Origin of the sequence: Actinopolymorpha sp. B9G3 (genome assembly GCF_040120725.1) — a bacterium.
Lineage (GTDB): Bacteria > Actinomycetota > Actinomycetes > Propionibacteriales > Actinopolymorphaceae > Thermasporomyces.
The window spans coordinates 57,672-115,342 of the sequence record NZ_JBEEAB010000004.1; the positions used below are offsets into that span (position 1 = coordinate 57,672).

A 57,671-nucleotide genomic window follows, 5' to 3' on the forward strand; every position below is an offset into this window, starting at 1 on the left:
CGACGGTCGACCCGCAACTGGCCGACCGGGTACGAAAGGTGGCGGCAGAACTCGGCTACGAGCCCAACAGGGTGGCCCGCAGCCTGCGTCGCCAGGCCGGCAGCGTGTGGGCGCTCATCATCTCCGACATCGAGAATCCCTTCTTCACCTCGGTGGCCCGCGGTGTCGAAGAGGTCGCGCTGCACGAGGGGTACTCGGTCGTCCTGTGCAACACCGACGAGAACATCGCGCGCGAGCGCCGCTACCTCGATGTCGTGCTCGCCGAGCAGGCGGCCGGCGTCATCATCGCCCCCGCGTCGGACCGCACCGACATCAGCATGCTCCGCGACCACGACGTCCCGGTGGTGACGATCGACCGGCGGATCCGCGACGAGGACGTCGACACCGTCGTCGTCGACAACTACACCGGCGCCCGACTGGCGACGCGGCACCTGCTCGACGCGGGATACCGACGGGTCGCATGCATTTCCGGTCCGTCCAAGCTGACGACGGCGGCCGAACGGCGGAAGGGCTACGCAGCCGCGGTTCGCGCGGCCGGGCAGGAGGTCGACCGTCGTCTCGTCCGCCAGACCGACTTCCGGGTGGAGGGTGGCTATGTCGCGGCGGGCGAGCTGCTCGACCTCGCGGAGGCGCCGGATGCGTTCTTCGTCGCCAACAACCTGATGGCCGCTGGTGCGATGCGGGCGTTGCGCGAACGCGGTGTCGACGTCCCGGATGCGGTGGGAGTGGTCGGCTTCGACGACTCACCCTGGGCCCCGCTGATGGCGCCTGCGCTGACGATCGTGGAGCAGCCGACGTACCTGCTCGGCACCGAGGCGGCTCGACTCCTGCAGCGCCGGCTTGCAGACCGCACCGCACCGGTGGAGGCGGTCACCCTGCCCACCGAACTCCGGGTCCGCGACAGTTCCCGAGGACCACAACCGTGAGGAGCCTGCACCATGGCTGAATCATTCGACTGGCCCGTACTCACCCGCTACGACGCGAAACGGTCGCTCCAGCTGGCAATGCCACTCGGCGGCATCGGCACCGGCACGGTGAGCCTGGGCGGTCGCGGTGACCTGCGGGACTGGGAAGTCGTCAATCGTCCGGCGAAGGGTTTCGCGCCGAAGTGGAGCTTCTTTGCTCTGCGCACAGCGCCGACGGCTGGTGGTGGTGGCGACGGCGGGCAGGTCGTCGCCCGCGCGCTGGAGGGGCCGATCGACCTCGTGCTCTACGGCGGTGGCCACGGCTCAGCGGTGGCAAACCACGGCCTGCCACGCTTCGCCAGCTCGGAGTTCCTGGCGGCCTATCCGTTCGGGCAAGTGGTCCTTGACGACCCCGACGTTCCCGTTTCCGTACGCCTGCAGGCGTTCAACCCGCTCGTGCCTGCCGACACCGAGGCGAGCGGCATCCCGGTCGCGGTGCTGCGCTATGTCGTCGGCAACAACGCCGACCACGACCTCGACGTCTCCCTCGCCGGGACCCTGCAGAACTTCGTCGGCACCGATGGATCCGATGGCAAGCCGGACCGCAACCGCAACGTCGTACGCCAGGAGCCCTTCGGCCAAGGCGTGTTTCTCTCCTCGGAGGGAGTCGGCCACACAGCCGAGCAGTGGGGTTCGCTCGCTCTGGTCGCGTTGGGCGAGGACTCGGTGAGCACCCGGACGGGCTGGGCGGACCACACCTGGGGTGGCGAGCTGCTGGACTTCTGGGATGACTTCACCACCGACGGTCAGCTCGACGAACGGCCCAGCGACAACGATGCGCCGATGGCCTCCGTCGCCGTCAAGCGTACGTTGACACCGGGGGAGACGCACGAGTTCACGTTCCTCCTCGCGTGGCACTTCCCCAACCGACCGGACTGGGACCGCAAGCTGACGGTGGGCAACTACTACGCGACGAAGTACGCCGACGCGTGGCAGGTCGCGGCCGAGACGGCGGCTGTGCTCCCGGACCTGGAGCGGCGCACACATGCGTTCGTCGACGCGTTGGTGGGGTCGGACCTGCCAGAGTCGGTCAAGGACGCCGCGCTGTCCAACCTCTCGACGTTGCGTACGCAGACGTGCTTTCGTACCGCCGACGGTAGGTTCTTCGGCTGGGAAGGGTGCAGCGACGACGTAGGTTGCTGCATGGGCAGCTGCACACACGTGTGGAACTACGAGCAGGCGACACCATTCCTGTTCGGCGGTATGGCGAGATCCTTACGCGAGGTCGAGTTTCTCTACGGCACGGCCGACGACGGGCGAATGAGTTTCCGCATCCAGCTGCCACTGGAACGCGCCCTCGCCGAACCAGGCGCCGCCGCCGCCGACGGCCAGATGGGTTGCCTCGTCAAGCTCTACCGCGAGTGGAGGTTGTCCGGCGACGACGAACTGCTCCGCACTCTGTGGCCGAAGGCACGCAAGGCGCTGGAGTTCGCGTGGATCCGGGGCGGTTGGGACGCCGATCGGGACGGCGTGATGGAAGGCTCGCAGCACAACACCATGGACGTGGAGTACTTCGGACCCAACCCGGAGATCGGTGCGTGGTACCTCGCGGCTCTGCGTGCATGCGAGGAGATGGCCCGCTATCTGGGTGAGGAGGAATTCGCGGCGACCTGTCGCGATCTCTTCCAGCGGGGGAGTGAGTGGATCGACCAGCATCTGTGGAACGGCGACTACTACCGGCACGAGATCCGCCCGCCGGGGTCGGAGGACGCTATCGCCCCAGGCCTGCGACTGGCCGGTATCGGGGCGAAGGATCTCGTCGAACCGGAACTGCAGATCGGCGACGGGTGTCTCGCCGACCAGCTTGTGGGGCAGAAACTCGCGCACCTGTGTGGACTCGGGCATCTACTGGACCCGGCCCACATTCGTACCACCTTCGCCAGCATCCTGCGCCACAACAGGCGCGACACCATGGCAGGTCACTTCAACCCGATGCGCAGCTATGCGTTGGGGGACGAGTCCGGTCTCGTGGTGGCGTCGTACCCGCGAGGTAACCGACCGGCGCGGCCTTTCCCGTACTTCGACGAGGTGTGGACCGGCCTGGAGTACACGGCTGCCGTCGGCATGATCTTCGAGGGGATGCGGAGCGAGGCGCTCGGCGTTGTGGAGACCGTTCGCAGTCGTTTCGACGGGCGGCGGCGGAATCCGTTCGACGAGGCCGAGTGCGGGCACCACTACGTCCGCGCGATGGCGAGTTGGGGACTGGTTCCCGCGTGGACCGGATTCGCCTACGACGGTGTCGATCGCACCCTGCGGTTCGCGGCAGCGAACGCCGAAGGCGGGTCGTCGCCGGTGCGGTGGTTCTGGTCGAACGGTGACGCCTGGGGGACCGTGGACCAGCGGCCCGGCGAGGCAGGCGTCGACGTCAACGTGCACGTGATCGAGGGCACGCTCCGCGTCCGCGAACTTTCCCTGGCGGGAGTGGGTGCGGTGGATCTCGGCGACCGCGAGGTCGGGGCGGGCGAGCAGATCGAGGCGCTGGTTCGGGCTTGATGTTGCGTGATGTGGGTGGGTACGACGGCGGCGCGTTACCAGGGCGGAGCGATTTCGTCACGGTTACGTTTCGGGTGTGGTGTCGGCGACCGTTGATCAAGGTTGTTTGCCTACGATCCCGCAGGCGCCTCCTGCAGGATCCAGAGAGGAAGACAACCCGTGCCCATCCGCATCCTTGCCCAGCAGAACGGCCAACAGGCGAAGGTTCAGCTCGTTTTGCCCGACGATATTCACGACGGTCCGGTGTCGGCTGTCGGGACGTTCAACGACTGGACGCCGGGCCGGCATCGACTCGTCCGCCGTAGCAACGGCACGCGCAGCGTCACGGTGACCGTGCCGGCGGGCCAGGAGATCCGGTTCCGGTACCTCGGATCGGGCGGCCGGTGGTTCGACGATCCCGAGGGCGAACGGGACCACGACGGGTGCATCATCCGCCTGTGACGTACAGGCGCCCGTTGGATGACCGTCACGCGGTTTCGCGGAGGCCGAGAGCGTCCGGGGTGATGTCGATATGAAACTCGACGCCGAGGCCACGCGCGAGCCGTGACAGCGTCTCCAGCGAGGGCTCGTGCTCGCCAGCCTCGAGGCGAGCAACAGCCGGTTGCGCCATGCCGAGCTGGCGACCCAGCGCCGTCTGCGACAGGCCATGATCGATCCGGTACTTGATCACGCGCATGGCGACGGCATGTGCTAACGCGGTGCGGTCGTACTCCGCCCGCACCTCCGCATCTCGCAGATCCTCGGCGCGAATCTGCTGAGCACTCCTCATCTTTGAAAGCTTCGGCATCTTCAGTCCTCCTCCACTTCTGCAAGCCTGGCAAGTGCCCGCGCAGCAGCTCGCTCGAAGCCTCGACGATCGCCCTGAGCCTCTGGCCCGATAGCGGCGATGACGAACACGTGACCGATCTGGCTGTAAAGGGCCCGCCACGAACTTCGACCAGCCCTTGGGCGCAATTCACGCAACCCGGCAAAGGCCTGCACCGCACTCGTGTGGGGGTATCCCAACCGCGGTCCGAACGCTTCGAGCTTCTCTACGGCATGGATCAATGCATTTCGCTCCACCCTCGGCATTGCCAGTCGTTCCTGCTCAGCCTCTTCTCGGTAAACGACCTGCCACATCGAACCTCCAGACTATAACACGCGTGATATAGGACGTGGATGCCCGTCCTGTTACGTTGGCCAGCATTCCGTCGACCTTGATCCGTAGGCTAGGAGCGACCACCGACAATCCGAGTCTTGAAAGCCCAGCAAAACAAGGCCATCTAGCACGTCGTCCCCAAGAGATTCGCCGATCCGCGGGGTGCCTGAGACCCTGCCGGAATGGTTGCGGACCACGAGCCCTGCGTCAGCCCGGGGCTAGTCTGGTGCCGACATGGGGCACAAATGTCGGACGAAAGGACGGGTTGACATGCGGGTCGTCGTCATCGGAGCGAGCGGGCACATCGGCTCCTACCTCGTACCCCTCCTGGTCGACGCCGGCCACGAGGTCGTCACGGTCAGTCGCGGGCAGAGCGAGCCCTACCGCCGCCGGTCGGTGTGGGAGCGGACGGAGCAGATCGTCGCCGACCGGGTTGCCGAGGACGAGGCCGGGACCTTCGGCAAGCGCATCGCCGACCTCGGCGCCGACGCCGTCATCGACCTGATCTGCTTCGAGCCGGACTCCGCCCGTCAGCTGAGCGAGGCACTCCGCGGGCGCGTCCAACATGTGTTGCACTGCGGCACGATCTGGGTGCACGGCCCGGCGATCGAGACGCCGATGACCGAGGACGTACCCCGGCGTCCGTTCGGCGACTACGGCGTGAAGAAGGCGGCGATCGAGGCGTACCTCCTCACCGAGGCGCGCACCGGCCGACTGCCGGCCACGATCCTGCATCCGGGCCACATTGTCGGGCCAGGCTGGCGGCCGATCAACCCCGCGGGTCACCTGCAACTCAGCGTGTTCGCGCAACTTGCGAACGGTGAGCCACTGGCCCTTCCCAACTTCGGCCTGGAGACGCTCCATCATGTGCACGCCGATGACGTCGCCCGGTCGTTCATGGCGGCGCTCGAACGCCGGAACGCGTCGGTGGGTGAGAGTTTCCATGTGGTCTCGCCGGCGGCGCTGACGCTGCGTGGCTATGCGGAGTCGGTCGCGTGGTGGTACGGGCAGGACGCCCGGCTGGAGTTCCTTCCGTACGAACGATGGAAGGACACCGTGGAGCCCGCCGACGCCGAGGCAACGTGGAACCACATCGCCCACAGCCCGAACTCGTCGGTGGCGAAGGCGGCCGCCCTGCTGGACTGGCGGCCGCGGTACACCTCGCTCGAGGCCGTCTACGAAGCCGTCTCGTGGTACGCGGCCAAGGGCGAGCTCCCCGCCCTCGACTGATCCACGTGGGCCGAGTGCGCCGTGTTGGTCGGGCGGAGTGTGTCGCCCCATTAGGTGCCTGGTCAGCCCGGTGGGCGGCCTGGTCAGCCTGGCGAATGGGCGCTGGCGAGGTGTCGTTGCCTGGCCCTGGTTTTCTGGCCTGGTCAGCCAGGTGAGTGGCCTGGCCCGGCGTCGGCGAGCATCCTGTGCGTGTGAGCGACCGGGCACGGCGGGGGAATGACCAGGCTCGGCGTCCCCTGACCAAAACCTGGCGCCGCTGACCGGCCCCGGCGAGCCACCGGCACCGCTAACCGGCCCGCATTTTCGACCGGCCAACCAACACACGCGAGAGCCGAAGTTGACCACGTATGCGTGATCAGTTTCGCCGTATGCCGGCAAGGGACCTAGCCTCGCATCTGTCAGTGGAGAAGGAGTTGCCATGCCTGATGCCCGCGAACACGCTGAGCTGCTTGCCGACCTCATCGGTGCCGACGCGACTCCGGACTTGCTGACCGCCCTGGTCGACACGATCGTGCCCGCCGACGAGTGGCCGTCGGCGGCCGCGTCGGGAGGCCTGGGATTCCTGCACACGATCCTCACCGCCGACCGCCGCGAGTGGCTGCCACGGATCCGCGATGCGGTCGCAGCTGTCGTCGCGGCCACCCGAGAGCTCGGGATCGGCGACTTCGTCTCCGCCGGCGAGCCTGAGCGGCTGCGGGTGCTGGACTCCCTGGCCGAGGACCGGGACTACCCCTGGTTCGCCACGCTCGTCCAGCACGGCTACTACGCCGATCCTGGCAACGGCGGCAACCTCGATGCGGTGTCGTGGCGGATGCTCGGCTGGTCACCTGACCCGCCGGGCGGGTGGCCGGCGAGCGTGCGCACGGACGAGGGCGTGAGTACGCCGGAGGTCCTCGACCGCTTGGCGGTGATCCGGCGCGACCAGCTCCGGGACCGGTACGACGCGATCGTCGTCGGGTCCGGAGCCGGGGGAGGGGTCGCGGCCTGTGCCCTGGCCGAGTCCGGGCGTACCGTCCTCGTCGTCGAGCGCGGGGAACTGCCGAGCGCCGACCACCTCGCCACAGATCACCTCCGCAACGCCAGGATCGGCGTCGGCTTCGACGATCGCACCGCACCGCCCGCGGCCGACAACCCGCGGACGCTCGAGGTCGCCGGCACCGTCATCCCACTCGTCCCGACCGACGGCCGCTGGGGTGCCAACGCGATGACCGTCGGCGGTGGAACCCGCGTCTTCGGTGCCCAGGCCTGGCGGTTCGCGCCCGAGGACTTCGCGATGGCCAGTACGTACGGCATCCCGGACGGCAGCGCCCTCGCCGACTGGCCGGTCACCTACGCCGACATGGAGCCCTGGTACGACCGCGCCGAGTGGGAGATCGGCGTCGGTGGAAGCGCGGAGGGTGACACGTCAGGTGCGTGGCGGGCCCGCGACTACCCGATGCCTCCGGTGCCGTCCACCAGGCCCGCGGAGGTACTCGCGCACGGGGCGAAACGGCTCGGGATCAGCACCCTCGCCGTCCCGCTGTTGATCAACTCCCAGCCCTACAACGGCCGGAACGCCTGCGCGGGATGCGGCCAATGCGTGGGTTTCGCCTGCCGGGTCGAGGCGAAGAACGGTGCGCACAACACCGTCCTCGCACGGGCGCTCGCGACAGGACGCGCCAGCCTGCTCACCGGGACCCGGGTCGAGCGCCTGGTCACCGACGCGAAGGGTCGCGTGACGGCCGTCGCCCTGGTGGGAGCCACGAACGGTGCCATCTGGCGCCACGAGGTCGCCGCCGGCGAGTTCGTCGTCTCGGCCGGCGCCATCGAGTCCGCGCGGCTGCTGCTGAACAGCACGAGCACCCAGGAACCTGACGGTCTCGGCAACAACACCGACCAGGTGGGCCGGCACCTGCAGGGCCACGTCTACGTGGGCGCGACCGGGTTCTTCCCCGACCCGGTGAACGACGGGCTCGGGCCGGGTCCCGCCATCGCCACCAACGACTACCGGCACCACAACCCCGGCATCGTCGGCGGTGGCATGCTCGCCAACGAGTTCGTGCCCACGCCGGTGAGCACCCACGGGAACCTGCGCGGAGCCGGAGTCCTACCGCTGCACGGCCGCGAGGCGAAGCGACTGATGCGTCACTACCTTCCGCGCGCACAGCGGTTGGCCGGCCCGATCCAGGAGGTCACGACGGCCGGTGCGCGGGTACGCCTCGACCCGGACGTCAAGGACCGCCTCGGTATTCCGGTGGCCCGCCTGTCCGGCTCCCTCCACCCGGAGGACCTGCGTGCACACGAGTTCCTGACCAGTCGCGCCGCCGAGTGGCTCGACGCCAGCGGCGCCACGGTGGCGCAGGGGATGGGTCGCCGGCGTACCGTCCACGGCGGGCCGAGCTCTGGACAGCATCAGGCCGGAACCGCGCGGATGGGGACCGACCCGGCCAGCTCGGTGACCGACCCGTGGGGACGCGTCTGGGGCCACGACAACGTGCGCGTTGCCGACGGCTCGCTGCACGTCACGAACGGTGGCGTGAACCCGGTTCTGACCATCTTCGCCAACGCGATGCGGGTCATGGACCACATGGTGAGGTGACCGGTCTGTCGGACCGGAGTCCGAAAGTTTTCGGTCGATTTCCCTCCTCGTCCCGTGGCCGGGACCGTAGCGATGAGTCGTGTCTGCCAGGCGTGAACTCGCTGGCCGGTCGCGGAAGGAGCATCTTGACGCGCGAGCGTCACGCGAACTACCGTCCCCAGCACTCAATCGCAACTTTCGGCCGGGATTCGAAAGACGCCGCACCACAGGTCCCGAGTCAACCGTGCGTCGGCAGCTGATCCAGGGAGAGCGATGAAGACCCGGGAGCTGGGATCGACCGGCCTGGCCGTGACGCCACTCTGCGTCGGTACGAGTCCGCTCGCCAGCATGCCCAACCTCTACGGGTACGAAGTGGAGACCGACCGCGCGGTCGCGACGATGCGGCATGTCTTCGAGGGACCGATGAACTTCGTCGACACCTCCAACGGCTACGGCAACGGTTCGAGCGAGAGCCGGATCGGCACGGCCCTCCGCGAGATCGGCGGCCTACCGGACGGGTTCGTCCTCGCCACCAAGGTCGATCCCGACCCAGCGACCGGAGACTTCTCCGGCAAGCGGGTTCGCATCTCGGTCGAGGAGAGTCTCCAACGCCTGGGCGTCGACCACCTGCAACTCCTCCACCTGCACGATCCGGAGCGGATCTCCTTCAGCGAGGCGACGGCCCCCGGCGGGGCCGTCGAGGCACTGGTCGCGTTGCGGGACGAGGGTGTCGTCGACCACCTCGGTGTCGCCGGCGGACCGATCGACGAGATGCGCCGCTACGTCGGTACGGGTGTCTTCGAGGTCGTTCTCACCCACAACCGTTACACCCTGCTGGACCGGTCGGCCGGCCCGCTGCTCGACGACGCGGCCGCGCGCGGGGTCGCGGTCCTGAACGGCGCCCCCTACGCGGGCGGCATGCTGGTCAAGGGCCCGAAGGCGCAACCGAAGTACGGCTACCGCCCGGGCGGCGCGGACCTCCTCTCTCGGGTCGCCGCAATGGAACGCGCCTGCTCCGCGCACGAGGTCCCGCTCGCCGCCGCCGCACTGCAGTTCTCGATGCGGGAGAGCCGGATCGCGTCGACCGTCGTCGGCATCTCGGCGCCCGAACGCGTCGAGCAGACCCTCGAGCTCGCCCGGTGGCCGGTCCCTGACGTGTTGTGGACCGAGTTGGAAGGGCTCGTCCCGGCGGCCGAGACCTGGTGGGGGTGACCTGGTGAGTCCCGCAACCGCGGCGCGCTACGGCATCGTCGGGAGTGGTTGGCGTTCGACGTTCTTCCTACGCCTGGCGCGGCTGATGCCCGAGCGGTTCCAGGTGACCGGTGTGGTGACGCGGACCGCCGAACGTGGCGCCGAGGTCGAGGCCGAGTGGGGCGTACGCACCATTCGTACGATCGCGGACCTGGTGGCGGCCGACCGGCCGGACTTCGTGATCGTGTCGGTCCCGTGGGCCGCGACGCCGCAGGCGACCAGGGACCTGGTGGCGCTCGACATGCCGGTGCTGGCCGAGACCCCGCCAGCACCGGACCTGGACGGTTTGCGGGACCTGTGGGCGGCGGTCGGCACGACCGGCCTGGTCCAGGTGGCCGAGCAGTACATCTCCTATCCCGGCCACGCCGCTCGACTCGCCCTGGTACGCGACGGTGTGATCGGCAGGGCCACGTCGGCGCACGTCTCCTCGACCCACCTCTACCACGCGGTGTCGATGATCCGACACCTGCTCGGCGTTGGCTTCGCGCCGGTCACCGTCTCGGCGCAGGCGTTCTCAGCTCCCCTGGTCAATCCGCTGACGCCCGCCGGGTGGACCGGTGACAGCACCCCGCAGGACCTCGCCACCACGCTCGCGACGCTCGACTTCGGCGGGTCCGTCGGGCTCTACGACTTCACCGAGAACCAGTGGTGGAATCCCCTGCGCAGCAGGCGAATCGTGGTCCGCGGATCACACGGCGAGATCGTCGACGACCGCGTCGTACGCATGGCCGACCCGACGACGCCCGTCGAGTCCTTCCTCGTCCGCCGGCAGTCCGGGATCGACCTCAACCTCGAGGGCTTCGACCTCGACCACGTGAGCTTTGAGGGAAGGGTCGTCTACCGCAACGCCTTCCAGGGTGCGCGGTTGGCTGACGACGAGATCGCCGTCGCCTCCCTGCTCGAACAGACGGCGCAGTGGTGCCGCGACGAGGCGCCGCCGCCCTATCCGCTCGCCGAGGCCTGCCAGGACCACCTGATCAGCCTGGCGATCGGCGAGTCCGTGCGGACGAAGGACTCCGTCACGACCAGCCAGGAGGCGTGGGCGCGATGAAGGCAGCGGTGTTCTACGAACCAGGCCGGCCGTTGGCCATCGAGGACGTCACGCTCGATGCCCCCCGGGAGCGCGAAGTGCTGGTCCGGGTCGAGGCGGCGGGTGTCTGTCACACGGACCTGCACTACATGACCGGGGACCTCGCCTGTCCCACACCCGCCGTACCCGGTCACGAGGGTGCCGGCATCGTCGAGGAGGTCGGACCCGGCGTCACCACCGTCAGCCCGGGCGACGCGGTCGTCCTGATGTGGCGCCCCCGCTGCGGCAGGTGCAGGTTCTGCGCTGAGGGGCGTCCCGCGCTGTGCGAGTCCGCGAAGATCCAGAAGGCGACCGGTGGACTGCTCGACGGCACGACCCGGCTCCGCCTCGACTCCGGCCAGGAGGTGAAACACCTGCTCGGAGTGTCCTGCTTCGCCGAACGCTGCGTCGTCGCCGAGCAGTCGGTCATCCGCGTCCCCACCGACATCCCGTTCCGGATCGCCGCGCTGGTCGGCTGCGCGGTCATCACCGGCATGGGCGCCGTGCTCAACGTGGTGGGCAACGCCGCGGGAGCGAGCGTGCTGGTGCTGGGCGCGGGCGGTGTCGGGCTCTCCAGCGTGATCGGCGCGAAGCTCGCCGGCGCGCACCCGCTCATCGTCGCCGACGTCGTGCCGGACAAGCTGGCGCTCGCGACCCGCTTCGGAGCGACCCACACGATCGACGTGAGTACGACCGACCTGGTCCCCGCCGTCCACGACATCTGCCCCGGCGGCGTCGACTGGGCGCTGGAGGCGATCGGCCGTACGCAGACGATCGAAGAGGCGCTGTCCTGCCTGCGTACCGGCGGATCGGTCGTCGCGATCGGACTCGGCAAGGTCGGCGCGACGTTCCAGGTGCCGCTCAACGAGCTTGTCCAGCAGGAGAAACGGGTCATCGGCAGTCTCTACGGCTCGGCCAACACGCTGACCGACATCCCCAAGCTGCTCGCGCTCTACCAGGCGGGGCGGCTTCCGTTGGAGGACCTGCTCGGCAAGGCGTACCCCCTGACCGGTGTCAACGACGCCTACCGCGCGCTCGTCGATGGAGCGGTCGGGCGCGCGGTGATCCTGCCGAAGAGCTGATCCTGCAGAAAGGGCGAGTCTGCTGAGAGGCCGGACCTGCAGAAAGGAAGTGGTGCCCGTGCCAGCTGAGTACGCCAGGTACCCCAGCCTGCGCGACCGGGCGGTCTTCGTCACCGGCGGTGCCACTGGCATCGGCGCCGAACTGGTCTCACAGTTCGCCGCACAGGGTGCGAAAGTGGCGTTTGTCGACATCGATGGCGACGCGGGCGCCGCGCTCGCGAAGCAGGTCGCGGTTCAGGGTTCGCCCGCTCCCCGCTTCGAGGTCTGCGACATCCGCGACATCGACGCGCTGCAGGGATGCATCGCCGACGCGGCGCAGGAGATCGGTCCGATCCGTGTGCTCGTCAACAACGCGGCCAACGACGATCGCCACGCGGTCGACGAGGTGACCCCTGAGTACTGGGACGACAAGATGGCCGTCAACCTTCGCCCGCACTTCTTCACCATGCAGGCGGTTGCGCCGATGATGCGTGCGGCCGGTGGGGGCTCGATCGTCAACTTCGGCTCCATCACCTGGCGCGGCGGGTTCGGCGGGCTTCCTGCGTACGCCACGGCGAAGGCCGCCATCGAGGGGCTCACGCGTGCGATGGCCCGCGACCTCGGCCCGGACGGCATCCGGGTCAACGCCGTGGTGCCGGGCTGGATCATGACCGAACGCCAGGTGAGGACCTGGATCACACCCGAGGCCGAGGAACGGATCGCGCTATCCCAGTGCCTGAAGGAGAAGTTGGTACCGGCCGACGTCGCCCGCCTCGTCCTGTGGCTCGCGGCCGACGACAGCCGGATGTGTACGAATCAGATGTGGGTGATTGACGGTGGCTGGATCTAACGGTACGGACGAGCGGTCGAACACCGTTCAGGCAATGGGGACCCCTGGGACGATGGGGCCGCCGGCCCCGAAGGCGATGGTCACGATCGCCAAGATCGCCCGCGAGGCGGGAGTTTCGGTGTCCACGGTGAGCAAGGTGCTCAACGGCCGCGAGGACGTCGCACCGTCCACGCGCGCCCGGATCCAGGGACTGCTCACCGAGTCCGGCTATCGCCGGCGTGGCGCGGGACCGCGCCAGCGGGTCGGCCTGGTCGACTTCGTCATCACCGAGCTCGCCTCGCCGTGGGCCTGTGAGGTCCTGCGTGGAGCGGAGCAGGAGGCGCACCGGGGCGGCGCCGGGCTGGTCATCACCGCGACGCACAACCGCAACGCTGACGCGCGTCCGTGGTTGCAGACCCTTGCCGCACGCCGCTCTGACGGCGTGGTGTTGGTGGTGTCCCGGCTGCCGGCCGCAGCAGCCGAACGACTGGCGGCGATGCACACACCGTTCGTCCTCGTGGATCCGGTAGGTGGTTTCGACCCGGCGATCCCGAGCGTCGGTGCGACCAACTGGGCCGGTGGGCTGGCCGCCACCGAGCACCTGGTCGAACTCGGCCACCGGCGGATCGGCATCGTCACCGGCCCTCCGGAGCTGCTGTGCAGTCAAGAACGCCTTGACGGCTACCGGGCCGCGTTGCGGCGTGCCGGTATCGGGATCGACGAGTCGCTGGTGCGGTTCGGGAACTTCTTCGCCGACGGTGGTCGTCGAGGCGTCGCTCAGCTGCTCGACCTGGACGACCCGCCCACCGCCATCTTCGCCGGCAACGACGTCCAGGCGAGCGGGGTCTACGCCGAGGCGTACCACCGCGGGCTGCGCATTCCCGACGATCTCAGCGTCGTGGGCTTCGACGACGTGGAACTCTGCGAGGTACTGTGGCCGCCGCTCACCACAGTCCGGCAGCCGCTGTCGGAGATGGCCCAGCTCGCCACCCGGACGGTCCTGGAGAAGGCCGAGCGTGACGCCGAACATCCGATCCGGATCGAGCTCGCCACCAGCCTCGTTGTCCGAGAAAGCACCGCGTCCCCGCGCTGACGTCGCCGGCCGTCACGGGTACCCAGGCAGGCTCCACGGAGGCGCGCCGCCGGGCGAGGCGGCACATGCGCCAGCCGCGGGGGCCCGCGCATGCGCCCTGCGGGAGCCGCACATGACCGCGCGCAACTGCAAATGCCTCCCGCGGGAGCGGCAAATGACCACGCTGAGCATGCCTGTGGTACCGCAACAGGTGTCGACACCAGTCCCGGGATCCGTATGCATGCTCAGCGTGGTCATTTGCCGCTCCGCCCAGCCGGCGGTCGCAACCCAGATCAGCTGCGAGCGAGGAAGACGCCCCACACGAGGTGGCCCTCACGTCCGCCGGTCACCCAGTGCTGGAGCCCGACCTTCATGTTGTCGAGATAGTCCTGGCTGATCTGGCTCGCCAGCTCCGGCTCCTGCCGCGTGGTCTCGTCGAGTACCCGCTGGTAGTGCGCGGCGAGCTGCGGGGTCAGGTCGTCGAACTCCACCGAGGCCAACCCGAGGCGAGCGAGCTCGCGGCGGTAGTAGGCCGGCGTGCCCATCGTGTCGAGCTTCAGCCGCTTCAGGATCGGGAGGAGCGCCTCCCGTGGGCACCCGTCCGACGCCATCGGGTCAGTGAAGATCAGTTGGCCGCCCGGGCGGAGGACCCGCGCCGCCTCCTCCAGGACACGGGAACGGTCACCGCTGTGCAGCATCGCGTCCTGTGACCACACGACGTCGAACCGGTTGTCCTCGAACGGAAGGTCCTCGAACGACCCGTCGACGACCTCGATCTGCTGGTCGAGATGCTGGTCGACGTTCAGCTCGCGGTTGCGGGAGTTCTCCACCTCGCTGAGGTTGAGGCAGGTGACGTGGCAGCCATGCTTCGCCGCCAGCTGCCGCGCGGCACCGCCGAAGCCCGATCCCAGGTCGAGCACCCGGGTACCCGGCGGGAGGTCGAGCTTGTCGGCAAGATAGTCGACCGTGCGCCTGCTGGCCGCCGCGATATCGGTGGTCGCGTCGTCATAGAGTCCGACGTGAATGTCCTCGCCGCCCCAGATCGCCGCGTAGAACGTGTCGGCGTCAGCGGAGTTGTAGTAGTCACGTGCGGTGTGGACCGCTGAGGAATAGGTCTCAGTCATCTCATCTCCCGCGCGATAGGACTTCTCCGCCACATGGATGAAGAAATCCGGCTCACTTTCCGGGTGAGTGTCCTGGAAATCCGCATAGGTATCGACCCGCTGGAATCCCACGTCACGCATCAACCGACGCATGTAGTCCTTGCGCAGCGGATACATGTTGAGGTGGTACTGCGAGTCGTCGGGGAATGTGTAGCGGAACCGGGCGAGACCGTCGTCGACGTGTTCGGGCTCGGCCGAAACTTCCTCGCCGCAGTAGTAGTACGTGTGCCGATTCGAGTAGGCGCCGTCTAACAGTGCGTCATAGTTCCGCTGGTCGATGATGAGCACGCCGTCATGCTTGAGCATCGCGTAGAACTCGGCGAGGGCCTTGCGTCGGTCGCGCTCGGAGAACAGGTGCGTGAACGAGTTGCCGAGGCAGACGATCGCGTCGTACTCCCCGTGCACGTCGCGGTTGAGCCACCGCCAGTCGGCGTGAACGACGCGCAGGATGTGGCCGCCACGCTCCCGTGCGTTCTCGAACGCCTTCGCCAGCATGTGCGGGCTGCCGTCGGCGCTCACGGTCTCGAAGCCTTCTTCCAGCAGGCGTACCGAGTGGAAGCCGGTGCCAGTGGCGACGTCGAGGACGGTGCGCACGTTGCGGGCCTTCAACTGATCGATGAAGAACCGACCTTCACTCAGCGCACGCTTCTTCCAGTCGATCAGCTCGTCCCACTTCTCGACGAAGCTGGTGACGTACTCCTGCGTGTAGTGGTCGGTGTCGCGCACCTCGATCGGGTTGTCGCCGAATTCCTGCTGGCCTTCTTCGTCATGACTCGCAGACCCGTTCGCCTGGTCAGGCAAAGGCGTGTGTGTGTCGGTGGCTGATCGGGCAGGGTCCTGGACCTTTCGCGCCACAGCATGCACTCCCAGGTGCTCGAGATCGTCAGCTTTCGGCCGGATTCGGACCCATGTTCAAAATGGGTCTCGCATGGCTGTCGCGCTTCGGGAAATATCCCGCCATCGGCCCGGCGTCGTTGCCGGGCCGCGGGCGCCACAGCGAATTGTGCCAACCGCGGCCTGCGGGACCAAAGCTAAGCGACGTGGGTCCAACTTATCAACACATGTCCGGAGTGGTCTATTGACTGTCTGTTGCATCGTACAGAACCGTACAGACAAGCGGCGGAATCCCCTTGTGGGGTAGGGGATTCCGCGTCTTCGCTGCCTTGAAGGAATCTGTCCGGATATGGCATTGCATGATTTTCGGGATGTTCACCTTCCACCCGTTGAGGGTGCCTCTGTGGTGTCCGCCGGAGTTCGGGTAAAGTGCTGGAGCCGTTTCGGCGGGCCGGATCCTGGTCGCCCCCGTGGCGGCACCAGTCCATGGGGGCGCACGTGAGCAGATCCGACGCACTGGAGCGAGGTCGTGCGGCCTACGACCGGCACGCGTGGTCCGAGGCGCACCTGGCTCTGACCGCGGCCGACGGCGAGGCGCCCCTCGGTCCGGACGACCTGGAACGCCTGGCGATCGCGGGCTACCTGATCGGTGGCGACGGTGACGGAGAGTCATGGGCGCGTGCGCACCGCGGATATGTCGACGACGCTCGCCCGGAGGACGCGGCGCGCTGCGGGTTCTGGCTCGGCTTCTTCCTCCTCCAGCGCGGTGACTTCGCCCGCGGCAGCGGGTGGCTCGCCCGGTCCCAGCGCCTCGTCGACGAGGCCAACCGCGAGTGCGCTGTGCAGGGCTACCTCCTCGTGCCCGCGGCGCTGCGGAGCCTTGACGAGGGCGACGCGGCACATGCGTACGACCTCTTCCGGCGGGCGGCCGAGATCGCCGAGCGATGCGGCGACGTAGATCTGCTGGCCATCGGTCGGCTCGGCCGCGGGCAGGCGCTCATCGGACTCGGCGACCCGGTTGCGGGTGTCGCGCTGCTCGACGAGGTGATGGTCGCGGTCACGTCCGGCGAGGTGGGGCCGATGGTCGTCGGGGTCGTCTACTGCGCGGTGATCGAGGCCTGCCAGGAGATCTTCGACCTGCCGCGGGCGCGGGAGTGGACGGCCGCGCTGACCCGCTGGTGCGAGTCGCAGCCTGACCTGGTGCCCTACCGCGGGCAGTGCCTGGTGCACCGAGCCGAGATCATGCAGGTCAACGGTGCCTGGCCGGACGCCATCGACGAGGTACGCCAGGCCTGCGACCGGTTCCTGGTTCCCCACGGCCACCCTGCCGCCGGGGCGGCGTACTACCAGCGGGCGGAGCTGCACCGGCTGCGCGGCGAGTACGGCCTCGCCGAGGAGGCGTACCGGCAGGCGAACCACTGGGGTCGCCCGCCGCAGCCGGGGCTGGCGCAGCTACGGCTCGCCCAGGGCCGTGCCGGCGCGGCCGCCGCCGCGATCAGCCGTGCCATCGAGGCGGAGCGTGAACGCGTGCGCCGCCCGCGCCTCCTCGCGGCGTACGTCGAGATCATGCTGGCGATCGACGACATCGACGCGGCCCGGGAAGGGGCGGCCGAGCTGACCACGCTGGCAGGCGACGTCGCCGCACCATTCCTGCGCGCCACGGCCGCGCAGGCCGAGGGTGCCGCCGCCCTCGCCGGAGGCGACGCCGAGGCAGCCCTGGCCGCGCTCCGGCCAGCGCTGCGGACCTGGCACCAGGTCGACGCGCCGTACGACGTCGCCCGCGCCCGGGTGCTCGTCGGCCTCGCCTGCCGCCAACTCGGCGACGAGGACACCGCGGAGCTGGAGCTCGACGCCGCCCGCGCGGTCTTCGAGGACCTCGGCGCCGCCCCGGACCTCGAGCGGGTCCGGGCGCTGAGCGAGCCTCCTCAGGGTCCCGAAGGGGAGACGCCGCCGGTCGGCCGCCCGGAGGCCGCGGGCGGGCTGACGGCTCGCGAGCTGGAGGTCCTGAGGCTGGTGGCGTCCGGCCGAACCAACCGTGCCATCGCGCAGGAGCTCGTCCTCAGCGAGAAGACGGTGGCCCGCCACCTCAGCAACATCTTCGGCAAGCTGCGCCTGTCGTCGCGCTCGGCGGCCACGGCTTACGCCTACGAGCACGACCTGGTGTAACGCCTCAGCGCTTCCGCCTTCCACCGAGGCGTACGCAGGAATACCCACGTCCGGCGCCATCCCCTCCCCGCCAAGCCGTTGACCTGCGAGGTTCTGCCGATGCGGGACGACCCTCCCGCCTCCTAGCGTGCCGATAGGCGCACCGTGGGCGTGCGTACGGATCAAGGAGCTACGTGATGACCAGCGGGAACGACACCACCGGCCGGACCGCCACCAGCGGCGGCGACCCGCCGGCCGAGGCTCGGAAGCGGCTTCTCGCGGGGATCGGCGTCGTCGAGCGACGACTGGACCTGGGCGACATCTCCACCGCCGTCCTGGAAGGCGGCGAAGGTCCACCGGTCGTCCTGCTGCACGGCCCTGGCGGGAATGCCACGCACTGGCACCGGGTGCTCCCCGACCTCGTGGCCAACCGTCGCGTCATCGCGCCGGACCTGCCCGGCCAGGGTGCCACCGAGGTAACCGGCGCGCCGTTGGACGCCGACCGGGTGCTCGACTGGCTCCTCGACCTGATCGACCGGACCTGCGCGTCGCCGCCCACGCTCGTGGGGTTCGCGCTGGGCGGTGCGATCGCCGCACGGTTCGCCGCCGACCACCGCAGTCGAAACCGCACAGACAGCAGCACAGGAAGCAAAGGAAACGCAGGAAGCGCAGACACCGGCGGCAGCGGCTCCGATTCCCGGCTCGACCGTCTCGTCCTCGTCGACGCGCTGGGCCTCGTACCGTTCGATCCGGCGCCCGACTTCGGCGTCGCTCTGAACGACTTCCTCAGCCAACCCACACCTGGCTCCCACGACCGGCTGTGGCAGCACTGTGCGCTCGACCTCGACACGCTCCAGAGCCGGCTGGGCGGGCACTGGGACGACTTCCGGGCGTACAACGTCGACCGCGCGCAGACGCCGAGCGTGCAGTCGAGCCTCCGCGCGCTCATGGCGGCGTTCGGTGGACCGGCGATCCCGGCCGAGGACCTGGCGCGGATCAGTGTCCCGACGACCCTCGTCTGGGGTCGCCAGGACCTCGCGACGCCGCTCCACGTCGCCCAGGCAGTGAGCGAACGGTACGGCTGGCCGCTGCACGTCATCGAGGACTGCGGCGACGACCCGGCGGTCGAGGCGCCCGAGAAGTTCCTCGGGGCGCTCCGTTCCGCACTTTCTGCCCAGAGCGTCGTCAGGAGCGCGTCATGAACCGGCCGTCCGTTCGTACGCAGGAAACCGTCGACACCTTGGTGATCGGGGCCGGACAGGCGGGACTCGCCACGAGCTACTGGCTCACCCAGGCCAGTGTCCCGCACCTGCTCGTCGAGAGTCGGGACACGCTGGGCGGTGCCTGGCACGATCGCTGGGACAGTTTCTGTCTCGTCGCGCCCAACTTCACGCTGGTCCTGCCCGGCATGCCGTACGACGGCCCCGATCCTGACGCCTTCATGCCGCGCGCGGGGGTGGTGGACTACCTCCGGAAGTACGCGGCGTCGTTCCACGCGCCCGTCCGCTTCCGCACCTCCGTACGCCGACTTGCCGCCGTCGACGGCGGGCTCGTGGCGGAGACCGACGACACGACGTTCCTCGCGCGCAACGTCGTTCTCGCCACCGGCGCCTACCCGGTGCCGAAGGTTCCACCGGTCGCCGGGCAGCTCGCACCGCACCTCCTGCAGATCCACTCCCAGGACTACCGCCGGCCGTCGCAGCTCGCCGACGGTGGAGTGCTCGTGGTCGGCACCGGACAGTCGGGTACGCAGATCGCGGAGGAGTTGCACGACGCCGGTCGCGAGGTGCTCCTTGCCGTCTCGACCTGTCCCAGCGCTCCGCGCCGCTACCGGGGACATGACGTCGTCTGGTGGCTGATGCAGACGTTCCTGCACGGCGCCGAGGTGGGTGTGCCGTTCCCGACCGTCGCCGACCTGCCCTCGCCGGCGGCGAGATTCGGCTGCGACCCGCACCTGTCCGGGAAGGACGGCGGGCACGACATCAGCCTGCGGCAGTTCGCCCGGCAGGGGATCCGGTTGTACGGACGGCTGGAGCGGGCGTCCGGTGCGGCGGTCGGGTTCTCGGCCGACCTTGCCGAGCGGCTCGTCCTCGCCGAGACCGGTTTCGACAAGGAGTTCCGGCCACTGTTCGACGCCTACATCGACGCCGCCGGCATCGACGCACCACCGGACGACCGTCCGCCGTACGACGACTTCACGCCGGAGACCGTGACCGAGCTCGACCTCGACGCCGCTGGCGTCACCACCGTGGTGTGGGCCACGGGTTACCAGCTCGACTTCAGCTGGGTCGACCTCCCGATCCTCGACGAATGGAGCTATCCGCGGCACGAGCGAGGCGTCACGATCCATCCGGGGCTCTACGCGGTCGGGCTGCCGTGGCTGCATTCCGAGCCGTCGTCGGTGTTGGCCGGCGTCGGTGACGACGCCGCCCACATCGTCGACCACCTCGTGGCGCGGAACGCCGGACGGTGAGCGGAACCTCCACACGGGCGGGGCTCGGTAACCGCAGTCATGGTGACCGTCGTCGCCGCCATCTCCCGAGCCGGCGCCGGGACATGCGTACTCTCATCGCTCCGGCCTCTGGATCGGTGTGGCCGCGACCGTGACCAGGCGGCGTCCCGCGGTGTCGATCACCTGGAGTTCGGCGAGCTCGGCGGCGCGGAACTCGCTCATGCCCTCGACGTCGAGCCCGTCGTCGTAGGTCACCCGCCACGACGCCACGGTCTCGGTCCGGCCGTCGTGTGCCTTGGCGACCAGGCGGCACGAGGTGAGCGGTGGGAGGCCATGCAGGGTCATGTCGATCCGGGTGCCCCAGGGCTCGTCGCGGACGCTGGTGGTGGCGGTGACGCCGTACGCCGAGCTGCCGGCCACCAGTGGGGTGTGGTCCGGTGTCAGCAGCTCGCCACGCGCCACCGCCACCCCGACGACGGAACCGCCGAGCGCAACCGCCGCGGCGATGCCCAGGGCAACGCGGCGGCGCCGCCAGCGGACGCCCCTCACCTTGGCGGCCTGGTCGGTGCGTTCGGTCGCGATCGCGGCGAGGATGCGGTCGAGCAGGTCGTCGACCGCTTCGCTCTCCTGGCTCATGTCGATGACGCCGGCGTCGCCGACCTCGGCGTCGCTGACCTCGGCGTCGACGATGCCGGCGGACCGCGCGGTCGCGAGCATCGCGGCGACCTCGGCGAGGTCGGACAGCTCGGCGCGGCAATGCGCGCAGGACGCGAGGTGGCGTTCGATCGCACGACGCTCCGGATCGTCGACGCCGAGGGCGTAGGCCCCCAGCCGGGGCGCGTGGGTGCAGCTCACGGTGCGGTCACCCCCCGTTCCTCCAGTGCCAGACGTAACGCCCGGAGGGCGTAGTAGGAGCGGGATCGGACTGTTCCGGCCGGTATGCGCAGGGCAGCCGCCGCGTCGGCCACTGACCTGTCCCGAAAGTAGAGCTCGACGATGACCTCACGGTGCGCTGGTGTGAGCGCTCTCAGCGCATCCGCGACCTGCCAGGCGAGCAGTGCCCGGTCGATGTCATCGGGACCCTCACGCTGGGCGAGGCCCTCGAACGGCGGCTCGCCCGGCAGCTCGGCCGGAACCTCACGGGGACGCCGCGTGGCGGCTCGGTGGCCGTCGACGACGAGGTTGCGAGCGACCCGGAACAGCCACGGCCGAGCGGTATCGGTCGTGAGCTTCCCCGAGTGCCGCCAGGCGCGGAGCAGGGTCTCCTGCACGATGTCCTCGGCCTTGCGAAGATCGCCGCCGACCAGGGCGCGGACGTAGCCGAGCAGGTGCTCGCCGTGTTCGGCGTAGAGGGCCCGGACCAGAGCCTCCTCCCGCGCCGCGAACTTCGTCATGCTGCTCACTACGTCGCCCGGTGATGCAGCGTTCAACTGATCGCCCTGTACGGACGGCTATGGCGATCCGGCCGCCCGGGGGTGTCAGAGACGGTGCTCAGAACCGCAGGTGGTCGGAGAAGATCGCCGCCGTCAGCCGTGGTCCGCGACGCCGGACGTGGGTTCGCCACTGCCCGCGGCCCCGGCTTCAGCCCCCCGCTGGTCCGCCATGGCGCGCACCTGAGGTGCGAGCGGTCGTGGGCGCAGCCGGTGATCGAGTTGGTGAACGACACTCGCCAGCTGGGTGGCCGCGTTCTCGACCGCCCAGTGCGCCCGGTCGCGTTCCGCGATGGTCACTGCGAGGGCGAGTGCGGTCAGCGCGGACGACGCGTCCAGGGCCTGGATGGTGAGGAGATTGGTGAACTCGTCGCCACCGGCGAACGGCCCGAAACCACCGACGGCGCCGTGGGACACGACGATCGTGGTGATCAAGGCGGCCGCGCTGGCGCCCGCGAGCTGGAAGCGGACGGCCGCCCAGATGAGGACGGGAAACACCAGGAACAACAGTTCGGTGGAACTATGCACCGCGGCCAGTGTCACCAGCGCGGCCACTGCCAGCATCGTGAAAGCCTCCGCGGCCCGGCGAAGTCGGAGCTGTCGTGGCCATCTCAGTCGACTCACGACGAGGATGAAGGGTGTGATGACGAGGACGCTTACCGCGGTGCTCGTCCAGTCCAGGAACCATTCGGTGAGAAAGGTCTCCGGTGGCAGCGCACCGGTGATATAGAGAGTCCCGGCCGAGATCGCCGAACTCACCAACGTTCCCAGGATCGCGCCCAGAAATACCAGGGCGAGCAGATCTCGTAGCCGGTCCAATCCGTTCTGGAAATGTGCCATGCGGAGCAGGAGGACCGCGAGGACGACCCCGAGGGTCGCCGCCAGACAGATCACGGCGGACACCAACGGTGGATGGTCGAGAACGATGAGGTTGACGAGGAATGAACCGAGCGCGACGCTCGGCCACATCCGAGGACCAAACAACAGCAGCGCGGCAAGGGCGACACCGGTCGGTGGCCACATGGTGCGCAGGGTTCCCGAGCCGAACTCCTGCAGAACGCCGAGCAGCGCGGTTCCGAGATAGACCCCGGCGAGCGCCACCATCACGAGAACCGTGACCAGATGTGTGCGGATCGCTCGTTGGCTTACCACGACGATTAACTGTACGCCAGCTTCTTGTGGGCTCTGCTTTCTCCAAAGCCGCCACAAAGGGACATGTGAACCATCTGCGCATTTACCCAGATGCCAGCTTTCGGTGTCTCGGAACATTCGTACCGAGACAATGGCAGCCGGTGCGGACGGAGAACTGGAAATGCGCCGCGTAGACATGCTGCGGGCGGCATGGTGGCGGTATGGACTGGTGGAACGCTCTCGACCCGGGCGTCCAGCGTGGCATCGGAATCGCCGCCCTCGCGCTCGCTGTCGTGATCATCATGCTGATCGTGCAACTGATCGCCTCGTGGCGGAGCAACAAGAGTGCCCTGAAACTTTTCGAACGACAGGCAGTCGAGCAACGCAACAACTGGCAGGCGTGGTCGGAGGAGCGGCAGCGGCGCAGATTGCTGGCTGAACGGCAGGAGGCATATGCCCGGTTCATGAGCCTCGCGAGCGAGTACGAACGGGTGGTCACCGATCTGCGTGCCCCGCGGCCGGATGCCAGGAACGTCGCCGCCCCGGGCGACTCACGCCATGCACGCAATGACCACGCACAGGCGGATCTGGATGCCACCGACCAGATGGCGGTCACGACCGCACTGGCGACCAGCGCGGCGAATGAGGTGACCGCCCGGCAGGCACAGCTCCGAGAAGACCTTTCCCAGGCGCGCGAGGTCGTACGCCTGCTCGCGCCGTCCGACGTCAGGTTCGCGGCGGACCGGTGGTTCATCGATCTCGTCCGTGACGACCCGGCGGGCGTGCAACGCGCCAAGAACGACTTTCTCACCCATGCTCGCGCCGACATCGGCTCGGACAGGCCCGCGCCGCCGCCGGGACGCGACAACGCCAAGCGGCGTTGAGATCAGTCCGAGGCTGCTCCTCGGCGCATCGGGGTCCTGTTCGTCATAGCGCGCGGCTCCCGCGAGCATCGCCTCGTCCGTCCCGGCGGCGCGCATCCGCGCGAGGCTTACGACTACTCTCCTGCCGGACGGGAGGTGGTTGTCATGACAAGCCGATCCACGTACCTCCAGCTGGCCGACCAGCTGGCGCGGGAGCTGCGCGACGTACCGTCCGGCACGAGGGTGGCCTCGGAGCACGAACTCGTCGCCAGCCAGGGCGTCAGTCGCCTCACCGCCCGCGCCGCCCTGCAGGAACTGGAGCATCGGTACCTGGTCCAGCGGATCCGCGGGTCGGGCACCTTCGTGCGGCGGCGCATCGACTACGTGATCAGCAAGGACCTGCCGCCGAGCTTCGCCGCGACCGTCGTCGCGGCCGGTGCGACGCCTGGCACCAAGCTGCTCGGCGTGCGCAGGCGGGCACCTCGGCCCGAGCATCCGTACGAGCCCGAGGTCGCCGCCGGTGGGGAACTCGTGGAGGTCCGCCGGCTCAACCTGGTCGACGGGGTCGTGGCCGGAGTGTGGACGACCGTGCTGCCCGGCAACCGGCTGGCCGGTATCGAGGAGCGGCTGGCCGACGACGTGTCGCTCTACACCTTGCTGTCCCAGGCGTACGGAATGACGCTGCGAAGGTATCGGCACCACGTGTCACTCGACGTGCCCGACCTCGAGGTCGCCGCGCTGTTGGGCGATGACGCGCCGCGCCCGTGCTGGTATGCGGAGAGCCTCAACCGGATCGGGGGTACTCGGCAGCTGGGGGAGTACGCCGCCACGTGGTCCAATCCGCGGGTGCTTCGGGTGGTCTTCGAGATCGAGGGGGACGCCGAGATCGCCGAGGACACCGGCCTTTGACGGCAGGGTCCGGCTACGTCCCGGCAATGTCCAGCCTCGGGCGGGACGGCCAGGTCGTACGGCTGGCGCGGTGGCCGGCCTGGTGGTGATCCCGGTCAGTCTTTGCGGCCGGTCATGGCCGTGGACAGTCCGAGCCCGATCATGGAGAGTCCGCCGACACCGCCGACCAGTTCGGCGCGCCGGGGCGACCGCGCGAACCACGAGCGGACCGCGCTCGCGGTGACCGCCCAGCCGCTGTCTGAGACCAGCGCGATGAGGAACGGGACGACGCTCAGCAGGAGCATCTGGCTCGGGATGTGGCCGGACGGCCGGTCGACGAACTGAGGGAGGATCGCGGCGAACATGATGTAGGCCTTGGGATTGGCGACGCCGACAGCGAATCCTTCCGACGCCGAGCGCACCAGGTTGCGTGGTGCATGGCCGATGCCACCGATCTCGGGGGTGAGCTTGCGGCGGTGCCTGAGCGCCTGGATGCCGAGCCAGACGAGGTACGCGGCGCCGGCGTACTTCACGATCGCGAAGACGAGCACTGACCGTTCGACGATGAGCCCGATCCCGAGGGCTACGCACACCGCGACGACATACATGCCGACGGCGTTGCCGGCGACCGAGGCGAGGGCGGTACGCCGACCATGGGCCAGCGCGCGACCGACAACGAACAGCACACTTGGCCCGGGGATCACGATGACGATGAACGATGCCACCGCGAAGGCGGCCAACTGCTCCGAAGACACCATGTCGGGAGAGTACAGCGGGCATGCCGAGGACGCCTTTGCACAAGCCCTGCCCGCGGGCGGACCTGTCCTCGCCGTCGATCGTCGAGGGCTCAGGTCACTCCGGGGGCAGGCCGTGGCCGCGGCGGCGGTAGAGCTCGAGGACCTGTTCGCGTGGGATGACACCACACCGGCCTGCCCAGGCTTCGTAGTCGCTCACCAGTGCGGCCACCAGGTCGGGATGCTGGTCGGCGAGGTCATGCAGCTCGGTGCGGTCGTCGAGGAGATCGTAGAGCTCCCACGGCGTTCCGTGCTTGCGGACAATCTTCCACCGGCCCTTGCGTACCGCACAGTTTCCCTCGTGCTCGAAGTACAACGGACGATCCGCGACGTCTTCTCCGCGCAGGGCGGGCATCATGCTCACGCCCTCTGCAGGCGGCACCGCGTGCCCTGAGCGCTCCTCCGGGTAGGTCGCGCCGGCCGCGTCGAGGAGAGTCGGAAGGACGTCGACGAGCTGGTACGGATGATGGTTGGTCGCGCCGCTCTCCTCGAGCCCGGCCGGCCAGTGCACGATGAGGGGCGTCGCGATGCCGCCTTCATGGACCCAGTGCTTGTATTCCCGGAACGGCGTGTTGGACAGGTTCGCCCACTCCCGGCCGTAGCTCTGATAGGTCGCCTCGGACCCGGGCATCAGGCCGGGAACGTTTCCCGGCACGACCGGATCGCCTTCGCGGGTGTGTTCCTTCATGGGTACGAAGCTCGTGACGAACTCCTTCACCTCCTCCGGCGGCATCTCCTCCGCGCAGCCGCCGTTGTCGGACAGGAAGACGATGAGCGTGTTGTCCAGCTGGCCGAGGCGTTCGAGGGTGGCGACCACCTTGCCGACGCCCTGGTCCATGCGGTCGACCTGGGCGGCGTAGACCTCCATCCGCCGGGCCTGCCACTCCTTGTCCGGCACGTCGTCCCACGCCGCTACCCGCGCATCGCGTGAGGACAACTTCCAGGACGGATCGAGGATCCCCTCGGCGACCAGCCTGTCAAGACGCTCTTGACGGAGTGTGTCCCATCCGGCGTCGAACCGGCCACGGTACTTCGCGATGTCCTCGTCATGGGCGTGCAGCGGCCAGTGCGGTGCGGTATAGGCGAGATAGAGAAAGAACGGACGGTCGGACGAGTCGGCCCCATGGTCCTCGACGAACCGTACGGCGTTGTCGCTGATCGCATCCGTGTAGAAGAACGAGGGATCAAGGCTTTCGTCCTCGACGTTCCGCTCGCCGCGCACCAGGGTGCGTGGTTGGTAGAAGCTGCCCGCACCTTCGAGGGTGCCGTAGAAGCGGTCGAACCCCCGTCGGGTGGGCCAGGCTTCGTTGGGCGTCTCCATGTCGCTCGCCAGGTGCCACTTGCCGGACATGTACGTCGCATATCCCTTACTGGACAACGCTTCCGCGACCGTGACGCTGTGCTCCGAGAGATTGCCCGGATAGCCGTCCGGACTGTCGTCGAAGTTGAGGATGCCGATCCCGACCTGGTGGGGGTGAAGCCCCGTCACGAGCGATGCCCGCGAGGGTGTGCAACGCGCGGTGTTGTAGAACTGCGTGAATCTCGTGCCCTGGCGCGCCAACCGGTCAAGATGCGGCGTCTCGATCTCGCCGCCGTAACAGCCGATGTCGGAAAAACCCATGTCGTCGGCCAGGATCAGAACGATGTTGGGGGAGGTTCGAGTCACGGGAAACCTTTCGACGACACCGGTTACCGGTCTTCAGCCACGACGGGTGAGGGGGCGGGATCGGGATCCTGCGGCCCGGCGTCGTCGACGGGTCGGCGGTAGGTCTCGGGAAGGAAGACGAGAGACACGACGGTGATGAGTGCGATGAGAAGGACGTAGAGCGCCACCGGCCAGGACGTTCCGTCGAACCTCGCGACCAACGCCGTGCCGATCAGCGGTGCGACCGCACCGGACGGCAGCACCCCGATCTGGTAGACGACCGACATCCCGCTGTAGCGGACGCGGGTCGGGTAGATCTCGGCGAACATCGCGCCCTCGGGCCCGTACATCGTGCACGCGGCGATTCCCCAGCCGACGACGACCGCGACCATGATCAGCCACCGTGACCCGGTGTCGACGAGCACGAAGATGGGGAACGCACTGACCGCGGCCAGCAGCGCCCCCGCCATGAAGACCTTCCGCCGCCCCACCCGGTCTGACACCCGCCCGGCGAGGGGGATGACGAAGAAGCCGACCACCGAGGCGACGATCAGGGCGTCGAACATGTAGCTCTTCGGCAGGCCGAGCACGGCGACCGTGTAGGTCACGAGAAACGCGTTGTAGACGTTGAAGGTCACGCTCTCGCTCATCCGGGCGCCCATGCCGAGCAGGGTGATCTTCGGGTGCTGGCGTACGACGTCGAGGAGCGGGACCCGGGCCCGCTGTCTCGTACGGACGATCCGCAGGAAGGCCGGGGGTTCACTGATGCGGAGCCGGATGAAGAGGCCGACGGCGACCAGCACGATGCTCGCCAGGAACGGCACCCGCCACGCCCAGTCGACGAGGGCCGCGTCACCGAGCCGCCCGACCCCGCTGATCGCCAGCGTCGACAACAGCAAGCCCACCGGCACGCCGAGCTGCGGCCAGCTGCTGAACCATCCCCGTCTGCCGTCCGGCGCGTGCTCGACGCAGAGCAGGATCGCGCCGCCCCATTCGCCGCCGAGCCCGATGCCCTGGAGCATCCGCAGGATGAGAAGCAGGACAGGAGCCGCGGCGCCGATCTGTGCGTACGTGGGCAGCAGACCCATCGCGAACGTCGCCAGCCCCATGATCATCATCGTGACTACGAGCATCGGCTTGCGGCCGAGCCGGTCGCCGAGGTGGCCGAACAGCACGCCCCCGATCGGTCGGGTGACGAATCCCGCGGCGAACGTGCCGAACGCGACCAGCGTCCCGATCAGCGGGTCGAAGGTGGGGAAGAACTCCTGGTTGAAGACGAGTCCCGCCATCGTGGCGTAGAGGAAGAAGTCGTACCACTCCACCACGGTGCCGGCGAGGCTCGCCGCCGCTACCTGGCGGATGGACGCCTCCCGCCCCTCGCCTACACCGTCGCTGCTCCCGTCGCCAACTCGGCCGTTGGTTCCGGCGCCAGGTTCATCGCCGGTTCCGTCGTTCGGGCCTTCGCTGGTGAATGGGTTCCGAGGCATGTCGACCTCCCGGGTGCGACCGGAGTGTGCCGCTGGCCTGCTGCGTTCCGCTGGCGTCCCGCCTTGTTGTTCCGCGAACACTGCTGTCCCGGCAACGCACTGGACCCACAGAACCCTTGTGTCCCGTGGAAAAGGACAACAAGCTTCAGATCGGGACAGACGTCACTACTGTGTCGTTCGTCGCCGCGGACGGTCAACCCTCGCTGGGACAGCGGACCGAGACCGCCCGGGAGACCATGCAGGGTGAGAGAAGGGCTGAGACCGTGAACGGACTGCTCGGGCGAGCGGTGCAGGTCCTCGACGCACTCGGCAAGGCCGAGGCCGACCTGACGATCCGGCAGATCGCCAGTCGCGTCGACCTGCCGAAGAGTTCGGTGCAGCGACTGCTGCGCGGGTTGGTCGAGACCGAGTTGGCGATCCAGGATCCGGCGAACCGCCGCTACCGGCTCGGGCCGAGAACGCTCGCGCTGGGAATGGCCTACCAACGCCGGATCAACGTGCGGGCCGTCGCGCTGCCGCACATGGTCCGACTGCGTGACCGGACCGGAGAGACGGTCGGCCTGTCGATCCCGGTCGGCGAGGAAGTGATGCACATCGACCAGGTCGAGAGCAACGCCGAGTTGCGTCGTACGTTCGAGATCGGTCGGCCATATCCGTTGTGGAGTGGGGCACCGAGCCGCCTGGTGCTCGCCGGGATGGCCGACAACGACGTGGAACGCATCGCGCGCGAGCGGACTCCAGGCGACGTCTCGCCAGTACGACCGCCGTTGCCGGTGGAACTCGTGCAGGCCGTGCGCACCGCGCGGATGCGGGGCTACGCGGCGGCGTTCGAGGAGACGATCGTCGGCGTCAACACACTCGCGGCTCCCGTGCGCGGGCACGCCGACCAGGTGGTTGCCACCATCTCGGTGACTGGACCGAGTGTGCGGCTCAACCGGACGGCGATGGACTCGATCCTCGCCGACCTCGTGACAACCGCGCAGGCGGTCAGCGTCGAGATCGGCGGCCGACAGGCATTCCACCCCCAGGTCCGCGCCCGGGCGCTGCAACGGTAGAGACCCCCGGCCAGCCTCGCCGCCGCCTGGAGCGACACGGGAGCGACACGGGGCGGCATGGGCCAGACCGGTGAGTGAGGGTGTCCTCGTCGGCGCCTTTGGGGCCGGGCCGTAACCTACGCCCATGAGGTTGCGTACCAGGTGGGCGTCGTGGTGCGGGCACCACTGACGGTCGGCGTCGTCGGACCCTCCGATCTCGTCCCCAGAGTCGCGTCCGTGGTCGACGACACTGCCGATCTTCGGGCGATCCGGTTGCCGTACCGCTGGGAGCAGGAGACCCTTCGCATCATCCGGGCGCGGGGGCACGAGGTCGACGGCTGGCTCTTCACCGGTGTGGTGCCGCACGCCATCGCGACCGCCGAACGCGCCGACGTCCTGCCCTCTGGGCACGTCTCCTACAGCGGAGTCACCCTCCTGGCGGCGCTACTGCGCCTTTCGCGCGACGGCGGTGACCTCAGCCTGGTCAGCATCGACACCCTGCAGCCGGTGGAGGTCGCGGAGACGCTCGCCGAGGCGGGGTTGGCCGAGACGTCCGTACGCACGATGGAATACGTTGCCTCCGTACGCTCTCGTGACGTCGTGGCGTTCCACCGCGAAGCCGCTCAGCGGCACGGCGCCACTGTCGCGATCACCTGCCTGCGGTCGGCGTACGACGTGCTGCGCAAGGAGATGCCGGTGGTCCGGCTGGCCCCCGCGCCGCGGGACATCCGGGAGGCGGTCGATGCACTGGCCCTGCGGATCCGCAGCGCACACGACTCCGACGCCCAGGTGGCGTTGGGCTTCGTCGAACTCGACATGGCCGACGGGGCGCTAGAACGCGACCTGGGTGAGCTCGGCGGGGCGGTCGTTCGGATCGACGAGGACCGCTACCTCCTGGTGACGACGCGAGGACCGCTGGAACGCGCGACCGCCGACTTCACGGCCGCGCCGTTCCTCGAACGTCTCGCCGCTCGCCACACATCGGTCCACGTCGGGTTGGGGCTCGCCCGATCAGCCGGGGAGGCGGCCGCCCGCGCGTCCCGGGCGCTGGCCCGCGCCAGGGCCGACGGCGAGGTCGCGGCCGTGTTCGCCGGGCCGCACGACGCGGACATCGTCCTCGCCCGGAGCCCAGGAACCGACCAGCCCGGCCCTACGGACATCGGTCGGCTCGCCCGGCGGCTCGGCATGAGCCGCGGAACGCTCCAGGCGTTGCGCGGTCTCGTCGAAGGGGCCGACGCCCAGGTGACCGCCGCCGAGGTGGCCGAGGCGTTCTCCATCCAGGAACGCAGTGCCCGCCGGCTGCTCAAGCGCCTCGAACGCGCCGGTGCCGCCGTCCCGGTCGGCACCCTCGCCGAAGGCCAGATGGGTCGTCCGCCGGTGATCTACCGCCTCGAGCTCTGAACGCGATCCGACCAGAAGCCGCGTTACCGCGTCACGGCGTTGCCGGAGACGAGCTGCGGCGGCGCAGGCGGGCGTCCACGATCGCCTGCGGTTGGTAGCCCGCGTCAGCTTCGTTGAGGGTCGTTCCCGGCGACACGATCTCGTCGATCCGGTCGAGGATGTCGTGGGAGAGCGACACCTTGTCCGCGCCGAGAGTCGACTCCAGGTGCTCCATCGTGCGCGGGCCGATGATGACCGAGCTCACTGCCGGATGTTCGAGGACGAACGCCAGAGCGAGCTGGATCAGCGACAGGCCGGCGTCGTCCGCCAGCTCGGTCAACGCATAGACCGCCTCCAGCTTGCGCGCGTTCTCCGGCAGGGACCGGTCATGGCGAGCCGGTTGCCGTGCGGCCCGGCTGGACACCGCGGTGGGCTCCTCGCCACGCCGGTAGCGGCCAGAGAGCCAGCCGCCGGCGAGTGGGCTCCAGGGGAGTACGCCCAGCCCGTACTCCTCGGCCAGCGGCAGCACTTCGCGCTCGACCGCGCGGGCGAGAAGGGAGTACGGCGGCTGCTCGGTCACCGGTCGCTCCCGGTTCCGGCGTTCGGCCACCCACTGCGCCTGGACGAGCTGCGACGGCAGGAAGGTCGACGTACCGAAGTAACGGATCTTGCCCTGGTGGACCAGGTCGCTGAGCGCCCCGAGCGTCTCGTCGATGTCGGTGTCCGGCTCCGGCCGGTGCACCTGGTAGAGGTCGATCCAGTCGGTCTGGAGCCGGCGCAGGCTGTTGTCCACCTCGCGGACGATCCACCGGCGGGAGTTGCCGGCGTGGTTCGGGTCGTCGCCGAGCCGCCCATGGAACTTCGTCGCGAGGACGACGTCGTCGCGCCGGCCGCCGGCAAGTGCCTTGCCCACGATCTCCTCGGACTCGCCCTGGGAGTAGACGTCGGCCGTGTCGAGGATGTTGATGCCGGCGTCGAGGGCACGGTGGATGATGCGGATGCCGTCCTCGTGGTCGGGGTTGCCGTAGGCGCCGAACATCATCGTGCCGAGCGTCAGCGGGCTCACCTTCACGCCGGTACGCCCGAGGGTGCGGTAGGTCATGTACGCCGTCCTTCGTCCTTGTCGCGGGTCGCGGCCGTCCAGAGATCACTGTCATCGTGCCATTCGGCGTTGTCCGCGCGTAGGCCCGAGGGGTTGCCGGATCACGAAACGGTAACTACAGTCCAGCCCCAAGCGTCGGTCCGAGTGGGGAGGCCGCCTCGGTCGGTACGACGCATCTGGATGCTTGATTCGCACGGGTGTCGGGTCAGGTGATTCCCCGTGGAGCCAGGCGTCTTTTTCCCGTTGGGCAGGCCGGCGGGAGGACGAAGGGCGTACACCCGTGCCGAAGCACCGCCCTGCACCGAAGCACCGTCGCCGTCGGGATCCACAAGGGCGGGCGCTGGTCGCACTCGGCACCGCCACCGTTGCCGCGGTGGTCGGCGTGCCCGGGCCGACCTCGGCCGAGCCGACGCGCAACATCAACGAGGTGAGGAGACAGGTCGACCACCTCTACCACGAGGCCGAGCTGATCACCGAGCGGGCCAACGAGCTCGAAGACGACATGGTCGCCATGAACCGCAGGGTCCGCAGCCTGACCGGCGGCGTCGCCCGCCAGGAGAAGCGCGTCCAGGCGATGCGTCGCCAGATCGGGGAGTTCGCGGCGGCCGAATACCGCACGGGCGGTCGCCTCGACCCCACCGTCCAGGTGTTCATCGCCGACAGCCCCGCCGACTATCTGGCGCAGATGACCACCCTGAAGGCGCTGTCCCGCCAGCAGGCGGACCTGCTGCGTCGGTTCCAGGACGAGCAGTCCGACCTGACCGAACGGCGTGCGGTCCTGGGGTACGAACTCGACGAGCTGCGGATGGCCCGGGACGAGACCGACGAACGCCGGAAGGCCGCCCTCCGCAACGCCGCCAGGGCCCAGGCGATTCTCGACCGGCTCACCGCCGAGGAGCGTCGGCGCCTGGAGGAGGCGGAGCGTCGGCGCCAGGCGAGGCTACGGGCGTCCCGCGCCGAGGAACGCAGCACACCGAGCCCGACACCGACGCCCACCCGGTCGCCTTCGCCGACACCCACGAAGTCGCCGTCTCCGACGCCCACGAAGTCGCCGTCGCCCACTCCCACACCGTCGCCGACACCCGACCGCACCAGAGGTGAGATCGCGCTCGCCTTCGCCCGGGACCAACTCGGCGAGCCCTACGTCTACGGCGCCGACGGACCGGACAGCTGGGACTGCTCGGGCCTCACGATGAAGGCGTGGGAGGCGGCAGGTGTCTCCCTGCCCCATTCGTCGAGCAGGCAGTACGACAGCTCGCCGAAGGTCGCCCGCTCGAACCTGCGGCCGGGTGATCTCGTGTTCTATTACAGCGACCTTCACCACGTCGGCCTCTACGCCGGGGACGGCAAGGTCCTGCACGCACCCAAACCGGGCGACAACGTCGAGTACATCAACATCGACTACATGCCCTACGCCGGCGCCACCCGGCCAGGATAGGTGGCGTTTCGTCTCCAGCCGCCGCAGCTCCAAGGTCGGCCGACCGGGCTATCGTGTGCGGCTGTCCCGTGTCGACGCTGAGGTCACGGAACGGGCCTGCCTGATCGCTCAACGCGACCCGCTTGGACGTTCCGCACCTGGACCTCGGCGCAGATGAACCATTCGCTCGTCACAAGCGAACGAGGGATAGCGGGTGTCCGGGTCCGCGGCGTGGAAAACGAGATGGCGGCTGATCACATGGGCGAAAGCGGGGCCGTGAGGCGGCTGTGGGACGTGCGTGTGGGTTCGGTCGCGAGCGGCACCCATGCCTATCGTCGCGACCTGGTGACGGCCGCGGTCGCCGAAGCCGTTCTGCTCACCCTGCTGTGGGCGTACCTGGGACTGGGACTGGCGGGATGGGTGGCGGGGATCGCGTTCACGGTCTTCGGCGGGCTGGTCCTCGGCGCGGCCTTCCGGCGCTCTGGCACGTGGTCACTCAGCCCGGCGGACCGCGTCACCCTGACGCGCCTGACGCTCATCGGTGGCATCACGGCGATCGCCGCAGACCGGATCGGGGGGAGCGCACCGGCGGTGATGGTCGCCCTCGCGACGGTGGCACTGATCCTCGACGGGGTCGACGGCAGGGTCGCCCGCCGTACCGGGACGGCGTCGGAGTTCGGTGCGCGCTTCGACATCGAGGCCGACTCCTTCCTTGTCCTCGTCCTCAGCATCTTCGTCGCGCCGTCCCTGGGTGCCTGGGTGTTGGCGATCGGATGCATGCGGTACGCCTATGTGGCGGCAAGCTGGCGACAGCCGTGGTTGCGTACGCCGCTGCGGCCGCTCTATGCGCGTAAGGTCGTGGCAGTGATCCAGGGGGTCGTGCTCGTCGTGGTCAGTGCGGACCTGCTGCCGAGGTCGGTCGAGTTCGCGGTCGTGGCACTGGCGCTGTTTCTGCTCATCTGCTCGTTCGGGGAGTCCGTGTGGTGGCAATGGCGGCACGGGCGGAATCTTGCCGCCTGACGTGACAGACAATGCGGCCCCGGGCCGCGAGGACACCGAGATCGCGGACGACCGCTGGCGGGACCGACACCCGCGGGCCGCGTGGGCCGCACGGTGGACGACCACCGCCCTTGCCGCGGCGCTCGTGCACGTCGCCCTCCTCCTGCCCAACCAGCTCACCCACCTCGCCCCTGGCGCGTTCGCGCGCATTCCGCTGGAAGGGATCTTCGGCGCGGCCATCCTGCTGGCCCTGGCGCCGAGGCCGAGGCGGGTCGTGGCTGCGGTCGCCGGGGCGACGCTTGGCGTGCTGACCCTCCTGAAGCTCCTCGATATGGGCTTCTACTCGATTCTCGACCGGCCGTTCGACCTGGTGCTCGACTGGCTCCTGGTCGCCAACGCCGTGGAGTTCCTCGGCGAGTCGGTCGGTCAGGTCGGCGCGCTCGCCGCCGCGGTCGGGGCCGTGCTCGTCGCCCTTGTCCTGCCGGTCCTCATGGCCCTGGCGGTCGTCCGGCTCAGCCACCTCATGGTCGATCATCGGCCGGTGGCGACCCGGACCGCGCTGATCCTCGGGACCGCCTGGATGATCTGCGTGACGCTCGGTGTGCAGATCGCCGACGTGTCGGTCGCCACCAAGAACACCAGCGCGATCGTCCGGAACCGCGTGCACTACGTGGATGCGGCCCTGAAGGACCGGCAGGCGTTCGCCAGGCAGAGCACCGTCGACGCGTTCGCCGACACGCCCGCCGACCGGCTGTTGACCGGACTGCGCGGCAAGGACGTCATCGTCGCCTTCGTGGAGAGCTACGGCCGCAGCGCGGTCAAGGACCCACAGCTGGCGTCGCGGGTTCGCGCCACACTCACGGACGGGACCAGCCGACTGCGCGCGGCCGGGTTCTCCTCCCGGAGCGCTTTCCTCACCTCCCCGGCGACGGGTGCCGGCAGCTGGCTCGCCCACTCCACGTTCATGTCCGGCCTGTGGATCAAGAGTGAGCAGCGCTACCGCACTGTCACCACGCGCGAGCGTCTCACCCTCACCGGTGCCTTTCGTCGCACCAACGCCTGGCGGACGGTCGGGATCCTCCCGGGCACCACCCGGGCCTGGCCGGAGGGGAAGTTCTACGAGTTCGACAGGATCTACGACGCTCGCCACCTCGGGTACGAAGGGGCGCCCTACGGCTGGTCAGGCATCCCCGACCAGTACACCCTGTCGGCCTTCGAACGCCTGGAGCGCAGCGCACCTGGCCGCAAGCCGTTGATGGCGGAGATCGTCCTGACCTCCAGCCACAACCCGTGGGTTCCCCTGCCCGAGATGGTCAGCTGGGACGAGGCCGGCGACGGCTCGGTCTACGACGCCATGCGCAAGGCGGACAAGGACCCCGAGGACGCGCGGAACGACGCGGACCGGGTACGCACCGCCTACGCACGATCCATCGCGTACTCGGTGGAGAGCCTCGTCTCCTACGTCGAGACCTACGGCGACGACAACACCGTGCTCGTGTTCCTCGGGGACCACCAGCCCGTCCCGACCGTCACCCGACACGACCCCAGCCGGGACGTACCGATCTCGATCGTCGCCCGCGACCAGAAGGTGCTGGACCGGATCTCCGGCTGGGGGTGGCAGGACGGCCTGGAGCCGCACCCGGATGCCCCGGTCTGGCGGATGGACACGTTCCGCGACAAGTTCCTGACCGCGTACGGCCCGCGGCCCGGGTCGGCCGCGCCAGGACCCTAGCGGTAGCGATCCGGTCCCCGCGATCCGCGCTGAACCTCAGCGGAGCCAGTCGTCGAGGTGTTCGCGTACGAACGCGTCATCGGTCAGGTGGGGGTAGGCGATGCACACCCGGTCGATCTCGGCGACCTGGCCCGGCGAGAGCGTCTCGTCCGGATGGAGGCACCAGGTGCCGGCCAGGAGGCCCTGGCGGCGCAGGATCTCGTGGACGCCGGCGATGCAACCGGCGAAGTTGCCCGCGGCGTCGAAGATCGCGGCGTTCGCGTCGGTCAGCTGGGCGCCTTCCGCGAGCAGGGTGACCGGATCGTCTGTGTCGGGGGAGTCCGACTCGGCGGGGGAGCCGGTGCCGGATTCGGTGGGCTCCGCCTGTCCGGGAGGTCCGGCCGGACCATTGGCACGTACGACGTGATGGATGCGTTCGAGCATCCGGACCGCGCTGTGCGTCCACACCGCCCACTGGCCGAGGAGGCCGCCGACGATCTGCCGTCGGACGAACCGCTGGCCGACGTTCAGGTGCAGCGGCGTCAGGAGGTCGGCCACGATGGCGTCGTCGTTGCCGGTGTAGAGCGCGACGTCGGATCCACGGTCGGACTCGCTGATGCCCCGGATGGCCTCGAGCGTGCGGTAGCGGTCGAAGGGGGCGATCTTGGCGGCCACGACGCTCGGCAGTTCGGCAAGCTCCCGCCAGAACCGCCGGGACAGCCGCTGCCCGCCGACCGCCTCCTGGAGGTAGAAGCCGACGATCGGCAGTACCTCGCCGACGGCCTTCGCGCGGAGCAGGAGGTCGGCCTCGTCGGACTCCGGCCCGCCGGCCGGACCGAGCAGCACCGCGTGGTAGCCGAGACTCGCGGCGAGCTCGGCCTCGGCGATCGCCTGCCGTAGCTCGCCGCAGGCGCCGGCGATGCGGAGGAACGGCCGACGCTGAACGCCCGCCGCAGAAGGCGCGGCGAGCGTCTCGTCGATCGTGTCGCGGGCCAACTCGAGGACGGGGCGGAGCAGCCCGGCCCCGCGGATCGCGAACTGCGTCGTATGGACGCCGACCGCGACACCGCCGGCGCCTGCCGCGAGGTAGTAGCGGGTGAGCGCCCGTTGGCGGCGTTCGTCAAGGCGGCGTTGCGGGGTGAGAGCGAGCGGATGCGCCGGAATCACGCAGCCGTCGGCGAGCGACCGCGCTTCGGCGGCAGGGAGCAACCCCGTCGACGCCGGCAGCCCAGTCGTCCCTGGCAGCCCGGTCGATCCTGGCAGCCCGGTCGATCCTGGCAGCCCGGTCGACCCCATCAGAACGCTCCGTCGCGGCGTTCGAACTTCGTCGGCTTGTCCCACACCGTTCCACCCTTGGCGAGCCAGTCGGCGGTCGCCTCCACCAACGCCTGCAAGGACAGGTCGGGATAGCCGAACATCCGGTGGCACCGCCCGGCGTCGGAGAGAAGTGCCGTGTCGGCCTCGTCGTCGCACAAGCTCGGTTCGACGCCGAGCAGTTCACCGAACCGGGTGGCGATCCGTCGTACCGACGCGGTTTCGGGCCCCGTGAGGTTGAGAACGAGTGCCGGCGTGGACGCGTGCCGCAGGCTGCGCAACGCGACCTCGTTGGCGTAGCGCTGCCAGACCACGTTGACGTGGCTCGTCGAGAGCGTGACCGGTCTCTCGTCGCGGACGGCGGTGCCGATGTCGACGAGGACGCCGTAACGCATCTCGACCGCGTAGTTGAGTCGGATCAGGGTGACCGGAGTGCCGCGCTCGATGCTCGCGTACTCGAAGGCCCGCTCGCGACCCAGGCACGACATGGCGTACTCGCCGACCGGCCCCGGCGGATCCGACTCGGTGCAGCCGCCGCCGGACACCGGGGCGAGCGGGTAGACGTTGCCGGTGGAGAACGCGGCGATCGGGACGTCGGCGTACCGCCGGGCCACGGCGTCCGGAAGGAGGGCGTTGACGGCCCAGGTGTGGGCCGGCCGCCCGCTCGAGCCGAACTTCGCGCCCACCATGTAGACCACGGCGTCCGCGTCCGGCAGTCCGGCAAGGTCGGCGTCGGGAGTGAGGTCGAACCTCCGCGTCTCCACACCGGCCGCCCGGAGGCCCTGCTCCACGGCCGGGTTGGACCACCGGGACACCGCGACGACAGCTATGTCGTCGCGTCCGGCCGCGTCGAGAGCGCGCCGGGCCAGCTGGCACAGGCTCGGGCCCATCTTGCCGCCTGCCCCGAGTACCACCAGATCCCCTCGCAGGCCGGCGAAGTCGGCGAGCTCGGCGACAAGGGCCGGTGAGGGCTCGCCGAGCCGGTCCTCGAGATCTGCCTCGTTGTCGAACACCTTGCGCTCCAGTTTCGGTTCGTACGACACGACCACGGTAGGCCGCCGAGTTTCAGGTACGACCGCGGGCGGCCCAGTTGAGATAGCCGATCGCCGCCAGGCCGGAACCGTAGCCCGGTTGGACATCGTGGTCGACGTACACCGCGCGGCAGTGTGGGAAGATCCGGTCGTCCCACCGGACCACGGGCAGCCAGCGCGGTGCCTGGAGGTACTGACCCGACGTGGCGAGAGCGCCGCTTCCGTCGACCCGGACGAACGTCGTGGCGACGCCATCGGCTTCGGTCGCGAGGTTGTCGGCATAGGTGCGCGCGAACCTCGCCATGTCCGAGCCGTCGAAGGCGAGCTTCTCGCGGAAGGCCAACGCGGCGAACTCCACGCTGATCGCACCGTGGCTGAGATCCTCGATCTGCTGTGCGCCGACGCCACCCGACCCGTACGCCGGTGTGTAGGCCGAGACGTCGGTGTCCGGAGACCCCGTCTTGGCGAAGCCTTCGTACATGACGCCGAACTTCGGCCAGTACGTCCAGACGTACGCCTGGTCGCCGTCAACCGTGAGTTGCGTGGCGACCATCCGGGCCATCGCCCGGGTCCGGGACCGGTATCGCGCGCTCCCGGTCGCCGCGGCGAGCTCGGCGTAGGTCTGGCCGAGAGCGGTGCTCTGGTTGACCGGCTGCTCGGTGCCGTCGTACGGCACCGGCATTCCCTTCGGCCACTGGAGGTAGCCCAGTCCGTCGCTCTCCCGCCACTCGTCGTCGTGGACGGTGACGGCGGCGGTGACGGCGGCGAGGTACTCGTCGGCCTTTCCCTTGTAGTGCGGGTTGTTACGCAGCTTCGGGTCGTCGTAGACGGTCCGCACGTACGCCGCGACCGGATAGGTGACCATCCCCGTGTGTACGGCGAAGATCACCGGCTGGGAGCCGAAGCTGAACGTCCCGTGCCCTGGAAGCCCACTCTCGTCGCCCGTGCCCCGCAGGTCACGCGCGGTCGTCATCGTCAGCGTGGGATAGGCGTCGTAGACCCGCCTGACCGCGTAGTCGGGGCTCGCCGGATCCATTACCAGGTTCGCGAACGTGTCCACGTAGCCGTACTGCGCGTTGCGTACCTCGAGGGTGAACGAGTCCGCGCTGCTGCCGGCCCTGACCATCGCGGTGGCCGTGTCGGCATAGGCCCGCGCGCTACGGACCTCCAGGACCGGGTGTCCGGCGGAGTCGGTGAGCTCGACGGTGCCAACCGTGTAAGGGTTCGCTGCCCGCCAGGCAGGCAGCGACCGGCCGCGGTAGTCGGTGACGCCACGCACACTGTCGCGCTGGTCCAGCATGAGGTCGACGTTGGTGATGAGCCGGTCGAGGTAGTAGGTGTCTCGGTAGGCCTCGTACATCCGGAGGAACCCGAGGAGCACGTACGACTGACCCCACGCCAGCCCACCCGCCTCGTTGGGCTCGTCCGGCTGACCGCTGGCCCCACCTTCGTGGAAGATCCGGTCGAAGGTGTCGAACGTCTCCCGCGACGTGTAGTCGTACGCCGACGCCGACGCCGCGCGGGCGGGTGGTGCCGGAATCCCGAGACCGGTGGCGGCGGCGACGCCGAGCAGGCCACCTCCGGCAAGCAGGCTCCGCCGGCTGGTGAGCGGGGAACTCCCGATGGCGGGGTGAGAGTGCTGACCCGTGGAGTGCGGGCTCGCGGGGTGGGACTCGAAGGATGTGCCGGGCATCGCGGATTCCTTTCCACCACAGCGAAGGGGCTGGGCGCACAGCGGGCACGCGGTCCGGTGACCTCCATGGGTTTAGGGCCTGACCGTAACTCGTGCACCGGGACCTGGTCAAGATCCTGTCCCCGTCCCGAGCGACGGGGTGAACTGTCCAGACCGGCAACGGCCATCACGTGATATCCGGTCTTGACCCATTATCGGGTTGGCGGCGATCCTGCAGGTTCCGAGCCGTACGCAGCAGCCCGAGGCCGAGGTGACCGCAGATGTCAGCACTGCTTGCCCAGAACGGCGGCAGCCCAGTCCGCACAACGCCCTTCCCTCGGTGGCCCAGCTCGGATGACGAGGAGGCCCGGGCGATCACCGAAGTACTCGCCTCCGGCGAGTGGGGCAGTACGCACGGCGAGGTGGTCGCGACCTTCGAGCGGGAGTTCGCCTCCTACCAGCAGGCGGCACATTGTGTCTGTGTCTGCAACGGCACGCTGGCACTCGCCGCGGCGTTGCGTGCGGTCGGTGTCGGGATCGGTGACGAGGTTGTCGTCCCGTCCTACACCTTCATCGCCAGCGCGGCGGCGGCGACATTCGTCGGGGCGGTCCCGGTCTTCGCGGACCTCGATCCCGCGACGTACCTCCTCGACCCGGCCGCAGCGGCGGCGGCCCTCACCCCGCGGACGAAGGCCGTGATGCCTGTGCACATCGCCGGGCGTCCGTGTGACATGACCGCGTTCACTGACCTCGGCCGCGAGCACGGCCTGGCGATCGTCGAGGATGCCGCGCAGGCCCACGGCGCCGAGTGGCAGGGGAGGCGGGTCGGGGCAATCGGCACCGTCGGTACGTTCAGCTTCCAGACCAGCAAGAACATGAGTGCCGGCGAGGGCGGTGCCGTGGTCACCGACAACGACGAACTCGCCGACCACCTCTACTCGCTGGCGAACGTCGGCAGGGTCAGCGGGGGCGGTTGGTACCAGCACGAGCGGCTCGGCTACAACCTGCGGCTGACGGAGTTCCAGGCGGCGATCCTGCGCGTCCAGCTGCGGCGCCATCCTGCGCAGCAGGCCGTCAGGTCCGCCAACGCCGCCCTCCTCACCGAGCTGCTGGGGAAGGTCGAGGGGGTCTGGGTTCCGGATGCCGTCACGTCGGTCACCGCGCACGGCTGGCACCTGTTCGTGTTCCGGCTGCCCGGCATCGGTGGTGCCGAGAGCCGCGATGCCTTCGTACGAGCGTTGGCGGCGGAGGGGATCCCCTGCTCGGGCGGGTACCAGGGCCTGCATCGCAACGGTGCGCTCCGCGCGGAGATCGCGTCGATCACGGGCCGGCTGGGGCAGCCGTACCCGGAGCCGGAGCTGCCGGCGACAGACCTGCTGGCCTCTGACACTGTGTGGCTGCCGCAACCCGTCCTTCTCGGCACCGAGGAGGACATCCATGACGTCGCCACGGCCATCGAGAAGGTCCTGCGCCACCTCGACTGAGGGCCACCTCGTCTGAGGGGCTCCGCTGAGGGCGGCAGGGACCAACTGACGCGCAATGACCACGCCCGGTAGGCCTGTGCACCTCATGAAGGCGTCCATGCCTGTTCCAGGTACCACAGGCGTGCTCAGCGTGGTCATTTGCGGGTCGGCCACTGGGCGAGCACTCTCGCCTGCCGGGGCGAAATCCGGTTGCAGGGACTGGGGTGGCTCACCAAGGATGCCGCGGTGGGCCGAACCAGGATGCATACCGACGAGATCATCACCGACGCCGAGCTGGTCCGTCGCCTGATCGCGGGGCAGTTCCCCCAGTGGGCGGATCTGCCGATCAGCCTGGTCGTGTCGTACGGAACCGATCACGACATCTACCGACTCGGTGATCATCTGTCCGCCAGGCTCCCGCGCATCGGCTGGGCAACCGAACAGGCGGCGAAGGAGGCGGAGTGGCTGCCGAAGCTGGCACCGCACCTGCCTCTCTCACTTCCCGTGCAGGTGGCGACGGGCCGGCCGGCCGAGGGCTATCCCTTCGACTGGTCGGTGTACGAATGGTTGCACGGTGACAACGCCAACGGCACACTCGAGGATCTGGACCAGGCGGCCGTCGATCTCGCCGCGTTCGTGACGGCACTGCGCCAGATCGACACGGCCGGTGCGCACCCGCGACCGCGTGGAGGTCGAGGTGGACCACTCGCCGAACACGACGAGCAGGTCCGGCGGTCGATCGCCCAGCTGGGCGACCGGATCGACGGCGATGCCACGCTGCGCTCGTGGGAGGAGTCGCTCGCCGCTCCGCCCTGGGCCGGCAAGGACGTCTGGCTGCACGGCGACCTGCTCCCGGGGAACCTGCTCGTCGTCGACGGCCGGTTGTCAGCGGTGATCGACTTCGGTGGCCTCAATGTGGGTGATCCCGCGTGTGACCTACAGCCGGCATGGAACGTCTTCGCAGGCGACAGCCGCCAAAGGTACCGGTCCGAGCTCGACGTCGACGACGCGTCGTGGCTGCGTGGCCGGGGCTGGACGCTCTACCAGGCGGTCTCCGGGCTGGCGTACTACTGGGACACCAATCCCGGGATGATCCGCCAGACCTCGCACGCGCTGGCCGAGGTCCTCGCCGAGAGCTCACCCTGAGCCCTCCCTGAGCCGTCCCGCACGTCAGCCGACGCCGCGCACCTGCCGGAGGAGGAACGACGTGCTGCCGGTGGGCAGGTCCGTCGCCAGCTCCACGAACGGCCGGCCGTGCCGGACCACGACCGTCGCGGTCCCGGCACCTGCCTCGACCGTGAACGCCGCATCGCCGGCCAGCCCCGGCACCGCGAGCAGGACGGCGGCGCCGTCCAACGCCTCGTCGGTCTCAACGGCGACCCGCAGGGCGCCATCCGCGTCACCCGTGACGTCGAGGCGCACGCCACGCCGGCGGCGCTCCCAGGAGTTGAGCTGCTCCGACGTCCACCACACCATGCCGCGCGACCTGGCCTCGGCGGCGAGGCGGACGCACGCGGCGCGCGTCGGCGGCCGGAGGTGCAGGTGCGGCGAATGGAAGAGGAAGTGCGCGACGCCGTGCTCGGCCAGCACCTGGTCGAGGATCACGTCACGGTTCGCCTCGTGCCCGGCCCAGGCGAGATCCTGGGTGTGCAGAGGAAGTTCGAGGACGTCGATCCGCCGGTTCGCCTCAGCCGCGTCGGCCATCGGGAACCACAGATGGCAACTCCCGAATGGAAATCCGACGTCGCCCTGCTTGCTCGGCCCGCGGGACTGGTCGATCTCGATGCCGATCCGCTCGCACCAGACGAAGAACTCGTGCCAGCCTTCCCAGCGGGTGTAGTGGTTCTTGTTGGAGACGATGCGTTCCCGGCCGGTGAGGGCCTGCGCCCACGCGTACTGTGCGCGCAGCTGTGGCCATCCCCATGACGCGATGTCGGCGTCCTCCATCGCGTTGTAGTGCAGGGCCTGCTCGTGCCCCCGGTCGGCGATCGCCTGCACGATCGCCGGGTCGTAACCGCCGGGATAGACGTGGCACCACGTCACGCGGACGTCGATCTCGTCGAAGACCTCCAGTGCCGTCGCGGCGTACTCCGACACGTTGCCGTCAGAGTCGTGCGACATGTGCGCAACGGCGGGGACCCCTGCTGGCCAGTAGAAGAGCCAGGGGAGTACGACGTCACACCGTTCGGCGGCGTCAAGGACCAGCGTGAGGAACACCCGGCGCCAGATGTCGGCCTGCGGGCGGTGGAAGATCGGCGCCGCCGCGGGTGGCGGATACTCGTGCGGGAACAGCCCTTCGGCCACTCCGGCCTCGCCGGGCGGCAGCGCCCGGTCCCGCTCGTAGGACAGCGGCAGCCCGTCGTCGCACTTGAGGATGCCGTCGTCGACCGGGCACGAGCCGTCCGCGGCCGGCGCGCCGTCCTGCTCGACCCGGAACCCCTGCTGGATGCGGACGATCGACTGCCAGAGATCGACGCCGCAGACGACTACGACACCTCGACCGAGGATGCGCGCCACGATCGCCGCCGCGCCAGAGGTCCACCTCGCAAGGACGTCGCCGCCATCGCCAGGTGCGAGTTCTACACCACCGTACGCATGGAGTGGCACGTCCGGCGGCTGTGTCAAGGCGCCCTTGACGACCTCGACGTGCCCGTCCGCGACCGGCGATCCGGCCGTCACGCCGGTGAGCTCGACCAGCGTTCCCGATCCGCCGCACAGGACAAGAGCCCCGCCGCGCTCCACCCATCCCGTGACAGCCGTAACGGCAGCGGCATCCAAGGACGGCGGGTGTGGAAAGACCAGAACACCGGGTGCGTCGGCCGTGGCGGCCCCAAGCCCTGTCAGCGCGTCGGGCGCGAGGACGTCGTACGGCAGCCGCACGTGATCAAGGACCTCGGTCGTGTAGAGCCACCACGCGTCTCGCCCTTCGTGGTGGGCGGCCTGGGCGGCACCGTCGTCGAGGACGAGACCGATCGGGGCGGGTGAAAGAGTACGGGTGGCGGATCCCACGGAACTCCTCAGGTCGGCATGGTGATTGCGTTGCCGCGTACCGGCAGGACGGCGCTCAGCAGCGTGCGGGTATAGGGATGCTGCGGCGAGTGGAAGAGTGCCGCGGTCGAACCCTCTTCCACCACGACCCCCTGGTTCATCACGGCGACCCGCGTGGCAAGGCGTTCGACAACCGCCAGGTTGTGCGAGATGAACAGGCACGTGAGTCCCAGCTCGGTCCGCAGGTCGAGCAGCAACGCCAGGATCTGCGCCTGGATCGACACGTCGAGGGAGGACGTCGGCTCGTCGCACACCAGGAGGTCGGGTTGCAGCGCCAGCGCCCGGGCGATCGCGATCCGCTGCTGCTGTCCGCCGGAGAACTGCCGTGGATACAGGTCGGCGAACCGCGGGCTCACGCCCACGAGGTCGAGCAGCCGCAGCGCTTCGGCTCGCCGGGACTCCTTGTTCCCGTTGTCGTGCAGGCGCATCGGCTCCATCACGTTGCCGGCGGCGCTGTAGTGGGGGAGGAGTGAGCCGTACGGATTCTGGAACACCATCTGCATCCGTCGGCGCGTCGTCCGCAGCGCCCGTCCGCGCAGGGTCGCGAGGTCGTGCCCGTCGAAGAGCACCCGCCCCGACGTGGGCGGCTGTAGCCCCATCAGGAGGCGGGCGACGGTCGACTTGCCGCTGCCGCTCTCGCCCACGAGGCCGAGCGTCTCACCGCGGTGGACCCCGAGAGTGACACCGTCGACCGCGCGGACCGCGCCGGCCCGGCTGGAGAAGACCTTGGTCACGTTGTCCGCGCGGACCAACACGTCGTTCGTGTCAGGCATGCGCCACCGCCTTCCAGCAGGCGGCCGTCCGGTTGTCGCCGAGCTGCACCAGTCGCTGCTCGGTCTGGCAGCGTGGCAGTTCCACCTTCGTACACCGCGGGTGGAACGGGCAACCCTCCGGCCGCCGGGCGAGGTCGGGCGGGCTTCCGGGGATCGGTGCGAGCGCCCGGGCGCTCGCACCCAGCTCGACGCTGGAGTCCAGCAGCCCGACGGAGTACGGATGACGCGGTGTGTCGAGCAGGTCCCGGGTGGGTGCGCTTTCGACCACGCGACCGGCGTACATCACCACGACGTCCTCGCAGAAGTACCGGGCAACCCCGAGGTCGTGGGTGATCATGATGACGCCGGTGCCACGGTCCTTCAGACCCGCGAGCAGGTCGAGGATCTGCCGCTGCACGGTGACGTCGACGGCCGTCGTGGGTTCGTCGGCGATCAGCAACGCCGGCTCGGTGACCATCGCCATGGCGATCATCGCGCGCTGGCGCATGCCGCCGGAGAGCTGGAAGGGGTACGTACGAATCCGGCGTTCCGGCTCGGGGATGCCGACGTCACCGAGGGCACGGACCGCACGCTCCCGCGCCTCCGCCTTGCCGCAGATGCCGTGCCAGAGCAGGTGTTCGGTGAGCTGACGCTCGAGGGTGAGGGTGGGGTTCATGGCCTCCATGGCGTTCTGGAAGACCATGCCGATGTCACGACCACGTATCCGTCGCAGCGCGCGCGAACCGAGGGCCAGCAGGTCGCGAGCGTCCCCGCCACGGGGACGGAAGTACGCCCGACCGCTGGTGATGCGGGCCGTGCGTGGCAACAGGCGCAGCAGGCTCCGCACCGTGACGCTCTTGCCACTGCCGCTCTCGCCGACGATCGCGAGGGCCTTGCCGGGTTCGACGTCGAAGCTCACTCCGTCGACGGCGCGCAGGGGTTCGCCGGTGCGGGCGAACTGTGTCCGCAGGTCGCGCACGGACAGCAGTGCCTCGGTCGCCGTCTGCTTTTCGCCGCTCATCGCTGGTCCCCACTCGCGTCGAACGCGTCCCGCAGGCCGTCGCCCACCCAGGTGAACGCCAGCAGGGTCAGGGCGAACAGCACGGCCGGGAAGACCAGCAGGTGCGGCGCGGCGAGCAGGTATCGGGTGCCCTCGGCGATCATCAGACCCCAGGACGGCGTCGGTGGCTGGACGCCCAGCCCGAGCAGGGCGAGGCCGGCCTCGGCGGCGATCGCGGCGGGGATCGCGAAGCTCGTCGTGACGAGGATCGGGCCGATGGCGTTCGGCAGGATGTAGCGGACCGCGATGGTCGGGCCGCGGGCACCCATCGCGCGTCCTGCCTCGACGTACTCCCGCTGCTTGATCGTGAGCACCTGCGCGCGCACCAGCCGGGCCTGCGTGACCCACGACGCGATCCCGATCGCGAGGACCAGGGCGAAGATGCTGCGGCCGAGGACCGTCACCATGACCACGGCGAAGAGGTAGCTGGGGAAGGCGTACATCACGTCGGTCAGGGCCATCAGCAGCTGCTCGATCCGCCCGCCCAGATACCCCGCGACGAGACCGATGAGCAACGCCAGCGCGAGCGCGGTGAGCTCGGCGCCGAACGCGACGATCAGGGCGGTACGAAGGCCGTAGACGAGCCGGCTCGCGATGTCGCGTCCCAACAGGTCCGCGCCCAACGGGTGCCCGGCCGTACCCGGCGACGCGAGCTTGTTCGCGAAGTCGGTCTCGGCGTAGTGGTGGGGCGCGAGCAGCGGCGCCGCGAGCGCGACGACGACGAGCAGACCGCAGAAGACCAGGCTGACCAGGGCGAGCCGGTTACGCCGGAAGCGTTCCCACGCGCGGGCCATCGGCCCACGGGCGCGTTCGGCCGTGGCAGCTGCTACGTGGCCTGCGTCGTCGCGGCCTGTGTCGCTTCGACCTGCGTCGAGTCCTTCCGCGGTTGCGATCGTCCCCACCCCCCTTCACTCCTGATCCTCGGGTCGAGGACGCCGTAGATGAGGTCGACCACGAGGTTGGTGACCATGAGGATGAGGGCGAAGAACAACGCCGTGCCCATCAGGAGCGGCATGTCCCGGCTGGCCGCGGCGGCGGCGAAGTAGAGCCCGAGCCCCGGGATCCGGAACAGTGCCTCGACGAACACCGTCCCCGTCATCAACGCGGCGAGCAACGGACCCACCACCGTGACGAGCGGGATCAGGGAGTTGCGCAGGGCGTGCCGGATGATGACGACGTGCTGGGGTCCGCCCTTGGCGAGTGCTGCGGTTACGTACTCCTCGCGCAGGGTTTCCAGCATCGACGACCGTACGTACCTCGCGAGGACGGCGGCGGGCCCGAGGGCGAGCGCGAGCACCGGCATCACCATGTTCTGCGGCCCGTCCCATCCACTCGACGGCAGGACGTGCAGCGTCGCGGTGAACAGCAGGACGAGGAACGCCGCGGTCAGGTAGCTCGGCAGCGCGTGCCCGAGCGTCACCACGAACATCGTTCCCGCGTCGCCGAGGGAGTTCTGGCGCAGGGCGGCGAACACCCCGACGGGCACCGCGATGAGCAGGGCGAGGACGACCGCGATGACCGCGAGGGTCGCCGACACCGGGAACGCCTGGGCGATGATCTCCTGCACGTCGAGGGTCGCGTACTTGTACGAGGGACCGAAGTCCCAGGTGACCGCGCCCTTCATGAAGATGAGGTACTGCTTCCAGACCGGCACCTGCTCGCCGTAACGCGCCTGCAGCTCGCCGACCATCTGCTCCGTACCGGCGCCGCCGATGTTCGTCGCGCCACTCGCCACCCGCGCGATGTCGGCGAAGTTCCCCGGGGCCAGCTGCAGCAGCGTGAAGGTGATGATCGAGACCGCCACGAGTGAGACGATCAGGCGGACGACCCGTTTCGCCACGTACACAACGAATCCCACCCGTTCACCTCCTCACCGTACGCCACCGAGCGTCGCTGTGCTGTCCTGCTGGGCTGTCCTGCTGGGCGGCCCTGCTGTGCGGTCCCTGCTGGGCGGTCCGCAGGCGCGGTCCCGCTGTCCGACCCGCTCAGGCGCCCGTGAGGCCGAGCGGCTTGAGGTAGAAGAAGTCCGGGTAGGGCCGCAGCTGCACGCCCGTGACCGTGGGACGGACGGCGAAGAAGATGTCGGCCCAGACGACCGGGACGAAGAGGTACTGCTCCTCCCGCAGCTTCGCCGCCTGTTTGAACAGCTCGAGCTGCGTGCTCTCGTCGGCTGCCTTGGCCTGGGTGACGAGATCGGCGAGGCGGCGGGAGTCGGCCGTAGACTCCTCGGCGAGGATCGCGTTCAGCTGTGCGGTCTTCTGCGCCGGCTTGAGCTTGGTGTCCGCCAGGACCTTCTGGTACCGCTGCCAGACGTCGGCCGGCAGGCTCATCATCTGGACGTCCTTGGGCGACCACAGGGTGCCGACCATCGTCGGCCAGGTCGGCAGACCCGCGAACGAGCCGTAGTAGAAGCCGATGTAGTCGCCCTTCTGCACCTGCCACCGGCGCTCGACGTAGACGCCGGCCTCGACCACATCCGCCCGTGCCTTGATGCCGAGGTTGCGCTTCCAGGTGTCGACGATGGCCTCGACCATCGGGGTCTGCACTCCGGCCAGGACCTTGATCTCCGGCAGGCCCTCGCCGCCCGGGTATCCCGCCTCGGCGAGCAGCCGCTTCGCCTCGTCGATGTCCTCCTGGACCGCGATGCTGTCATCCCAGCCGGCGGTGCGTTCGGTCACGAGGGACAGACCGGGATGCAGGCCAGGGCTCACCTCGGCGAGGGACTCCCGGCCGAGGCCGAGGGAGAGTGCTTTGCGGACCCGTACGTCGTCGAGGGCGGGGTTCTCGCTACGGAGCTTCGCGAGATAGATGATGCTGTACGTACTCACCGACTTCAGGTGCTTGGACAGCTCCGGGTCCTTCTGGAACCGCAGGATGTCGGCGTCGCTGATCCCGAGGATGTCCACCTCGTCGTTCTCGTACGGCACGGTGGCCGTCCCGGTGGCGCTGGGCTCGACCAGCTTGACGTCGATCTGGTCCAGGTGGACGTTCCCCCGGTCCCAGTAGTGCGTGTTGGGCACGAGCAGGATGCTGGAGTTCTTGGTCCACTTCTGTACCGCGTACGCACCGTTGGAGACGAAGTTCGGCGGGTTCTGCCAGTCGTCGGGCTTGGCCTCCACCGAGTCCATGTGCAGCGGCAACAGCGCCGGGTGGGTGAGGGCCAGCAGGAAGTCGGGGTTGGGGTTGGCGAGGGTCAGCACCAGCTCGCGGTCGCTGGTCGCCTTCACGCCGACCTTCGACCAGTCCTCGAGCACGCCGGCGAGGAACTCCTCCGCGCCCTTGATCCCGGTGGACGCCTGGTAGGAGTTGGCACCCAGCGTGGTCCCACCGGCGCTGGTCCCGGCGGGGGTGAAGAGCCGCTGGTAGGTGCGTTCGAAGTCGTGCGCCGTGACCGGGTCGCCGTTGGACCATTTCGCGTCGGCGCGGAGCTGGAACGTGTAGGTGAGGTTGTCCGGTGACACCGACCACTCGGTGGCGGCCGCCGGTACCACGTCGTCACCGGACTCGTTCTGGGTGACGAGCCCTTCGAGGATGCCGCGGGTCAGAATCCACATGCCGTTGGTGATGACCTGCGGGTCGAGGACCTCGACGGGAACGAAGCTGATCCGCAGGACCGATGTGTCTTTGCCGCCCTTACCGGGACTGTCCGTCCCCTCGACGTCACCACCGTCGAACAGCCCACATCCGGTGAGTGACCACGCGCCGGTGGCCAGCCCGATCAGGCCGGAGATCCGGAGAACCTCCCGTCGCGACATTCCCACGGGTGGTACCCACATTGCGGCGCGCTTGTCCATCGGTGAACCTCTCTTCGCCCCACCGGCATCGTGCGCAGTGGGTTTCCGGGCCCAAGTGAATCGAGTGTGTCCGACCCCCGACAGACATCCGGTCACGACCGTAGGGCTCGCCCAAGTCCGTGTCAATGCGCGAGATCAGGACGCAATCAGCAGTTCACACAGGTACACGGACGACCGTTTCCAACACCGGACAGCGCCGCGGCTCGCCAGCCCGTGAGCCGAGTGGTCGAGATAAGGTCCAGACCGCAACCGAAAGACTTCTGGAGGTGCTTCGTGACGGGGCGAACGAACGGCACACTGGCGCGCGACGGCGGCGACCCCGTCCGCACGGCCCCCTTCCCGACCGTCAACCAGGCCGGCGGAAGGACGCTCGGTGCCGAGGAGCTGGAGGCGCTGGGCCGCGTCATCGCGTCCGGCCAGCTCGGCTGCACGGTCGGCGGCGAGACCCGCGCGCTCGAGCGGGAGTTCGCCGACTACTACGGCATCGGCCACGCCGTCGCGTCCAGCTCCGGAACGGCCGCCCTGCATCTCGCCGTCGCGGCGGTCGACCCGGAACCAGGCGACGAGATCATCACCACGCCGATCACCGACGCCGGCACCGTGCTGCCCATGCTGCTGCAGAACGCGGTACCCGTCTTCGCCGACCTCGATCCCGCGACAGGGAACCTCGACGTCGAGTCCGTACGCCAGCGGATCACGTCCCGGACCAGGGCGATCTGCGTCGTCCACCTGTTCGGCTCCGCCGCGCCCGCAGCCGAGCTTCGGACAGTCGCCGACGAACACGGCATCGTCCTCATCGAGGACTGTGCCCAGGCGTACCTCACCCGGGTCGACGACGGCCGGCTCGCCGGCACCATCGGACACATCGGATGCTTCAGCCTCCAGCAGTCCAAGCACATCACCGCCGGCGACGGCGGGCTGTCGATCAGCGACGATCCTGCGCTGGCCCGGCGGATGCGCCTGTTCGCCGACAAAGGATGGCCGCGCGACACCGACGAACGCACCCATCTGTTCCTCTCGACCAACTACCGGATGACCGAGCTGCAGGCGGCGGTCGCCCGGGCGCAGCTGCCGAAGCTCGCCGGCGTCGTCGCCGCGCGACGGGCCACCGCACTGCGGCTCACGGACGCGATCAGCGGACTGTCCGGACTCCGCGCGCCACGCGACACCGGCGGCATGTCGTACTGGCAGTACCCGTTGCTGGTGGACGACGCGGAGGCGGCGGGCGGCACCAACCACGACTACGGCAGGGCCCTGGCCGCCGAGGGGATCCCGGCGTCGGGTGGATACCTGACCCGACCGGTCTACCGCACCCCGGTGCTCGCCGAACGGCGTACGTACGGCGGCTCCGGTTACCCCCTCACCGCACCACCGGCCAGCCAGGAGCCCTGCTACGACAGGGGGATCTGCCCGGTGGCCGAGTCACTGATCGACGAGCGGCTGGTGGTCGTCTCCTGGAACGAGGCGTACGACGAGAGCGACGTGGACGACATCGCCGCGGCGATCCACAAGGTGCACCACGTCTTCACCCGCCGGTGACGAGTGGCGGCGTGTGCGGACCGGCGTCTGTCCCGCGCTACGGCCTTCGATGGACGGCCTGGCCGGACGGTGCCACCATGATGGGCATGCTCATGGGGATCCTGATCGGCATCATCGTCCTGGCTGTCGTGCTGGTCTACCTCGGCCAGCGCGGGGCGAGTCTGCCCTGGGTGCCCGGCAGGGAGAGGCGCCAGCGGCAGCTGGACGCCGACGTCAACCGGGGGATCGAGAAGCGCGACACCTCGCTCGATCACGTCCGGGACGTCGATGGCAGCGGATTCCCCGGCGCCTTCTAGAGGTTGTCTCGGAGACGTCCAGATGGCCGTCTCCGTCGTGGTCTGTACGCGCAACCGGATCGCCCCGTCGACGCCCACGTCCAGCGAGCCTGGCGGGTAGGGGCTGCGTACGCCTCGAGGCTGACGACCGTCATCCCGCCGGCTGACGTCGCCACGACGGGCGAAGCCTAGGATCGGCCGGATGGAGCGACCGTCGGTGAGCCTGCCGACCGTGGAGAACTGGGTGATCCGGCACACCTGGGCAGGCGACGCCGTCCTCGCCGTGGCCCTCCTGTTGGTGATCGGCCGGACGTCTGTGACCCTGGTGTGGGGTGCCGAGTGGCCCCTCGCCGCGAGGGTCGGAGTGATCGGTCTCGTGCTGATCGGGCACCTCACCATTGTCACCCGGCGGACCTGGCCGGTGGCGGCGTACCTCTCCTGCAGCCTCGTGATGCTCGCCCTCGTGCTGGCGCCCGACTTCACCGGGCCGGGCGCGAGAGAGCTGGGCGTCGACTCGGTGCCATCGATCCTGCTTCCCAGCGCCCTGGTCTATCCGGTCGCGTTGTACGCCGTCGCCGCGTACTCCCGGCGTCCCTGGCCGACGATCGCCTTGGTGATCGGTCTCGTCGGTGCGGTCCTCACCACTGTCCGGCTGTGGTTCCCGGGGGACTGGATGGCCGGCCAGAGCGGGACGGACAGCGCTGTCTGGCGGCTCTTCGTCCTGCTTGCGCTGGTCGCCGCCGTCCTGGCGCCCTGGGGCCTGGGGCGGTTCCGGGGCATCCGGGCGGCCTACGTCGTCGCGTTGGAGGAGCGGGCGCGGCGTGCCGAGCAGGACCGGGCCGAGCGGGCGGAGCAGGCGGCGGCAGCGGAACGGTCGCGGATCGCGCGAGAGATGCACGACGTCGTGGCCCACTCGTTGGCGGTGATGGTGCGACAGGCGGAGGGCGGCCGGTTCGCCGCCGCGAAGGATCCCGCCCGTGCCGTCGAGGCGTTGGCGATGGTCGCTGGCACCGGGCGGGAGGCATTGGCCGACATGCGTACCGTCCTGGGGGTTCTGCGTCGCGACGAGGAGGTGGCCGAGACAACGCCTCAGCCGACGCTGGACGATGTTCCGGCCCTCGTGGAACGGGTTCGCGCGTCCGGGTTGCCGGTCGAGCTCACGACCACGGGGACCGCTCTCGCGTTGGATCGCGCCGCCTCGCTGGCGGCCTTCCGGGTGGTCCAGGAAGCGCTCACGAACGTCGTCAAGCATGCCGCCCGCGACGCCTCGGCGTCGGTACGGCTCACCTGGATCGACGGCGGGCTCGATATCGCGGTGACCGACGACGGCGGCACGCGGGAGGGTGGAGCCGCATCGGCTGGTGGGGCTGTTCGGGATAGTGGAGCCGTTCGGGATAGTGGAGCCGTTCGGGATGGTGCGGCCGTTCGGGATAGTGGAACTGCGCCGGGCGGACACGACGGTCAGGGGTTGGTCGGCATGCGCGAGCGGGTGACGCTGGCGGGTGGGCGGATGAGCGTCGTGCCGCCCGCCGAGCCGCGAGGATCCGGGGGCCGGGGATTTGCCGTCTCTGCGTACCTGCCGGCGCGCGCGAGGGAGGCGTCGACGTGATCCGGGTCGTGCTCGTCGACGACCAGGAGCTGGTACGCACCGGCCTCGCCATGGTCGTCGACTCCCAGGACGACATGCGGGTCGTCGGCCAGGCAGGCGACGGCGCGCAGGCGCTCGACCTCATGGCGACCGTCGCCGCCGACGTCGTGCTGATGGACGTACGCATGCCGCGGATGGACGGTGTGGAGGCGACCCGCCGGCTGCTGGAACGTGACCGGGACGGAGCGCGGGTCGTCGTCCTCACGACGTTCGACCTGGACGAGCACGCGTTCGCCGCACTGAAGGTCGGAGCCAGCGGCTTCCTGCTGAAGGACGCACCGGCCGAGGAGGTCCTGTCCGCCATCCGTGCCGTCCACGCCGGCGACTCGGTCCTCGCGCCGTCCACGACGAGGCGGTTGCTGGCCCATGTGGCCCGGGACCTCCCGGGGCCCCGTACCGGTCCCGACCCGCTGGAGCGGCTCACGGACCGGGAGCGGGAGGTCCTCGTCGAGGTGGCGACCGGTGCCAGCAACGCCGAGATCGCCAGCCGGATGTATCTGTCCGAGGCGACGGTCAAGACCCATGTCGGCCGCCTGCTCGCGAAGCTCGGGCTACGCGACCGGGTGCAGGCCGTCGTTCTTGCGTACGAGTCCGGTCTCGTCCGGCCCGGCTCGTAGGTCGTGTCGCCCTAGCCACTCCGGCTTCCTGACGTCATTCCCTCGGCGTACGTGGTCGCGACCGCAGGTCGACGTCATGCGCGCCAACCGCAGCGAGGCTCTTCCTCGACGGCGCCGGCCCAGGCGCCCGCAGAAGGGAGATCCTCATGTCCGTCCATGTCGACGACGCCCGGTCAGGAGGACCGGTCGCCCCGCGGTCCAGACCTACCCGGCGATGGACCGCGCTCGCGCTACCGGTCGCCGCCACCTGGTCGCTCGCCTACCTCGGGTTGGGCATCGCCTGGCTGCTCGGAGCGGGCGGCAACCCCGCCGATCCCGCGGTGGACGAGGTGCGAGGACTGTCGTTGTTGGGGCTCTGGAGTCCCCGGGTCGGCGCCGGCATCCTCACCGGGCTCGCCGGTTTCGGAGTCGTCCTGGCCTGGGTGATGGCGTTCGTTCGTCCGGGCTCGCGGGGACCGGACGCCAGACCGCCCGGCCGATCCCGCTCCCTGGCGACCACGCTGGTGGCCCGGATACCGAGCGGCCTGGCGATCGGGCTCGGCCTGACGCTGGCAGTCGTCCTGCCGGACTACCGGTTGCTCGCCACCATCGCCTACACGCCGATCATGCTGGTTCTGACCATGGCCGGAGCCGCCCCGGAAGGGGTCGTCCTCTGGTACTGGCCGGTGGTCAACATGGCGGTCCTCAGCGTTGCCGGACTGGCGTGGTTCGTCGCGGCGATCGCTCACCATCGCAGGATCACCGGTGGGTGCGCCGCATGTGGGCGGAGTCGGACCGGCCGGGACGGTGCGTGGACCTCCCCGGCCGCCGCGGCGCGTTGGGGACGCTGGGCGGTCGGCGTCGCCGTGGCGATACCGGTGGGCTACGCGGCCACGAGGTACGCCTGGGCGCTCGGGATCCCGTGGGGCGTCACCCAGGAGCTGCTCGACGAACTGGGTGCGGCGGTCTACCTGGGAGCTGGGCTCGCGACGCTGGCCGTGGCCGGTGCCATCCTCACGCTCGGCCTGGTCCAGCGGTGGGGTGAGGTTTTCCCGTGGTGGATGGTTGGCCTGCGCGGTCGGCGGGTGCCGGTGATGCTGGCGGTGGTGCCGGCCGGGATCGTGTCGGTCGTCGTCGCCTCCGCGGGGGTGATGTTCGTCCGCTTCGCCGTCACCGGCCGCTTCGCCGCCATGTTCCCGGGCGGTGACAGTGATGTCGCGGGTTGGTTGCCGGAGATGTTCTGGCCACTGTGGGGCGCCGCACTGGCCGCGGCGGCGTTCGCGTACTGGCTCCGCCGGCGTGGCGACTGCGCCATGTGCGGATCAGCCTGACCGCGAGCTACCGGGTCACGAAAGCGCTGGGTATCAGGCCGGGTGGCGGAGGCGGCGCTGGAACTGTGGCAGAGCCTGGGTTTCGTACGGATAGGGCAGCGGACGGTCGCTCGCCTGCGTGAGCCGGTCCATCTGCTCCTCGCTCAACGTCCATCCGGTGGCGCCGAGGTTGTCACGCAGCTGTTCCAGCGTCCGCGCGCCGAAGATGGGTGCGGTGACGCCCGGTCGCTGCAGCAGCCAGCGCAACGCCACCTGACCGGGTGTCTTCCCTGCCTCGTCGGCGACTGCGAGCAGGGCGTCTACGACCCGCCAGGTCTCGTCGGTGTCGCGCCGCTGCCAGCTTCCGTCCACTTCACCACGCGTGCCCGCCGGCGCGGCGCCGAGGTCGCGGCGGTACTTGCCGGAGAGCCAACCGCCGGCGAGGGGGCTGTAGGCGATCAGGCCGGCACCTTCGTTCCGGCAGATCGGGAGCAGCTCCCACTCGGCGTCACGGCCGAGCAGGTTGTAGTACGGCTGCAGGCAGACGAACGGCTCCCAGCCATGCTGGCGGGACAGGTCGATCGACTTCTGCAACTGCCAGCCGGTGTAGTTCGAGGCCCCGACGAACCGGACCTTTCCGCTCTTCACCAGACCGTCCAACGTCGAAAGCGTTTCCTTCAACGGTGTGACGTCATCGAAGACGTGGACCTGGTAGAGGTCGATGTAGTCGGTGCGCAGCCGCCGCAGGCTCGCCTCGACCGCTGTCAAGATGTGCTTGCGTCCGGCGCCCTGGACGAGTTGGCCCGGCCCGGCTTCGCCATAGACCTTGGTGGCGATCACGAGGTCGTCGCGGGCGCGGCCCTTGAGCCAGGAGCCGATGATCTCCTCGGAGCGGTTGTAGCCGTAGACGTCGGCGGTGTCGATGAAGGTTCCGCCGGCCGCCACGAACTCGTCGAGGATGCGGTGGCTGGTCTGCTCGTCGGACTCGTCGCCGAACCGCCAGGTGCCGAGGCACAGCTCGCTGACCTCGAGGCCGGTACTGCCCACAAAGCGATAGTCCACAGGGATTCCTTCCAGCGAACGACTTCCGACCATGCGCGGACGTCGCGGTGGAACGGTAGGCAGCCGAGGACCGGCGCGTCCAATGCAGAATCCGGTCGTACGTCATGCGTACGCGGTATGGGTGCGGACACTCGTCCGGATCCCTTGACCTGGAGCGCGCTCCAGGTCCTAGGCTCCGGCGGTTCAGGTTCCGTCGGTCGCTCGGTAGTGCGCGATCTTCTCGTCCAGCACGCGAAGGGCCGTCTGCAGCTGCGCCAGCTGGCCACCGAGTTCGGCGCGGTGGTTCTCGAGGAGTTCGACCACGCTTCCGGAGCTGGTCGAACCGTTACGGAGCCGGCCCATGAACATCTGGAGGTCGGCGATGCCCAGGCCGGCCCGGCGTAGGCAGACCAGCAGCTGCACCCAGGCGAGATCGCCGTCGGTGTAGATCCGCCGACCACCGGCCGTGCGACTCACCGGGCCGAAAAGTCCGAGCCGTTCGTAGTAGCGCAAGGTGTCCAGGCTGAGGCCCGTGCGCTCGGACGCCTCCGCCGGTTCGTACGACGTCATGCCCTCATGATCGGGGGTGATGTACGCCTGGGGTCAAGCTCCTCGGCGCCCGGTCCCGCTGCGTGGCTTCTCTGAGGCATCCTGTGGTGCGTGGAGGTCTACCAACTCAGGGCGTTCGTGGAAGTGGCGGCCGACATGCATGTCGGCCGGGCCGCCGCGCGGCTGCACATGGCGCAACCCACGCTGAGCCGTCAGATCGCCGCGCTGGAAAGGGATCTCGGCGTACCACTTTTCAGCCGCGCCCGCCGGCGGATCGCCCTGACGCCGGCCGGCGAGATCTTCCTCGGCAAAGCCCGCGAGATCCTCGGGCAGCTCGACGTGGCCGCGGAAGATGCCCGGCGCGCGGCCCGTGGTGAGATCGGGACGTTGCGGTTGGGCTTCGTCCAGTCCGCGACCTACGCAGCCGTTCCCCGACTCG

At 69.3% G+C, this 57,671-nt stretch carries 49 protein-coding genes (2 of these 49 cut by a window edge); 28 read left to right on the forward strand and 21 right to left on the reverse strand.

Annotation, left to right across the window (positions count from 1 at the left end; genetic code table 11):
- The 3 genes from ABNF93_RS09135 to ABNF93_RS09145 all read left to right on the forward strand — a co-directional run.
- On the forward strand, positions 1-926 hold the 3' portion of the coding sequence (locus ABNF93_RS09135) for a LacI family DNA-binding transcriptional regulator (RefSeq protein WP_349327402.1). Its footprint begins 106 nt before the window's first position; 926 of the gene's 1,032 nt are visible here — the last part of the coding sequence; the start codon falls outside the window, past its left edge; its stop codon occupies positions 924-926.
- Positions 927-938: 12 nt separating this feature from the next.
- The gene (locus tag ABNF93_RS09140) at positions 939-3,458 is read left to right on the forward strand and encodes a GH116 family glycosyl-hydrolase (RefSeq protein ID WP_349327403.1); all 2,520 of its coding nucleotides are present in this window, start codon (positions 939-941) and stop codon (positions 3,456-3,458) included.
- 159 nt (positions 3,459-3,617) lie between these two features.
- Positions 3,618-3,899 carry an isoamylase early set domain-containing protein gene (locus ABNF93_RS09145; protein ID WP_349327404.1) on the forward strand — a complete coding sequence of 94 codons (282 nt, stop codon included), beginning with the start codon at positions 3,618-3,620 and terminating at the stop codon, positions 3,897-3,899.
- 25 nt (positions 3,900-3,924) lie between these two features.
- On the opposite strand, the gene ABNF93_RS09150 is transcribed toward ABNF93_RS09145, so the two are convergent.
- The gene (locus tag ABNF93_RS09150; protein ID WP_349327405.1) at positions 3,925-4,245 is read right to left on the reverse strand and encodes a helix-turn-helix transcriptional regulator; all 321 of its coding nucleotides are present in this window, start codon (positions 4,243-4,245) and stop codon (positions 3,925-3,927) included.
- A gap of 2 nt (positions 4,246-4,247) precedes the next feature.
- Entirely contained in the window at positions 4,248-4,577 is a 330-nt protein-coding gene (locus ABNF93_RS34880; RefSeq protein WP_349695840.1) for a type II toxin-antitoxin system RelE/ParE family toxin, read from the reverse strand.
- Between the two features lie 289 nt (positions 4,578-4,866).
- Here ABNF93_RS34880 and ABNF93_RS09155 point away from each other — a divergent pair, with 289 nt between their 5' ends.
- The 7 genes from ABNF93_RS09155 (at position 4,867) to ABNF93_RS09185 (ending at position 13,686) form a co-directional block, all read left to right on the forward strand.
- Complete coding sequence (locus ABNF93_RS09155; protein WP_349327406.1) at positions 4,867-5,826, forward strand: NAD-dependent epimerase/dehydratase family protein; 960 nt, start codon at positions 4,867-4,869, stop codon at positions 5,824-5,826.
- Positions 5,827-6,244: 418 nt separating this feature from the next.
- Complete coding sequence (locus ABNF93_RS09160; protein WP_349327407.1) at positions 6,245-8,404, forward strand: GMC oxidoreductase; 2,160 nt, start codon at positions 6,245-6,247, stop codon at positions 8,402-8,404.
- A 252-nt stretch (positions 8,405-8,656) separates the two neighbouring features.
- On the forward strand, positions 8,657-9,595 hold the full coding sequence (locus ABNF93_RS09165; RefSeq protein WP_349327408.1) for an aldo/keto reductase: 939 nt from the start codon (positions 8,657-8,659) through the stop codon (positions 9,593-9,595).
- 4 nt (positions 9,596-9,599) lie between these two features.
- Positions 9,600-10,685, forward strand: coding sequence for a Gfo/Idh/MocA family protein (locus ABNF93_RS09170; RefSeq protein WP_349327409.1), 1,086 nt, complete (start codon positions 9,600-9,602; stop codon positions 10,683-10,685).
- Positions 10,682-11,785, forward strand: a complete 1,104-nt coding sequence (locus tag ABNF93_RS09175) for a zinc-binding dehydrogenase (protein ID WP_349327410.1) — start codon at positions 10,682-10,684, stop codon at positions 11,783-11,785. Before ABNF93_RS09170 ends, ABNF93_RS09175 begins: the two co-directional genes overlap by 4 nt.
- Positions 11,786-11,843: 58 nt before the next feature.
- Positions 11,844-12,614, forward strand: a complete 771-nt coding sequence (locus ABNF93_RS09180; protein ID WP_349327411.1) for an SDR family NAD(P)-dependent oxidoreductase — start codon at positions 11,844-11,846, stop codon at positions 12,612-12,614.
- Positions 12,615-12,648: 34 nt separating this feature from the next.
- Positions 12,649-13,686, forward strand: coding sequence for a LacI family DNA-binding transcriptional regulator (locus ABNF93_RS09185; RefSeq protein WP_349327412.1), 1,038 nt, complete (start codon positions 12,649-12,651; stop codon positions 13,684-13,686).
- Between the two features lie 272 nt (positions 13,687-13,958).
- Here the strand turns inward: ABNF93_RS09185 and ABNF93_RS09190 are convergent, their stop codons facing one another.
- The gene (locus ABNF93_RS09190) at positions 13,959-15,629 is read right to left on the reverse strand and encodes a glycine/sarcosine N-methyltransferase (RefSeq protein ID WP_349327413.1); all 1,671 of its coding nucleotides are present in this window, start codon (positions 15,627-15,629) and stop codon (positions 13,959-13,961) included.
- A 531-nt stretch (positions 15,630-16,160) separates the two neighbouring features.
- Between ABNF93_RS09190 and ABNF93_RS09195 the strand changes: the two genes are divergently transcribed.
- From ABNF93_RS09195 to ABNF93_RS09205, 3 genes are all read left to right on the forward strand, one after another.
- Positions 16,161-17,828: a LuxR C-terminal-related transcriptional regulator gene (locus ABNF93_RS09195; protein WP_349327414.1), complete on the forward strand. Its 1,668-nt coding sequence runs from the start codon at positions 16,161-16,163 to the stop codon at positions 17,826-17,828.
- A gap of 176 nt (positions 17,829-18,004) precedes the next feature.
- Complete coding sequence (locus ABNF93_RS09200; RefSeq protein WP_349327415.1) at positions 18,005-19,009, forward strand: alpha/beta fold hydrolase; 1,005 nt, start codon at positions 18,005-18,007, stop codon at positions 19,007-19,009.
- On the forward strand, positions 19,006-20,280 hold the full coding sequence (locus ABNF93_RS09205; protein WP_349327416.1) for a flavin-containing monooxygenase: 1,275 nt from the start codon (positions 19,006-19,008) through the stop codon (positions 20,278-20,280). The genes ABNF93_RS09200 and ABNF93_RS09205 overlap by 4 nt, the downstream gene beginning before the upstream one ends.
- A gap of 93 nt (positions 20,281-20,373) precedes the next feature.
- On the opposite strand, the gene ABNF93_RS09210 is transcribed toward ABNF93_RS09205, so the two are convergent.
- From ABNF93_RS09210 to ABNF93_RS09220, 3 genes are all read right to left on the reverse strand, one after another.
- Positions 20,374-21,114, reverse strand: a complete 741-nt coding sequence (locus ABNF93_RS09210; RefSeq protein ID WP_349327417.1) for a zf-HC2 domain-containing protein — start codon at positions 21,112-21,114, stop codon at positions 20,374-20,376.
- On the reverse strand, positions 21,111-21,653 hold the full coding sequence (locus tag ABNF93_RS09215; RefSeq protein ID WP_349327418.1) for a sigma-70 family RNA polymerase sigma factor: 543 nt from the start codon (positions 21,651-21,653) through the stop codon (positions 21,111-21,113). The genes ABNF93_RS09210 and ABNF93_RS09215 overlap by 4 nt, the downstream gene beginning before the upstream one ends.
- 132 nt (positions 21,654-21,785) lie before the next feature.
- Entirely contained in the window at positions 21,786-22,841 is a 1,056-nt protein-coding gene (locus ABNF93_RS09220; protein ID WP_349327419.1) for an MASE1 domain-containing protein, read from the reverse strand.
- 200 nt (positions 22,842-23,041) lie between these two features.
- Here ABNF93_RS09220 and ABNF93_RS09225 point away from each other — a divergent pair, with 200 nt between their 5' ends.
- Both ABNF93_RS09225 and ABNF93_RS09230 read left to right on the forward strand, forming a co-directional pair.
- On the forward strand, positions 23,042-23,704 hold the full coding sequence (locus tag ABNF93_RS09225) for a hypothetical protein (RefSeq protein ID WP_349327420.1): 663 nt from the start codon (positions 23,042-23,044) through the stop codon (positions 23,702-23,704).
- A gap of 144 nt (positions 23,705-23,848) precedes the next feature.
- Complete coding sequence (locus ABNF93_RS09230; RefSeq protein WP_349327422.1) at positions 23,849-24,592, forward strand: GntR family transcriptional regulator; 744 nt, start codon at positions 23,849-23,851, stop codon at positions 24,590-24,592.
- A gap of 95 nt (positions 24,593-24,687) precedes the next feature.
- On the opposite strand, the gene ABNF93_RS09235 is transcribed toward ABNF93_RS09230, so the two are convergent.
- The 3 genes from ABNF93_RS09235 to ABNF93_RS09245 form a co-directional block, all read right to left on the reverse strand.
- Positions 24,688-25,329 carry a LysE family translocator gene (locus ABNF93_RS09235; RefSeq protein WP_349327423.1) on the reverse strand — a complete coding sequence of 214 codons (642 nt, stop codon included), beginning with the start codon at positions 25,327-25,329 and terminating at the stop codon, positions 24,688-24,690.
- Between the two features lie 94 nt (positions 25,330-25,423).
- Positions 25,424-27,031 (reverse strand): arylsulfatase, encoded by a 1,608-nt coding sequence (locus ABNF93_RS09240; protein ID WP_349327424.1) that lies wholly within the window; start codon positions 27,029-27,031, stop codon positions 25,424-25,426.
- 23 nt (positions 27,032-27,054) lie between these two features.
- Positions 27,055-28,497 (reverse strand): MFS transporter, encoded by a 1,443-nt coding sequence (locus tag ABNF93_RS09245; RefSeq protein WP_349327425.1) that lies wholly within the window; start codon positions 28,495-28,497, stop codon positions 27,055-27,057.
- Positions 28,498-28,622: 125 nt separating this feature from the next.
- On the opposite strand from ABNF93_RS09245, the gene ABNF93_RS09250 reads away from it, so the two are divergent.
- Positions 28,623-29,552: an IclR family transcriptional regulator gene (locus tag ABNF93_RS09250; protein ID WP_349327427.1), complete on the forward strand. Its 930-nt coding sequence runs from the start codon at positions 28,623-28,625 to the stop codon at positions 29,550-29,552.
- A gap of 141 nt (positions 29,553-29,693) precedes the next feature.
- Positions 29,694-30,932: a hypothetical protein gene (locus ABNF93_RS09255; RefSeq protein WP_349327428.1), complete on the forward strand. Its 1,239-nt coding sequence runs from the start codon at positions 29,694-29,696 to the stop codon at positions 30,930-30,932.
- Between the two features lie 31 nt (positions 30,933-30,963).
- Here the strand turns inward: ABNF93_RS09255 and ABNF93_RS09260 are convergent, their stop codons facing one another.
- Positions 30,964-32,013 carry an aldo/keto reductase gene (locus ABNF93_RS09260; protein WP_349327430.1) on the reverse strand — a complete coding sequence of 350 codons (1,050 nt, stop codon included), beginning with the start codon at positions 32,011-32,013 and terminating at the stop codon, positions 30,964-30,966.
- Between the two features lie 280 nt (positions 32,014-32,293).
- On the opposite strand from ABNF93_RS09260, the gene ABNF93_RS09265 reads away from it, so the two are divergent.
- The 3 genes from ABNF93_RS09265 (at position 32,294) to ABNF93_RS09275 (ending at position 36,161) form a co-directional block, all read left to right on the forward strand.
- Positions 32,294-33,451, forward strand: coding sequence for a C40 family peptidase (locus tag ABNF93_RS09265; protein WP_349327431.1), 1,158 nt, complete (start codon positions 32,294-32,296; stop codon positions 33,449-33,451).
- Between the two features lie 273 nt (positions 33,452-33,724).
- The gene (locus tag ABNF93_RS09270; protein WP_349327432.1) at positions 33,725-34,450 is read left to right on the forward strand and encodes a CDP-alcohol phosphatidyltransferase family protein; all 726 of its coding nucleotides are present in this window, start codon (positions 33,725-33,727) and stop codon (positions 34,448-34,450) included.
- Position 34,451: 1 nt separating this feature from the next.
- A complete protein-coding gene (locus tag ABNF93_RS09275) occupies positions 34,452-36,161 on the forward strand; it encodes an alkaline phosphatase family protein (RefSeq protein WP_349327434.1) in 1,710 nt (569 codons plus the stop codon).
- Between the two features lie 36 nt (positions 36,162-36,197).
- Here the strand turns inward: ABNF93_RS09275 and ABNF93_RS09280 are convergent, their stop codons facing one another.
- The 3 genes from ABNF93_RS09280 to ABNF93_RS09290 are packed head-to-tail and all read right to left on the reverse strand — an operon-like array spanning position 36,198 to position 40,178.
- Positions 36,198-37,436 carry a dihydrodipicolinate synthase family protein gene (locus ABNF93_RS09280; protein WP_349327435.1) on the reverse strand — a complete coding sequence of 413 codons (1,239 nt, stop codon included), beginning with the start codon at positions 37,434-37,436 and terminating at the stop codon, positions 36,198-36,200.
- Positions 37,436-38,497: an NAD-dependent epimerase/dehydratase family protein gene (locus ABNF93_RS09285; RefSeq protein WP_349327437.1), complete on the reverse strand. Its 1,062-nt coding sequence runs from the start codon at positions 38,495-38,497 to the stop codon at positions 37,436-37,438. Before ABNF93_RS09285 ends, ABNF93_RS09280 begins: the two co-directional genes overlap by 1 nt.
- Positions 38,498-38,519: 22 nt before the next feature.
- The gene (locus tag ABNF93_RS09290; protein WP_349327439.1) at positions 38,520-40,178 is read right to left on the reverse strand and encodes a hypothetical protein; all 1,659 of its coding nucleotides are present in this window, start codon (positions 40,176-40,178) and stop codon (positions 38,520-38,522) included.
- A 260-nt stretch (positions 40,179-40,438) separates the two neighbouring features.
- Here ABNF93_RS09290 and ABNF93_RS09295 point away from each other — a divergent pair, with 260 nt between their 5' ends.
- Positions 40,439-41,641 carry a DegT/DnrJ/EryC1/StrS family aminotransferase gene (locus tag ABNF93_RS09295; protein ID WP_349327440.1) on the forward strand — a complete coding sequence of 401 codons (1,203 nt, stop codon included), beginning with the start codon at positions 40,439-40,441 and terminating at the stop codon, positions 41,639-41,641.
- Between the two features lie 225 nt (positions 41,642-41,866).
- Positions 41,867-42,766 (forward strand): aminoglycoside phosphotransferase family protein, encoded by a 900-nt coding sequence (locus ABNF93_RS09300; RefSeq protein WP_349327441.1) that lies wholly within the window; start codon positions 41,867-41,869, stop codon positions 42,764-42,766.
- Between the two features lie 24 nt (positions 42,767-42,790).
- Here ABNF93_RS09300 and ABNF93_RS09305 read toward each other — a convergent pair whose 3' ends face one another.
- The 6 genes from ABNF93_RS09305 to ABNF93_RS09330 form a co-directional block, all read right to left on the reverse strand.
- Positions 42,791-44,629: a polysaccharide deacetylase family protein gene (locus ABNF93_RS09305; protein ID WP_349327442.1), complete on the reverse strand. Its 1,839-nt coding sequence runs from the start codon at positions 44,627-44,629 to the stop codon at positions 42,791-42,793.
- Between the two features lie 8 nt (positions 44,630-44,637).
- Positions 44,638-45,441: an ATP-binding cassette domain-containing protein gene (locus ABNF93_RS09310; protein WP_349327443.1), complete on the reverse strand. Its 804-nt coding sequence runs from the start codon at positions 45,439-45,441 to the stop codon at positions 44,638-44,640.
- Positions 45,434-46,441, reverse strand: coding sequence for an ABC transporter ATP-binding protein (locus tag ABNF93_RS09315; protein ID WP_349327445.1), 1,008 nt, complete (start codon positions 46,439-46,441; stop codon positions 45,434-45,436). Before ABNF93_RS09315 ends, ABNF93_RS09310 begins: the two co-directional genes overlap by 8 nt.
- A complete protein-coding gene (locus tag ABNF93_RS09320) occupies positions 46,438-47,274 on the reverse strand; it encodes an ABC transporter permease (RefSeq protein WP_349327446.1) in 837 nt (278 codons plus the stop codon). Before ABNF93_RS09320 ends, ABNF93_RS09315 begins: the two co-directional genes overlap by 4 nt.
- 32 nt (positions 47,275-47,306) lie before the next feature.
- Complete coding sequence (locus ABNF93_RS09325) at positions 47,307-48,338, reverse strand: ABC transporter permease (RefSeq protein ID WP_349327447.1); 1,032 nt, start codon at positions 48,336-48,338, stop codon at positions 47,307-47,309.
- A gap of 127 nt (positions 48,339-48,465) precedes the next feature.
- Positions 48,466-50,274: a peptide ABC transporter substrate-binding protein gene (locus ABNF93_RS09330; protein WP_349327449.1), complete on the reverse strand. Its 1,809-nt coding sequence runs from the start codon at positions 50,272-50,274 to the stop codon at positions 48,466-48,468.
- 273 nt (positions 50,275-50,547) lie between these two features.
- Here ABNF93_RS09330 and ABNF93_RS09335 point away from each other — a divergent pair, with 273 nt between their 5' ends.
- The 5 genes from ABNF93_RS09335 to ABNF93_RS09355 all read left to right on the forward strand — a co-directional run bounded on the left by ABNF93_RS09335 (position 50,548) and on the right by ABNF93_RS09355 (position 55,663).
- Positions 50,548-51,813 (forward strand): DegT/DnrJ/EryC1/StrS family aminotransferase, encoded by a 1,266-nt coding sequence (locus tag ABNF93_RS09335; RefSeq protein ID WP_349327450.1) that lies wholly within the window; start codon positions 50,548-50,550, stop codon positions 51,811-51,813.
- Positions 51,814-51,899: 86 nt separating this feature from the next.
- Complete coding sequence (locus ABNF93_RS09340) at positions 51,900-52,109, forward strand: hypothetical protein (RefSeq protein ID WP_349327451.1); 210 nt, start codon at positions 51,900-51,902, stop codon at positions 52,107-52,109.
- Between the two features lie 181 nt (positions 52,110-52,290).
- Positions 52,291-53,697: a sensor histidine kinase gene (locus ABNF93_RS09345; RefSeq protein WP_349327452.1), complete on the forward strand. Its 1,407-nt coding sequence runs from the start codon at positions 52,291-52,293 to the stop codon at positions 53,695-53,697.
- On the forward strand, positions 53,694-54,353 hold the full coding sequence (locus ABNF93_RS09350; protein ID WP_349327453.1) for a response regulator: 660 nt from the start codon (positions 53,694-53,696) through the stop codon (positions 54,351-54,353). The genes ABNF93_RS09345 and ABNF93_RS09350 overlap by 4 nt, the downstream gene beginning before the upstream one ends.
- Positions 54,354-54,499: 146 nt before the next feature.
- A complete protein-coding gene (locus ABNF93_RS09355) occupies positions 54,500-55,663 on the forward strand; it encodes an NYN domain-containing protein (protein WP_349327454.1) in 1,164 nt (387 codons plus the stop codon).
- A gap of 33 nt (positions 55,664-55,696) precedes the next feature.
- Here the strand turns inward: ABNF93_RS09355 and ABNF93_RS09360 are convergent, their stop codons facing one another.
- Together ABNF93_RS09360 and ABNF93_RS09365 are read right to left on the reverse strand one after the other, a co-directional pair.
- Positions 55,697-56,704 (reverse strand): aldo/keto reductase, encoded by a 1,008-nt coding sequence (locus ABNF93_RS09360; RefSeq protein WP_349327455.1) that lies wholly within the window; start codon positions 56,702-56,704, stop codon positions 55,697-55,699.
- 183 nt (positions 56,705-56,887) lie between these two features.
- Positions 56,888-57,253 carry a MerR family transcriptional regulator gene (locus ABNF93_RS09365; RefSeq protein WP_349327456.1) on the reverse strand — a complete coding sequence of 122 codons (366 nt, stop codon included), beginning with the start codon at positions 57,251-57,253 and terminating at the stop codon, positions 56,888-56,890.
- Between the two features lie 90 nt (positions 57,254-57,343).
- Here ABNF93_RS09365 and ABNF93_RS09370 point away from each other — a divergent pair, with 90 nt between their 5' ends.
- Positions 57,344-57,671, forward strand: the 5' portion of a protein-coding gene (locus ABNF93_RS09370) for a LysR family transcriptional regulator (RefSeq protein WP_349327457.1). The gene runs 587 nt beyond the window's last position; only the first 328 of its 915 coding nucleotides appear in the window; the start codon lies at positions 57,344-57,346; its stop codon lies off the right edge, out of view.

Bases quoted from the DNA above. Each gene is read 5' to 3' on its own strand.
- ABNF93_RS09140 (WP_349327403.1), top strand. From the start codon at position 939: ATGGCTGAATCATTCGACTGGCCCGTACTCACCCGCTACGACGCGAAA.
- ABNF93_RS09150 (WP_349327405.1), bottom strand. From the start codon at position 4,245: ATGCCGAAGCTTTCAAAGATGAGGAGTGCTCAGCAGATTCGCGCCGAG.
- ABNF93_RS34880 (WP_349695840.1), bottom strand. From the start codon at position 4,577: ATGTGGCAGGTCGTTTACCGAGAAGAGGCTGAGCAGGAACGACTGGCA.
- ABNF93_RS09155 (WP_349327406.1), top strand. From the start codon at position 4,867: ATGCGGGTCGTCGTCATCGGAGCGAGCGGGCACATCGGCTCCTACCTC.
- ABNF93_RS09160 (WP_349327407.1), top strand. From the start codon at position 6,245: ATGCCTGATGCCCGCGAACACGCTGAGCTGCTTGCCGACCTCATCGGT.
- ABNF93_RS09165 (WP_349327408.1), top strand. From the start codon at position 8,657: ATGAAGACCCGGGAGCTGGGATCGACCGGCCTGGCCGTGACGCCACTC.
- ABNF93_RS09175 (WP_349327410.1), top strand. From the start codon at position 10,682: ATGAAGGCAGCGGTGTTCTACGAACCAGGCCGGCCGTTGGCCATCGAG.
- ABNF93_RS09185 (WP_349327412.1), top strand. From the start codon at position 12,649: ATGGGGACCCCTGGGACGATGGGGCCGCCGGCCCCGAAGGCGATGGTC.
- ABNF93_RS09200 (WP_349327415.1), top strand. From the start codon at position 18,005: ATGACCAGCGGGAACGACACCACCGGCCGGACCGCCACCAGCGGCGGC.
- ABNF93_RS09205 (WP_349327416.1), top strand. From the start codon at position 19,006: ATGAACCGGCCGTCCGTTCGTACGCAGGAAACCGTCGACACCTTGGTG.
- ABNF93_RS09215 (WP_349327418.1), bottom strand. From the start codon at position 21,653: ATGACGAAGTTCGCGGCGCGGGAGGAGGCTCTGGTCCGGGCCCTCTAC.
- ABNF93_RS09225 (WP_349327420.1), top strand. From the start codon at position 23,042: ATGGACTGGTGGAACGCTCTCGACCCGGGCGTCCAGCGTGGCATCGGA.
- ABNF93_RS09230 (WP_349327422.1), top strand. From the start codon at position 23,849: ATGACAAGCCGATCCACGTACCTCCAGCTGGCCGACCAGCTGGCGCGG.
- ABNF93_RS09235 (WP_349327423.1), bottom strand. From the start codon at position 25,329: ATGGTGTCTTCGGAGCAGTTGGCCGCCTTCGCGGTGGCATCGTTCATC.
- ABNF93_RS09245 (WP_349327425.1), bottom strand. From the start codon at position 28,497: ATGCCTCGGAACCCATTCACCAGCGAAGGCCCGAACGACGGAACCGGC.
- ABNF93_RS09260 (WP_349327430.1), bottom strand. From the start codon at position 32,013: ATGACCTACCGCACCCTCGGGCGTACCGGCGTGAAGGTGAGCCCGCTG.
- ABNF93_RS09280 (WP_349327435.1), bottom strand. From the start codon at position 37,436: ATGGGGTCGACCGGGCTGCCAGGATCGACCGGGCTGCCAGGATCGACC.
- ABNF93_RS09290 (WP_349327439.1), bottom strand. From the start codon at position 40,178: ATGCCCGGCACATCCTTCGAGTCCCACCCCGCGAGCCCGCACTCCACG.
- ABNF93_RS09295 (WP_349327440.1), top strand. From the start codon at position 40,439: ATGTCAGCACTGCTTGCCCAGAACGGCGGCAGCCCAGTCCGCACAACG.
- ABNF93_RS09310 (WP_349327443.1), bottom strand. From the start codon at position 45,441: ATGCCTGACACGAACGACGTGTTGGTCCGCGCGGACAACGTGACCAAG.
- ABNF93_RS09315 (WP_349327445.1), bottom strand. From the start codon at position 46,441: ATGAGCGGCGAAAAGCAGACGGCGACCGAGGCACTGCTGTCCGTGCGC.
- ABNF93_RS09320 (WP_349327446.1), bottom strand. From the start codon at position 47,274: ATGGCCCGCGCGTGGGAACGCTTCCGGCGTAACCGGCTCGCCCTGGTC.
- ABNF93_RS09330 (WP_349327449.1), bottom strand. From the start codon at position 50,274: ATGGACAAGCGCGCCGCAATGTGGGTACCACCCGTGGGAATGTCGCGA.
- ABNF93_RS09340 (WP_349327451.1), top strand. From the start codon at position 51,900: ATGCTCATGGGGATCCTGATCGGCATCATCGTCCTGGCTGTCGTGCTG.
- ABNF93_RS09345 (WP_349327452.1), top strand. From the start codon at position 52,291: ATGGAGCGACCGTCGGTGAGCCTGCCGACCGTGGAGAACTGGGTGATC.
- ABNF93_RS09355 (WP_349327454.1), top strand. From the start codon at position 54,500: ATGTCCGTCCATGTCGACGACGCCCGGTCAGGAGGACCGGTCGCCCCG.
- ABNF93_RS09365 (WP_349327456.1), bottom strand. From the start codon at position 57,253: ATGACGTCGTACGAACCGGCGGAGGCGTCCGAGCGCACGGGCCTCAGC.